Raw genomic sequence first — 56,995 nt, forward strand, 5'->3', positions numbered from 1 at the left:
GCGTGATGCAAAAACCTACGTCGGCATTTTGCGGTGCAGTATACGCGATCTCGCGTATCCGTGCACCGCACAAGTTCAGCAATGCTTGCCTCACCAATAGGCGTACTCGAACCAGTGGGGTTGAAATGTCAGACGAGAAGAAACCGGGCTTGCACTCGCCATTGCGGCGTAAACTGCTGATGGGCATGGCGGCTTTGCCGGCAATGTCGCTGCTTCCGCGCACATCTTTTGCGCAGGCGCCGGCCACCTCGGCCATCAATACCACCGGGCTTGCGGTTACCGATACGGAAGTCACCGTCGGCATTCTGCATTCCGTCACCGGTACGATGGCGATCTCGGAAACCGGCTCGGTTCAGGCTGAAAAGCTCGCCATCGACCAGATCAACGCCATGGGCGGCGTGCTCGGCCGCAAGATCAAGTTCATCCAGGAAGACGGTGCCTCGGACTGGCCGACCTTCGCTGAAAAGGCCAAGAAGCTGCTGGTCAACGACAAGGTCGCCGCCATCATGGGCTGCTGGACCTCGGCCTCCCGCAAGGCGGTGCTGCCGGTCATGGAGCAGTACAATGGCATGCTCTACTACCCGACCTTCTATGAAGGCCTCGAGCAGTCCAAGAATGTCATCTACACCGGTCAGGAAGCCACCCAGCAGATCCTCGCCGGCCTCGACTGGGTCTCCAAGACCAAGAACGGCAAGAGCTTCTATCTGATCGGCTCGGACTATATCTGGCCGCGCACGTCGATGAAGATCGCCCGCAAGCACATCGAGGGCAAGCTCGGCGGCAAGGTGTCGGGCGAAGAATACTTCCCGCTCGGCCACACCCAGTTCAACTCGGTGATCAACAAGATCAAGCTGACCAAGCCGGACGTGATCTATGCGGCAGTTGTCGGCGGCTCCAACGTCGCCTTCTACAAGCAGCTCAAGGCGGCCGGCATCGACCTGTCGAAGCAGACCATGCTGACCATCTCGGTCACCGAGGACGAGATCGACGGCATCGGTGGTGAAAACATCGCGGGCGCCTATGCCTGTATGAAATACTTCCAGTCGCTCGATAATCCGAACAACAAGGAATTCGTCGCCGCCTTCAAGAAGATGTGGGGCGAGAAGACCGTGATCGGCGACGTGACGCAGGCCGCCTATCTCGGCCCGTGGCTCTGGAAAATGACGGTCGAAAAGGCCGGCAGCTTCGATATCGACAAGATCGCACCCGCGTCTGCCGGCATTGAATTCACCAAGGCACCGGAAGGCTACGTCAAGGTCCATCCAAACCACCATTTGTGGTCCAAGGCCCGCGTCGGCCAGGCGCAGCTCGATGGCCAGTTCAAGGTGGTCTACGAGACGCCCGAACTGATCGAGCCGGATCCGTTCCCGAAGGGCTACCAGTAAGCCTTCCTCCTCAAGTGCGGAGCGTGTCTCCGCGCAGCTTCTCCCTGGCGCGGACGACCTATCCGCGCACGACAACCCCGCGTCGCGTCTCATCGCGCGGCGCGGGACCCTTTCCCTGACGGAGGACGGATCGATGTTCGGCGACTATTCGATTGGCGATCTTGGCGCCATCTTCGCAATGCAGGGCTTTGCCGGCCTGATCCTGTTCTCGGTCTATGTGCTGATGGCACTCGGCCTCGCAATCATCTTCGGCCAGATGGGCGTCATCAACATGGCGCATGGCGAATTCATGATCCTCGGCGCCTACGTTACCTGGCTGACCTCGAGCTTCTTCCAGTCGCATCTGCCGTCGCTGTTCTCCGGCTACTTCTTCGTCGCCATGATCCTCGCCTTCATCGCCTCCGGTGCGCTGGGGATGTTGGTCGAATGGGGGCTGATACGGCATCTCTACAAGCGCCCGCTCGATACGCTGCTGGCGACCTGGGGTCTCAGCCTGATCCTGCAGCAGGCCTATCGTTCGGTGTTCGGTGCGCGCGAAGTCGGTGTCGAACTGCCGCAATGGATGATGGGCTCCAAGCAGGTCACCGATACGATCGAAGTGCCGATCAACGGCATCTTCGTGATGGTGTTGACGCTGGGGATCACCATGGTGGTCGCCTACATCATGTACAAGTCGCGTTGGGGTCGTCAGGTTCGCGCCGTGGTGCAGAACCGCGTGATGGCCGGCGCCGTCGGCATCAATACCGAGAAGGTCGACCGCTACACCTTCGGCCTCGGCTGCGGCATCGCGGGGATCGCGGGCTCCGCCTTCACCATGATCGGCTCGACCGGTCCGACCTCCGGCCAGCTCTACATCGTCGACACGTTCCTCGTCGTGGTGTTCGGCGGCGCGGCCAGCCTGTTCGGCACCATCGCCTCGGCCTTCACCATCTCCCAGGCGCAGTCGACCATGGAGTTCTTCATGTCCGGCTCGATGGCCAAAGTGCTGACGTTGCTCACCATCGTCGCGATCCTGATGATCCGGCCACAGGGCCTGTTCGCCCTCAAGGTCCGCAAGTAAGCGCGCAGTACAGACAGAGCAGGGCATACGCATCATGATCAATTCTCGCTTCTTTAACCGCTCGGAGCTGATCGGTTTCCTGTCGCTGCTGCTGCTGCTTGCGGTGATCTTGCCGCTGTTTCTCGATGTGTTTCGTCTCAATCTCGTCGCCAAATATCTGACCTATGCCTTCGTCGCCTTGGGCCTCGTGATGTGCTGGGGTTACGGCGGCATTCTGAGCCTCGGGCAGGGCGTATTCTTCGGCCTCGGCGGCTACTGCATGGCGATGTTCCTGAAGCTGGAAGCCTCCAGCGTCGCCAACACTAAGATCCAGTCGACCCCCGGCATTCCCGATTTCATGGACTGGAACCAGATCACGGCGCTGCCGATGTTCTGGAAGCCGTTTCACTCGCTGACGCTGACCATCATCGCCATCCTCGTGGTGCCCACGCTGCTGGCCTTCATCATCGGTGCCGCGATGTTCAAGCGCCGCGTCGGCGGCGTCTATTTCGCCATTATCACCCAAGCCATTGCGGCGATCGCAACCATCCTGATCATCGGCCAGCAGGGCTATACCGGCGGCATCAACGGCATGACCGATCTGCGGACGCTGAACGGATGGGATATCCGCACCGACCACGCCAAGGTCATTCTCTACTTCTTCGAAGTCTTCGTGCTGTTCGCCTGTATTATCGCCGCACAGTTCGTCCGGCTGACCAAGCTCGGCCGCATCCTAGTGGCGATGCGCGAACAGGAGGACCGCGTCCGCTTCTCCGGTTACAGCGTCGCCAACTTCAAGATATTCGCCTTCTGTGCCGCGGCAATGTTCGCCGCGATCGGTGGCGCCATGTTCACGCTGCAGATCGGCTTCATGTCGCCGTCCTTCGTCGGCATCGTGCCGTCGATCGAAATGGTGATCTACACGGCCGTGGGTGGCCGCATGTCCATCTTCGGCGCGGTCTACGGCACGCTGCTGGTAAACTACGCCAAGACGATGCTGTCGGAATCCTTCCCCGAGCTCTGGCTGTTCGGCCTCGGCGGCTTGTTCATCGCCGTGGTGCTGTTCTTCCCCAATGGCCTGTCCGGCATCTGGCGCGATCACGTGGCGCGCCACATCGATCGCCTGATCGCCATGCGCTCGTCTAAATCCAAGAAGGCTTGGGCCATCAAATCCGCCGCCGACGGCGCGCCGGCCGAGTAAGGGGACATCATGCTCATCGGACATCAGCCCAAAGAGTTTTTGCTCGCGGTCGAAGGGCTCACCGTTTCCTTCGACGGCTTCAAGGCGGTCAACGATCTTTCCTTCTACGTCGAGGAGAACGAGATCCGCGTCATTATCGGCCCCAACGGCGCCGGCAAGACCACCGTCCTCGATCTGATCTGCGGCAAGACCAAAGCCACGTCGGGCTCGGTGCAGTTCCGTGGCACGGAGCTGACCAAGCTGAAGGAAAACCAGATCGTGCAGGCCGGCGTCGGCCGCAAATTCCAGACGCCGTCTGTTTATGACGATCTTACGGTGTTCGAGAATCTCGAGATCTCCTATCCGCGTGGTCGCTCGGTGTTCGGCTCGCTGATGTTCAAGCGGGACGCCGCAGTGCGCGAGCGCGTCGAGGAAGTTGCCGAGATGATCTTCCTCAAGGATCGGCTCAACATGTATGCCGATGTGCTCTCGCACGGCCAGAAGCAGTGGCTCGAGATCGGCATGCTGCTGATCCAGGATCCGGACCTGCTGATGCTCGACGAGCCCGTCGCTGGCATGAGCGTCAGCGAGCGCGTCAAGACGGCGGAGCTGCTGAACACGATCATCAAGAACCGTTCGGTGCTGGTGATCGAGCACGACATGAAATTCGTCGAGGACATCGCCCACAAGGTGACCGTGCTGCATCAGGGACAGATCCTGTCCGAAGGCACCATGGAAAAGGTTCAGAACGATCCCAAGGTCATCGAAGTCTATCTGGGTCATTGAGGAGATCATTATGCTCGCGATCAACGATCTCCACGTCGCTTACGGCCAGAGCGAAGTTCTGCATGGCCTCAACGTCTCGGTGCAGCCGAACGAGATCGTGGCCATCATGGGCCGTAACGGTATGGGCAAAACCACGCTCATGAAGTCGCTGATGGGCATCGTGCCGACCAAGTCGGGCTCGGTGACCATGGAAGGCAAGGAGCTCGGCGCGCTGAAGAGCTATGAGCGTGTCGCGCGCGGCCTCGCTTACGTGCCGCAGGGCCGGATGATCTTCTCCCACATGACGGTGAAGGAGAATATCGAGACCGGCCTTGTCGCCTCCGGCGAGAAGGAAGTGCCTGGCGATCTCTATGAGCTGTTCCCGGTGCTGCTCGAAATGAAAGGCCGCCGCGGCGGCAATCTCTCCGGCGGCCAACAGCAGCAGCTTGCCATTGCGCGTGCGCTCGCCACCAAGCCGAAGGTGCTGCTGCTCGATGAGCCCACCGAAGGCATCCAGCCGTCCATCATCAAGGATATGGCCCGCACGCTGAAGCACATCCGCGACACCAAGGGTCTGTCGATCATCGTCTCCGAACAGGTGCTGAGCTTTGCGCTCGATGTCGCCGACCGCGTGCTGGTGATCGAGAACGGTGAGATCGTTCGCGACGAAGCCCGCGAGGGCATCGATGCCGCGCAGATCGCCAAGTACCTGTCCGTCTAATTCACCACGCGTCCAACCACCAAGACCAGTAACCGAAGGGGAGCATTGAATGCCAGATACACTGATCAAGGTCGACCTTACGCAATCGGCCTACGACAACGACATGATTCACAACCGCTGGCATTCGGACATTCCCATGGTCGCATGGGTCAATCCCGGCGATGATTTCATCGTCGAGACCTATGACTGGACCGGCGGCTTCATCAAGAACAACGACAGCGCCGACGACGTGCGCGATATCGATTTGTCGATTGTGCACTTCCTGTCCGGCCCGATCGGCGTCAAGGGTGCGGAGCCCGGCGACCTGCTCGTGGTCGACCTGCTCGATGTCGGCCCGATGAAGGACTCGCTGTGGGGCTTCAACGGCTTCTTCTCCAAGCAGAATGGCGGCGGTTTCCTGACGGATCATTTCCCGGAAGCGCAGAAGTCGATCTGGGACTTCAAGGGCATGTACACCTCGTCGCGCCATATCCCGGGCGTGAATTTCGCCGGCCTCATCCATCCCGGTCTGATCGGCTGTCTGCCAGATCCGAAACTGCTCGCCACCTGGAACGAGCGCGAGACCGCGCTGATCGCGACGAACCCGACCCGCGTGCCCGGCCTTGCCAATCCGCCGTTCGGCCCGACTGCCCATATGGGTCGGCTGAAGGGTGAGGCGAAGGAGAAGGCTGCGGCCGAAGGCGCACGCACCGTGCCGCCGCGCGAGCATGGCGGCAATTGCGACATCAAGGATCTGTCGCGCGGCTCGAAGGTCTATTTCCCGGTCTATGTCCCTGGCGGCGGTCTCTCCATGGGCGACCTGCACTTCTCGCAGGGCGACGGCGAAATCACCTTCTGCGGCGCCATCGAGATGGCCGGCTGGCTGCACATCAAGGTCGATGTCATCAAGGACGGCGTGTCGAAATACGGTATCAAGAACCCCGTGTTCAAGCCGTCACCGATGACGCCGAACTACAACGACTTCCTGATCTTCGAAGGCATCTCTGTCGATGAGCAGGGCAAGCAGCATTATCTCGACGTGCATATCGCCTATCGTCAGGCCTGTCTGAATGCCATCGAATATCTGAAGAAGTTCGGCTATTCCGGCGCGCAGGCCTATTCGATCCTCGGCACCGCGCCGGTGCAGGGCCACATCTCCGGCGTCGTCGACGTGCCCAATGCCTGCGCTACACTATGGCTGCCGACGCAGATCTTCGACTTCGACATCAATCCGTCGTCGGCGGGCCCGATCAAGCACATCAAGGGCGACATCCAGATGCCGCTCTCGCCGGACAAGTAACGCGGTCAACTCGGCTGCGGGGCTCTAGTCACGACCCCGCAGCACCTTTTTCTTTCGCTAACTCTCCGCCGTCATTGCGAGGAGCGAAGCGACGAAGCAATCCAGTCTTCCCTCGCTTGCGGCTTTCTGGATTGCTTCGCTTCGCTCGCAATGACGGGGAGAGGGCATTGTCTCACAATGGATCATCCCATGCCGGTCTATGAATATCTCTGCGACGATTGCGGTCCCTTCACCGACATGCGGCCGATGGCCGAATGCGATGACCCGCAGGACTGCCCGCATTGCGCGACACAGGCGCCGCGTGTGATCCTGACCGCGCCGGCGTTCTTCTGCATGCCCTCCGACAAGCGCAAGGCCCACGCCACCAACGAGCGCAGCCGCAATGCGCCGAAGACATCGGCGGAGTACAAGGCGTCGCATGGGGCCGGTTGCGGCTGCTGTTCCGGCAAGAAGCCGTCGCGGCTGGTGAAGCAGACCCGCTCGGGCGCCAAGAGCTTCCCGACAGCGCGGCCGTGGATGATCAGCCACTGACTCCTCTGAATTGATGCGCTAAAGTCCACTCCCGTGTGCCTCATTGCCGCGGGAGGCGGAGGCGCACCATGCGACACAATCCATTCGGCCAAACCAAGCGCGACGTCTCAGTCATCGGGCAGGGCACCTGGTATATCGACCACAGTGACCGCGCTGCGGCGGTCAGGGCGCTGCAGGCCGGCCTCGATGCCGGCATGAGCCATATCGACACGGCCGAAATGTATGGTGATGCCGAGCTCGTGATTGCAGAGGCCATCGCTCGCCGTCGCGACGAGGTGTTCCTGGTCTCCAAGGTGCTGCCGAGCAACGCGTCGCGGAAGGGCACTATTGCCGCCTGCGAGCGCTCGCTGAAGCGGCTGGGGACTGATCGGCTCGATTGCTACCTGCTGCACTGGCGCGGTCAGGTTCCGCTCGCCGAGACCGTCGCCGCCTTCGGAGAGTTGAAGGCGGCCGGCAAGATTGCCTCCTGGGGGGTCAGCAATTTCGATGTCGACGATCTCAACGAACTGTCGAAACTCGCAGGCAAGGGCGCCATCGCCTGCAATCAGGTGCTCTATCATTTGCAGGAGCGCGCCATCGAACACCGCGTAATCCCGTGGTGCGAGAGCCATGGCGTCGCTGTCGTGGCCTATTCGCCGTTCGGTCATAATGATTTCCCGTCGACGCGCTCGCCGGGCGGCAAAATCCTGCAGCAGATCGCCGATGCCCATCTGGCCACGCCGCGGCAGGTGGCGCTCGCTTTCCTGATCCGTCAGCCAACGGTCTTCGCAATTCCGAAGGCTTCTTCGGCCGCCCATGCGGCGGACAACGCGGCGGCGAGTGCATTGACGCTCAGCGCGGCCGAACTGGCTGATATTGGAAAGGTATTCCCGCTCGGCCGGGAGCCTTCCAGTCTACCGATGCTGTAGGGATGCGGTAAAATCGATGCTGCGCTGCACGCTGGCCGCTGATGCATCGGCCGGCATAGGCTTTTTTGCCTGCCTGCATATCCGTGTCCTGATATCGGCAGTTGTCCCGGCCTCGTGATCGTCGTTTTGTGAGCCGTATTCGATTCGGCTCGCATGCACCGACGAGCCCGCATATTGGTCCCCGCTCGTGACAAGCCATGTTCCGCCGCCGAAGACTGCTGCCCCTGTATCGGCGCATCGCCATACCGACCGGCCGCTGCGCGGCATTCTGATGATCATTTGTTCGACGGCGTTTCTGGCGTCATCGGACGCGATGGCGAAGTATCTGTCGCGCACGGGCATGCCATCGGTGGAGATCGCCTGGATCCGCTTTCTGGTGTTCGTCGTGATCCTGCTGCCGATCGTACTGGCGCCGGCCTCGGGCAATCCGATGCGCTCGACGCGGCCGCTGCTGCAGGTATTTCGCGGGCTGGGCCTGTTGTGTTCGTCGATCTTCTTCATCATGGCGCTCGGCTATCTGCCGATCGCGGAAGCGACTGCGACTGGCTTCATCTCGCCGCTATTCGTCACCGGGCTATCGGTTCTCTTCCTCGGCGAAAAGGTCGGTCTGCGCCGCTGGACCGCCACCATCGCAGGGCTTCTGGGCGTATTGATCATCGTGCGGCCGGGTACCGCGGCGTTTCAGCCCGGTACGATCTTTCCGATCATTTCGGCGCTGGGCTGGGCGACCGCATTGGTGCTGACGCGCAAAATCAGCGGGGCCGACCGCGCCATCACCACGATGGCGTTCTCGGCGATCACCGGCTTTCTCGTGCTCAGTGTCATCGTGCCGTTCTACTGGATCGTGCCGAGCTGGACGCAGATCGCGCTCGGTGTTGGTATTGGCGTTGCCGCTACTGTCGGCCACTGGATTGTCGTATTGGCCTTCCGCTATGCGGATGCATCGGTACTGGCACCGTTCTCCTATGTGCAGCTGGTGTGGGTGACGCTGATCGGCTTCTTCCTGTTTGGCGAAGTGCCCGATGCTGTCACTTTCGCCGGTGCTGCAATCATCATCGCCAGCGGTGTCTACACCGCACATCGCGAACGCGTGCGCCGCGCGCAGGTCACCGCACCGGCGGAACCTTATCCGAGCGCCTAATGATGAGCTGTTGATAGAGACAGGTCGTCCCCATTGCTCGATTTTCCCCTGAGCCATGGCGCTTGCGGTGGGTACATCCGAATGTGTTGCATATTTTTCCGCAAACATGGACGATGATACCCGGCATATTTCGGGCTTTATCGCGGCTTAAGAATAACAGCTCTTCTGTGCAATTTTTCCGTGAGTTTTAAACATTCCGAACGTTGCACGCGCTATGCTTCGATATCTCGTCATATGTTGGTATCTTTATGCTACGAGTCTGGAATTGCATCGAGTTGCAGCATGACTGGCGGCAGATTCTGCTGGCGGCAGCGGTGTGTTTTCTCTCCAGCCTTGCTGCCGTCAACCTGTTCACGCGCGCCCGCACCGCATTGCCCGATACGCGCCTTGCGTGGTTGATTACCGCAGGCGCGGTCACCGGATTCGGCACATGGGCGACGCATTTCATCGCGATGCTCGCATACACGCCTGGTTTCGAACTCCACTACGACCTCATCATCACCGCCTGTTCGCTCGTCGCCTCTGCAGTGATGACCACGGCCGGCTTCGCCATCGCGCTGTTCAATCGAACCAAACGGAACGCGCTGGCCGGCGGCGCGGTGATCGGCCTCGGCATCGCCTGCATGCACTATATGGGCATGGCGTCGCTGCGCATCCCCGCCATCATCCAGTGGATGCCGGACCTCGTGACGGTGTCGGTCGTCGGCGGCATGGTGATTGCCGCGTTGGCGATCCTCGTTGCCCAGACCGCCGACCGGTCCGGCAAGCTGCTCGTTGCCGCACTGCTTCTGACGCTCGCGATCTGCGTACATCACTTCGTTGCCATGGGCGCGATCGATCTGACCTACAATGCCGCAGCCGCTGAGAACCAAAGTCTGCTGTCGCCGATCGAACTGTCGCTGGCCATTGCGGCCTTTACCGCCGCGGTGGTGATCGCGGGCCTCGTCGTTGCCGTAACAGATCAGCGCACCCGCCGCAGCATGAGCAAGCGCAATCTGCAGCTCGATGCGGCGCTCAACAATATGGAGCAGGGCCTATGCATGTATAGCGCCGATGGCCTGCTCGAATTGTGGAACGAAAGCTACATGCGCATGTACAACATCCCGCCGGCGAACATGCTCGCCGGCGTGACCGAGGATCAGATGCTGGCGATGCGGGCGGCAGCTGGCACGCTGTTCGTCGATATGGATAGTTATGAGATGAAGATGCGGACGGCGCTCGCGGATCGCGTGCCGAGCAGCCAGACCGCCGAGCTGCCGGATGGACGCGCCATCAATGTGCGCTACCGGCCGATGAAGAATGGCGGCTGGGTCGCGACCCACGCCGACATTACCGACCGCAAACTCAGTGAAGCGCGGATCGTGCATCTCGCGCGGCACGATCCGATCACCGATCTGCCCAATCGTGTTGCCTTCAACGAACATCTGGCCCGCGTCTTCAACGAGGCCTCGGCGGGACACGGCTCGTTTGCGATCGCGCGGATCGATATCGACCGCTTCAGAGAGACAAATGATGTATACGGCCAGGCCACCGGAGACGCCGTACTGGCCGAGCTGGCGAAGCGGCTGGCGCAAGCCTGTAAGGGCGCATTTCTGGCACGGCCGAGTGGCGATATCTTCTCGATCGTGTCAAATCTCGGCGCGGATTCGCAAACAGCGGAAGATCTCTGTGCGCGGTTGTCGGGCATTCTCGATAATACGTTTCAGATCGACGGCCAGCACGTCAATGTTCGCTGTAGTATCGGCATCTCCGTCTATCCGCAGGACGGCCAGGATATCGAAGCTCTCATTGCGCATGCGGATCTGGCGCTCGACCGCGCCAAGGCCGAGGAACGCGGCACCATCCGCTTCTTCGAGGCTGCGATGGATCAGCACATCCGCGAGAAGCGACTGCTGCAACGTGATCTCGTGGTGGCGGTCGAGAACAAGCAATTCCAACTCTATTTTCAGCCGCAGGCGACCACCGAGGGCGCTGTCGTCGCCTTCGAGGTTCTGCTGCGCTGGCGGCATCCCGAGCGCGGCATCATCTCGCCGACGGTGTTCATTCCGCTGGCGGAGGAGAGCGGTCTGATAGGCGCGATCGACGAGTGGGTGGTGCGCGAGGCCTGTCGCGAGGCGGCGACCTGGGTCAATCCGCTGTCGATCGCCATCAACCTGTCGCCAGTCAACTTTCAGCGTGGCGATGTGCCCGGGATGCTCGCCGCCGTTCTTGCGGAAACCGGTCTATGCCCGAAGCGTGTCGAGATCGAGATCACCGAAGGCGTGCTGATTGACGATTTTGCTGGTGCCATCGCGATCCTGCACGCCGTCAAGGAACTGGGCGTTCGCGTCGCTATGGATGATTTCGGTACGGGTTATTCGAGCTTGAGCTATTTGCAGGCTTTCCCCTTCGACAAGATCAAGATCGACCAGACCTTCGTGGCCAATCTCGAGGACAATCCGCAGTCCGCGGCTATTGTTCACGCTATCATCGGGCTCGGCCGCTCGTTAAAGCTGCCGGTGATCGCCGAGGGCGTCGAGACCGTCGCCCAAATGTCGTTTCTTGCCGCCGAGGGCTGTGCGGAGATCCAAGGCTTCCTGATCGGCCGCCCGCAGCCGATTGCGCACTACCAGAGCGTCGTCAGCGCCCCGGGTGGTACCGCCGCCGCTGTGAAGCGAGCCAGCTAGCTCTGGGCCCTCACACCGGCAGTGCGATCGAATACTTCACCTGGCTGAGGGCGAAGCTGGATTCGATCGAGGCGATGCCGTCGAGCCGCGTCAGCTTGTTCTTCAGGAATGCCTCATAGGATGACAGATCCGCCGCGACGACGCGCAAGAGATAGTCGCGGTTGCCGGTCATCAGATAGCATTCCAGCACTTCCTCCCATTTCGAGATCGCTTTCGCGAAACGGTTGAGGTCTTCCTCTTTCTGCCTGACAAGCTTGATGGAGATGAAGACGCTGACTGGCAGCCCGATCGATTTCTGATCGACCAGCGCCATGTAGCGGGTGATGACGCCGCGTTCTTCCAGCAATTTCACCCTGCGATGGCACGGCGAGATCGATAGCCCGACCTTCTCGGCGAGCTCCTGCATGGTGATGCGACTGTCGATCTGCAGTGCGGCGAGTATCTTGCGGTCGATTGCGTCGAGGGCTGACATTGGGAAAATTCCATGAAATCTGAACCAGAACAATTCATTTATCCCAATATGGCCGTGGTTGTCGCGATGAATTGAGAAAATCCCGCAAGGGCGCCTGCTAGAATGGCGACCTCATCACGAACCAGCGCAGCTGGCCGACGCGGGAGCCCACCATGCCGATCGATCATCATCGCCTGCAGACCCTGACCGCCTTGGCGCGCAAGGTGCTCTGGCTCTCGTCATGGACGATCCACAACGCCAATCACATCCGCCCCAATACCGACGGCCTTAAGGTCGGCGGCCATCAAGCCTCGTCGGCGTCGCTGGCGACGATCATGTCGGCGTTGTATTTCGCCGTGCTGAAGCCGGAAGACCGCGTTGCGGTGAAGCCGCATGCGAGTCCGGTGTTCCACGCCATTCAGTATCTGTTCGGCAACCAGACGCGCGAGAAGCTCGAGAACTTTCGCGGCTTCAAGGGCGCGCAGAGTTATCCGTCGCGCACCAAGGACATCGACGATGTCGATTTCTCCACCGGCTCGGTCGGCCTCGGCGTCGCGCAGACGCTGTTCTCGTCGCTGGTGCAGGACTACGTCTCGGCTCACGGCTGGATGAAGGACCGCCGCGAAGGCCGCATGATCGCGCTGGTCGGCGATGCCGAGATGGACGAGGGCAATATCTTCGAAGCCTTGCTTGAAGGCTGGAAGCACGGGCTGCGCAACACCTGGTGGATCGTCGACTACAACCGCCAGAGCCTCGACGCCGTGGTGCGCGAGGGGCTGTGGGAGAAGTTCGAATCCATGTTCCGCAACTTCGGCTGGGATGTGGTGATCGTGAAGTACGGCCGGCTGATGCAGACGGCTTTCGCCGAGCCCGGCGGCGCCGCGCTGAAGACCTGGATCGACAACTGTCCGAACCAGATCTATTCGGCTTTGTGTTTCCAGGGCGGCGCAGCGTTCCGCAAGCGGCTCAACGACGAGATCGGCGATCAGGGGCCGGTGTCGCGCCTGATCGAGGCGCGCAGCGACGAGGAATTGCTGGCACTGATGTCCAATTTGGGCGGCCACGACATGGCCAGCATGGTCGAGGCTTTCGAAGCCATCGACCACGATCGTCCGGTCTGCTTCATCGCTTACACCATCAAGGGCGTCGGCCTGCCGTTCCAGGGCCACAAGGACAACCATGCCGGCCTGATGACGCCGACCCAGATGGAGACCTGGCGTGCGGCGCAGAACATCCGGCCCGGCCATGAATGGGACAAGTATGAAGGCCTGACGCAGGACGTTTCGATGCTCGATGCGTTTCTCAAGGATGTGCCCTTCGTGCAGCAGGGCACGCGGCGCCTGAGCGCTGAGGTGATCGATGTTCCCGCGCATCTCTCGTTCAAGCCATCGCCGGAAATGTCGACGCAGCAGGGTTTCGGCCTCGTGCTGCATGAGCTGGCACGCGGCGATACCGAACTGGCGTCGCGTATCGTCACCGCATCGCCGGATGTCACCGTGTCGACGAACCTCGGAGCATGGGTCAATCGGCGTGGGCTGTTCGCACGCGCCGAGAAGGCCGATCACTTCCGCAGCGAGAAGATCCCCTCCACCTTCAACTGGGATTTTTCGCCGAAGGGCCAGCATCTCGAACTCGGCATCGCCGAGGCGAACCTGTTCATCCTGATGTCGGCCTTGGGCCTGTCGAGCAGCATCAACGGCGTCCGCCTGCTGCCGGTCGCGACGCTGTACGATCCCTTCATCGAGCGTGGTCTCGATCAGCTCAACTATGCCTGCTATCAGGATGCCCGTTTCATGGTGGCGGCGACGCCGTCGGGCATCACGCTTGCGCCGGAAGGCGGTGCTCATCAGTCGATCGCGACGCCGCTGATCGGCATGGCGCAAGACGGGCTCGCATCATTCGAGCCGGCTTTCGTCGATGAGCTCGCCGTCATCATGGGTTGGGGCTTCCGGCACATGCAGCGCGACGCGGGCACTGATGACAGCGGCCAGCGTGCCGGCGGCTCGGTTTATCTGCGGCTCTCCACGCGCACCATCGAGCAGCCGCAGCGTATGATGACGCCGGAGCTGCAGCAGGGCATCACTGATGGCGCCTACTGGCTGCGCAAGCCGGGCGCCAATTGCGATCTGGTGATTGCCTATACCGGCACGCTGGCACCGGAGGCGATCGAGGCAACGGGATTGCTCGGCGACAGCCATCGCGACATCGGCCTGCTGGCGATCACCTCGGCGGATCGTCTCCATGCCGGCTGGACATCGGCGCGAAAGATCCGCCGCGACAGGCGCAACCCGCAGCATCTCAGCCACATCGAGAAGCTCCTGCAGCCGCTGCCGCGCGACTGCGGCATCGTCACCGTGCTCGACGGCCATCCGGCGACTTTGGGCTGGATCGGCAGTGTGTGCGGTCATCGTATGGAAGCGCTGGGCGTCGAACAATTCGGCCAGACCGGCACCATCGGTGATCTCTATCGCCATCACGGCATCGACGCGAATGCGATCGTCGACGCGGCGGAGGAACTCAGCGGCATTCCAGTGCTGCATCGGAAGATGGCGGTGTAGGTCTCTTAACCTCTCCCCGCTTGCGGGGAGAGGTCGCCGCGTCTTCGCGGCGGGTGAGGGGCATGGCACGACGTCGCCATATACTCGCAATTCGCGGATCGGAATCTGTGCGACATGCCCAGGGTGAATTGGAACGGCTATTGTGCCTCGCCCCTCATCCCACCCTTCTCCCCGCGCAGAGCGGGGAGAAGGAGCGCACGGCCGGTGCGTTTCTCAAAACGCCTTGAACGTAATGATCGTATGCGTGTCCTGGATGCCCGGGATGGTCTGAACCTTCTCGTTCACGAAATGGCCGATGTCGGTGGCGTTATCGACGTAAAACTTCACCAGCAGGTCGTAATGCCCAGCGGTGGAATAGATCTCCGAGGCGATTTCGGCTTCGGCCAGTGCGTTGGCGACGGCGTAGGACTGGCCAAGCTTGCACTTGAACTGGACAAAGAAGGGGACCATCGGTTTTCTCCGGAAACGGGCGATTTTAGAGATCATCAAGCCCAAAACAGGGTGCGGCGCAAGCCGCCAGCATGTCGCCGCCTTGCTGGTTCACGACTGGCGGGGTAGGACTGGTATGGCTGCTTATCCCTTGATCTCGTGCGAGTTTTTCCGATGCCCACACCCGTTGCGCTGACCATTGCCGGTTCGGATTCCTCGGGCGGCGCCGGCATCCAGGCCGACCTCAAGACCTTCGCGGCGCTGGGCGTCTATGGCGCGTCGGTGATCGCAGCGCTGACCGCGCAGAACACCAAGGGCGTCACCGGCATCCATCAGGTGCCTGCGGAGTTCGTGAGCGAGCAGATCAATGCCGTGTTCGTCGATCTCGCGGTCGGCGCGGTGAAGATCGGCATGGTCGCGCAGCGCGATGTGATCGAGGCCATCGCCGCGGGCCTTGCGACATGGCAGCCGAAACATGTGGTGCTCGATCCCGTGATGGTGGCGACCTCAGGCGATCGTCTGCTGGCGCCGGAGGCCATCGCCGCGCTGCGCAGTACACTGATCCCGCGGGCGCAGATTATCACGCCGAACCTGCCAGAGGCCGCCGCGCTGCTCGACGAGCCGATGGCAGAGGGCGATGCGGCTATCGAGGCGCAGGGCAAGCGTCTGCTCAAGCTCGGCTGCAAGGCTGTGCTGATCAAGGGCGGCCATGGGACCGGCCCGGAGAGCACCGACTATTTTATCACCGCAGACCGCGCCATCGCATTGCCTGCGCCGCGCGTGGCGACGAAGAACACGCACGGTACAGGCTGCACGCTATCGTCAGCGATCGCCGCAGGGCTTGCCAAAGGCGAGACGCTGGAAGCCGCGGTGCGTTCAGCGAAAGCGTATGTCACAGCGGCGATCGGCGCCGCTGATCGGTTTACGGTCGGGCACGGCCACGGCCCGGTGCACCACTTCCACGCATTCTATTAGGCGTATCAAGATCGGCTCAAACCAACCTCGGCGCGCTCCAATCGCCTGAGCATCGGCTCGCGCACGAGCCCGTTGCATCTCATGGCCTATGACGAAGGAATGTCGTGTGCCGCTTACGAGCCGTCGCGGCAGACGCTCACCATGTAGATTGTGAGCTCATTCGTGCCGATGAGGCTGTAGGGATCCCCGACCCCCTGTTCGCGGAGCCATTTCATCTGAAGGTCATAGGCCTGGCGTTCGTGGGCTGCCACACACGGAGCTTCGACGTTGTTGGCCCGTTGCACGTGATGCACGAGCTCGTGCAGCAGCGCGCTCTTCTGCCGCAAATTGACCGGTTGCCATTCGTGGGGAAGGTAGATCGCGCCTTGTTCGCGGCTGTAGAGGGCTTGAAATTCGAGCCCGCTATTTTCCGGCGCACCACTTAGCACAGCCATTTCTGCTGACGTCGCGAAATGGATTGGCGGGTGAGCCGGAGGGGCGAAGCCGGTTTGGGCAATGATCCATGCGATATAGGTGGCGATCAGAGCGTTCACGTAGTGACCTCATGCGGATATGGCCTGCGGGGAATTGGACGCTTCAGTTGCGTAATCGTGGCGAGGATCAGAAAAGGCCCGAGCTCAAATCCAGGCCGTAAGTGAGCGAGAGTACGAACACCAGAATTCCGGCTCCGCAGAAAAACAGAAAATGCTTGAGCACATCGGCTCCGGTGATCGAACGAAGAGCGCGGGACATCGCGCTCGCGATTGCAGCCATGTCAGCCTCACGATTGTTGCCTCTTCGCCAGCCGCAGTCAGTCGCCCCAGGCCGCTATATTCACGGGGCGACTGTGCTCGGGCGCCGCCCGTGCCAGCAGGACGCCACCAATCACGTGCACAATGCCGAAGCCGATAAGGATCAGGATGATCAGGTGCGTCTCGCTCAGTCGCCTCACGTTTCTTTTCCTTTCACTGTTCTGTATTTGACGAGCACGCATTTTCGCGTCTGGTGATGGAATGGGCTTGCCAGGATTGGTTTCGACGCGGTCGGAGATGAGATGCTGGTAGCGATGAATGACGTTGATTGCCTGTCCGCGACGTGATTCATGAAGTGCGCTGACGATCATCGAAGCCCCCATAGGTGCTAGAGACGGCGCCGGAAAGTCGGTCTTCATCGCTCTTTTCCTGATACTTCACGGGATGATGCAGGTGAGCTTGCTGACCGCTCGGCCCGCCTGACACCCCTGAAATTTGCATTGAAACTTCGCTGTGCTTGCTAGCATTGGCAGCGATGCTACCGCGGCGTTGGCTTTGTTCGCCTACGGTAGCGGCAAGCTCGACATGTGGTATGTGACGAAATCATCGGAAGCGAGGTCAGGCTGATCGGCTTGGGGCCTTTGGCTCGTTGCAGCCAAAGCAATCAACAAAATCGAGCCATAGAACGCGATCACTCCAGTTCTCCATCTCGCGACGACTCGTCGTTCGTCTTCGGTTGAGAGAAAGGCATACGATCGCGCTCGTAGTTGCGCGGTATTGGTCAATGCGACCTCCTGCTTGATGGCTACTTCGAAATCGAACTGAGATCAGTCGCCTCCGAAAAGGAGGGGTGAGACGGGAGGCGTGGTGTGCGAGGCCGCCCTGGCTTTCGGAGCGGCCAGGGAAGTCAGCGCCACATCAACTCCGGCGAGGACTGCAATGATGTGGCGCGTGCGCATGACGGGTTCCGGGTGAAGTTGCTCTGCGCCGAATGCCATTCGCATCTCGTCGCATTTTGACTTGAACCCGCCGCCGTCTCACCGGCGTTAGTCAGCCGTCATCGCTGCGTTAATACTGCTCGCAAAGTTGCCAATCTGAGTTAAATGTATATTCAGAGGACGCATTTGTTCAAAACTTGGAAGTAGCCGACGGTGTGCCCAAAATTTAATCTTTCGCTTTTGGGACGCGTCGTGCTCACCGGGCCGAACGGCGTGGTCGGCTTGCCAAACAAGAAGCTCTCGGGATTGCTTGCTTATCTGGCTTGCATGGCACCGGAGCCTCAGCCGCGCGAAAAACTGTCGACCCTGTTCTGGGGGTCTTATTTCGACGCGCAAGCAAGGCAGAACCTCCGTCAGTCACTGTTTAAGCTACGTCAAATTCTGGGTCGCGATGCTCTCAAGAGCGATGGCGAGTTCGTATCGCTGAATACGACGGTGATCCTGTGCGATATCAGCCGGTTCGAGGCCCTGGTGCGGGAGGGCGGCCGTGATGCGCTGGGTGAGGCAGCGGATCTCTATCGAGGGCGCTTCGTCGATGACATCGGAGTTACCGAAGAAGGCTGGAGCGATTGGCTGGCTGGCGAACGCCAGCGATTTCAGGAGCTGGCTCTGACTGCGATGGTCGGGCTCGGCGAAAAAGAACTGGTCGCCGGTCGCGCTGATCACGCATTGAAGGCCGGGCACCGTGCCAGCGCACTGAACAACATGCGTGAGGATGCGCACCGGCTGATCATGCAGGCTCTGTCTGCAACCGGGCGTAAAGCTGAAGCGCTCAAATACTATCAAGAGGTCGTTGGGCTTCTGAAGCGAGAGCTCAACACAGAGCCGGACGAGGCAACCAGAGCGCTCGTTGCTGAGTTACGCAGAGCCCAGACACTGATCGAATCGGCGGCTGTCGGCGAGATCGAGATATCGACTCCACTTGCGCCTGCTCTGATGATGGTCGCGGATCAACCATCCATCGTGGTTCTGCCGTTTCGGAACATGAGCGACGAGCCGGAGCAGGAATACTTCGCTGATGGCGTCACCGAGGACATCATCACCGCTTTGTCGCGCTTTCGCGAATTCGTGGTCATTGCACGCGGATCGAGCTTCGCCTTCAAGGATAGAAGGCTGACCAGCCGGCAAATCGCGCAACAACTCGGTGTTCAATACGTCCTGAGCGGCAATATCCGCAAAGCGGGCAACCGCATTCGTGTATCGGCCGAACTGACCCATGCCCGCGATGAGGTTCAGGTCTGGTCTGATCGCTACGATCGCGCCATCGTCGATGTTTTCGATCTGCAGGATGACATCAGCGCGAGCGTCGCAGCAGTGATTGATCCGGCCGTGCGGAGCGCCGAGGTCGAGCGCGCAAGGCGCAAGCCGCTCTCAGATCTTTCGGCTTACGACATCTACCTGCGAGCGCTTCCCCATCTATGGAACGGAACCCGTGACGGGATCACGAGGGCGATCGTATTGTTGCGACAGTCTCTCAACCGCGATCAGCTGCGCCCAGCCACGCTGGCGTCCCTTGCTTGGGCACTTGTCATGGCGTCGCCTCTGGGGGCCGCAGCGTTGCCGGAAACGTTGGTCGAAGCCCTCGTCTTGGCGCGCCGCGCCGTCGAGCAAGATGGCGCAGATGCTTTCGCCCATGCGGTCTATGGCTTCACATTGTTTGGTCCGGTCGGCAACAACGATCAGGGGCGCATCCACTGCAAGGAAGCTGTGCGCCTCAATCCAAGCTCCGCCTTCGCCTGGGGCATTCTTGGAATGATCGACAGCATGGGGGGCGACTATGAGCATGCTGTCACATGCCTTCACCGGTCGATCGCCCTCAGCCCCTACGACAATATGCTCCATTTTTGGATGACGGGCCTGGCTGCATCATGCTTTGCGCTCGGACGCCCTGAGGATGGTGTCTTGTGGGCGCGCAACTCGATCCAGCAAAATCCGGCCAACGGTACGGGCCATCGCATGCTGGTAGCCAATCTTGTAGCCGCCAGGCGATTGGAAGAGGCCCGCGACGTGACGCGTCAGCGCGATGCCGTGCAAAAGACAACTATAACAGAGCTTCGTGCCATGCGCTTTTTCAAGCAGGACGACGATCTTGAACGTTACTTATCGGCTCAGCGCGAAGCCGGCGTTACGGCTTGAACTTCACGCGCCGACTGCAGATATCAACGTCCGGACGGTCATGAAGATCAGGATGAGCGAGCCCACAGTCCAAAAGGTCGCGCGTACCTCATGAATCTGTCCGGTGAGATAGGCGATGAAGTGAAGCAGACGTGAGGCGACGTAACCGTATAGCAGCCATTGGGCGAGCAGCAGGGACGGTTGCGTGAGAATGTAGAGCAAACCCGCGACCAGGAAGTAGGGCAGGCTCTCGAGGTCGTTCATTTGGATCCGGCGAATCCGCTCGACGCGCTCGTTGGGCAAGAGTTGCGCCGGGTCGGGCGCGGGGTTCATCGGCGTCTTCTTGATATCCTCGGGTGAACGGTAGCCGCCTTTGACGTCGACCATACGGACTACAGTCAGCCACGACATCGCCACAGCCTTGAGGATCGTCAGGCTCGCAGCAATGACGTAGGTAGCGAATAGCGGATCGTTCAGAGTGAGTTTGTCCAATGTGCCGTCCCCCATAGGCCATAGATCGTATCTATGGCCCAGCGCGTTTCCCAGCGAAATACAATGTCTGTGTCTGTTTACGCGGGATTTGGCCCCCCGTACGAGTGCTGATCGGGGGCTGTCGCCTCTTGGTCATCAGTTTTGCGGGAGGAGACGGCTGAAGGAAGGTAGTTTGAGGCAAAGCTTGACGATGAGAGGGAGCGCGAGGACAGGGATGACGCACGCAGCGACATAACCCTCCGCGAGAGATGGCAGACCAAAGCTGGCCGCTGCCCACACGAGAGTGACATTACGGTTTCCGCTCACGAGGCCTATCGTTCCAGCGGTCTGTAACCCCATTCTCGCGAATGTCAAAGTTGCGAGCACGCACAGTCCAAAGTTGGAGACGACCGCCGCGGCGAGCATGACATCGAAACGTAGCGGATTGCTGATCCAGTGGGTCCGTATGCCCTGTGAGGTTGCCAGTCCGACGATGATGAGTCCGATAACGGCGACCCCGGTGGCAGCGTGTTGGTCGGGCAGAACGGGCATCAGATTCCGGCGAAACCGTATTGCCAGAAAGGCAACCAAGCCTGCAGCGCCGATGATGCTGAACAATCGGATAGCCAGCGCGCCCATGTCGAATTCAATTCCAAGTCCGAGCACTGTGGCAAAACACGGAATTGAAATCGGCGTGAGGAGGGTGAGTGCGATGGATACGAGTAAAGCGAGACGTGTTCGCAGACCAAGCATCCCAGCGATCGCGGCCGCGCTTCCGACCGGCGGCGCCAGGAGCGAAAGCAGAACACCGGCCCGCAGCGCAGGATCAAGCGGAAGGAAGGACAGTAGAACCGCAGCGGCCAGCGGAAGCGCCAGGCCAACCCAGGCAACCACCAGGGCCATCAGGGGCAGACGAATCCTGGCTTCGGATGGCGCGAGACCGGCTGTGAGAAACGAGCCTAGTGTCAGGAGAAATGCTGAGAACGGCAAAAGATCGTAGCCGAAATGGGCGAGAGGTTGGATCAACAGCCCTGCAAAAAGCGAGATCACCAAAAGCGCCGGCCCTTGTCCGCCGAGTGCGGATAATAGCTTGCCAACAATCTGCACGCGCGCCCCTTGCCTCGTTTACGTATTTGCCCTGGGGGGCCTCTCAAGTGCTCCGCGGAATGCGAAGCAATCGCGATCGCAATCATTGGAATTGCAGCGGTCTGAAATCGGTAACTATCTGGCAAAAACTCTTGCGACCCGAACGTGCGGCGGCAGGACTCGCGTGACACCCGTTGAAGCCTGTCGACGTCGTCGCCGGCGTTAGTTGGGCGCTACAGAAGCGTTGTTGAAAGATGGGCGCAGTATGAGCGTTACATCGTCCGATCAACCGTTGTTGGAAAAGACGAATGTTATGCTCTTGGTCGAGCGCAGTTCCGCCGCAGCAATCGGATTATGATTTTGGACTAGCGGCGCTTCAGTAGCCAGGGCTCCCAGAAAAACCGTGACGCTTCGGCATGCGCTTCGTACAGGCCGATGCCGATATCGTGGAGAAAATCGGGCCTGTCTCTGATGTCCGCGCGCAACTCTGCCCTGAAGCGGGCTCGCTGCCGCCACGTGGCAGGCAGGCTCAAGATCGCACCGACACGCAGATGATCGTCGCCTGATACAAACTGGGCGTAGGCGCGCATGGTGGTGCTCCGATTCTTGCGACCGGATATCCCGGCACATTGCTGCGTGACAAGCATTGAAGCCTGTCGACGTCATCGCCGACGTCAGTCGGGCGTCAGAGCAGCGTTATTTTCGCTTAAGGCGTCGCGAAAAGGCCGCCAGGCGTGTCGAACCCGTTCAGGAAGGGCTTCGTCTTGCACATTCTGCGCGTCAGCACTGGATTCGCGATCCAGGCGCTCTAGCGGCTCTGTGGGTACATATCAGTTACGGTAGTCCCTTTGGCGGCTCCCTGGCGTATCCAGCGGCACTTCTCCTGCGACGCTCTGTCGTCGATCTGTCATCCCGGCTTGATATCAGCCGAACGGCAAATGGGTTGTCCGATTCTTTCGGACACGCTGGGCGGAACCTTCGATGACGACGCTGGATCTCGAAAAGTCCATTGTTGAAACGGCCTATGCACGCTGGGCTCCGATCTATGATGCGGTGTGCGGTCCCGTGATGCTGAAGGGGCGCCGTGCGGCTGCGGAAGCAGCGCGCGCTGTGGGCGGCAAGGTGCTTGAAGTCGGCGTCGGCACCGGCCTGTCATTCGATGACTATGATGCGACAACCGAGATCACCGGTATCGATCTCAGCGCGCCCATGCTCGCCAAGGCGCGCGCCAAGATGGCAACCGGCCGCTATCCATGGGTCAAGGACATCAGGGAGATGGACGCCCATGCCATGACATTTTCTGACGCGACCTTCGACTGTGTTGTGGCGCAGTTCGTTATTACTCTGGTCGAGAATCCCGAGCAGGTGCTGTCGGAATGCCACCGAGTGGTGAAGCCGGGCGGCCGCATCATTCTCGTCAATCATCTGTATTCGGAGACTGGTCTGGCAGCTGCCGTCGAGCGCTGGGCCGCCGTGAAGACCCGTTCCCTCGGTCTGCGCCCGGAATTCCCGTTCGCGCGGCTGCAGGCGTGGTCGCAGGCGAACGCTGAATCGATCCTCGTCGAACGCCGCAAGGTGGCGCCGTTCGGCATCTACACATTGGTTACTTTTGAGCGAACCGCGGCGGCGCTGGCGGCGTAAATCGTCATCGCCGTGTCATGCAAATCAGTTAGCTGCTCGACATGGAAAGAGACGTGATGAGTGAAGGCAACGAAAAGCGCTTTCGCACCTTGTTTATCTCCGACGTCCACCTTGGCGCCCGCGGATCGCAGGCTGACCGGCTGCTGGACTTCCTCCGTACCCATGATGCCGATACCATCTATCTCGTTGGCGACATCGTCGATGGCTGGGCGCTGAAATCCGGCTGGCACTGGCCGCAGTCCCATAACGACTTCGTCCAGAAGATGCTGCGCAAGGTGCGCAAGGGCGCCAAGGTCGTTTACATTCCCGGCAATCACGACGAATTCCTGCGCAGCTATTACGGTACGCATTTCGGCGGTATCGAGGTCGTCGAGACTGCGACGCATGAAGGCGCGGACGGCAAGAAATATCTCGTCATCCATGGCGACATTTTCGACCTCGTGGTGCAGAACGCGCGCTGGCTCGCCCATCTCGGCGACAAGGCCTATGACTTCGCGATCCAGATGAATCGTCTGGTCAATGCGCTGCGTAAATTGTTCGGCTTCCCTTACTGGTCGCTGTCGAAATGGGCCAAGATGAAGGTGAAGAACGCCGTCAACTATATCGGCGCGTTCGAAGAGACGCTGGCCGGCGAGGCACGGCGTCATGGCGCTGATGGCGTGATCTGCGGCCACATCCACTACGCGACGATCCGCGACGAACACGGCATCCGTTACATGAATTGCGGCGACTGGGTCGAAAGCTGCACCGCGCTGGTCGAACACGAGGATGGCCGCTTCGAGATCATTACCTGGACCGATCCGGTCCGCCGCGGCATGCCGGTGCAGGCGCTTGCACCGGCCAAGGCGGCGTGAAGGATGGCGGCCTGATGCGCATTCTCGTCGCTACCGACGCCTGGCATCCCCAAGTCAACGGTGTCGTACGCACGCTGACAATGATGGCGGAGGCGGCGAAGGGCTTTGGCGTCGATGTGAGTTTTCTCACGCCGGAATCGTTTCGCACGGTCGGGCTGCCGAGCTACGCTGATTTGCGCGTTGCGATCCCGAGCCGCCGCAAGATTGCACAACTGATCGACGAGGCGAAGCCCGACAATATCCATATCGCCACCGAAGGCCCGATCGGATTTTCGGTGCGTGCCTATTGCCGCCGCCGGAGCATTCCCTTCACCACCAGTTTCCACACGCGCTTTCCCGAATATATCTCGGCGCGTTTTCCGATACCGGAATCCTGGGTCTGGGCCGGCCTGCGCCGCTTCCATGGCGCCAGCTCTGCCGTGATGGCGGCTACGCCAGCGCTCGCGACCGAGCTACGTGACCGCGGCTTCCGCAATGTCGTGCTGTGGCCGCGCGGCGTCGACGCCAATCTGTTTCATCCGCGGCAGGTCGATCTCGGCAAGCCGAAACCGATTTTCCTCTCGGTTGGCCGCGTCGCCGTCGAGAAGAACCTCGAAGCCTTCCTCGATCTCGACCTGCCGGGTACGAAGGTCGTGGTTGGCGACGGCCCGGCACGTGCCGCGCTCGAAGCGAAATATCCCGAGGCGGTGTTCACGGGCGCGTTGCAGGGAGAAGCTCTGGCCGTTGCCTACGCCTCAGCCGATGTCTTCGTGTTTCCGAGCAAGACCGACACCTATGGTCTCGTCCTGCTCGAGGCGTTGGCGAGCGGCGTGCCGGTGGCAGCCTTCCCGGTGACGGGTCCGAAGGACGTGATCGGCGGGTCGCCGGTCGGTGTGTTGTCGGATGACTTGCGGCAGGCCTGTCTCAAGGCGCTCGAAATCTCGCCGCAAGATTGTCTCAAGTTTGCTGCCGGTCACACCTGGGAAGCGTCGGCACGCGCTTTCGTCAACAATATCAGCCATGTGCGGGCCGAAATCGCCGCCCGTGCACCGTCCGCAGCGAAGCATCCGCGTTTCGCTGCCTGACATGCTCTTTGTATAGCTTGCCCGCCGGTTGTGCCGCGCGATAAAATGCGCGCATGACAAACACCCCATTGCCGATTACGTCCGCCGATATCGATGCTGCCGCGCGCGTCATCGCCCCTTATGCAGCGCGTACGCCGTTGCTCCGGTCGCCTGCGCTCGATGCGCTGACCGGCGCGAAAGTGTTCCTGAAGCCGGAAGTGCTGCAGCGGACCGGCTCGTTCAAGTTTCGCGGCGCCTTCAACAAGATTTCCTCGATCCCCGAGGGGGAGCGCGGCAGGGGCGTCGTCGCATTCTCGTCCGGCAATCATGCGCAGGGCGTAGCCGCTGCAGCGCAGATCCTCGGCATGAAGGCGACCATCGTGATGCCGTCCGATGCGCCGGTGTCGAAAGTCGAGCGCACCAGGGGTTATGGCGCCGAAGTCGTGCTCTATGATCGCGACAAGGAAGACCGCGAAGCCATCGCCCGCGACATCGCCGGCAAGAGCGGCGCCACGGTCGTGCCGCCCTATGACGATCCGTTCGTGATGGCCGGGCAGGGCACTGTCGGCCGCGAGATCGCCGAAGACATGGCCGCCTTGGGCATCGTGCCGGACATCGTGTCTGCGCAGGCGTCCGGTGGCGGCCTGATCGGCGGCATCGCGACCGCCGTGAAGGCGCGATTCCCCGAGACCTCGATCATCGTCGCAGAGCCCGCGGGCTTTGACGATCACGGCCTCTCATTGCGCGCCGGCAAGCGCGTCGCCCACAGCAATGCGGGGCGAACGATCTGCGACGCTCTGATGGCCCTGACGCCCGGCGAAATCACCTTCGCCGTCAATCAGCATCTGCTGTCGGGGGGCGTCACGGCCACCGACGACGAAGTCCGCAAGGCAATGGCCTTTGCGTTCCGCGACTTGAAGCTGGTGGTCGAGCCCGGTGGCGCCGTGGCGCTGGCTGCGCTGATGCACGGGCGTTTCGACGCGCGCGGCAAGACGGTGGTGATCGTTTTGTCCGGCGGCAATGTCGATGCGGATCTCTACGCCAGGATCATCAACGCCTGAGCTGAAGCGCTTACGAGAAGAACGCGATCTTCTCGGCCTGCGTCATCTTGCGGATCGGCGCCAGCGGGTCCGACGCCGGCGCGTTCGGATCCGCGATCACGCCGCCAGCAATCAGCGCTGCGCCAAGGGACGGCGCGGCGGCTTCCACCGAAGGCACCAGATCCGGCTGCGGCGGCTCGGGTGCCAGTGCAACCTCGGCGATCTGCGCTAGCGTCATCAGATCGGGATTGAGGGCTTCGGGCTCGGCTGGCTGAACAGCGACAGCTTCAACCTGCATCACCTCAGGCTCAAGGTATTGAGGCTCGGCAGGCTGAGGCTCAATAACGTCGGGCTCGCTCAGATCGAGCGCGCCCATCTCTGCGGCGACCATATCGAGGACGGCGAGGTCATGTTCGTCCTCAGCAATCCCTGCCGTTTCAGGCGCCTCCGGGACATCGTCCGCAGCGATAGCCGCGGAGACCTCGGCCATCGTGGCGGCAAGCTCCGCGGTGGCTTCTGCGACAGGCGCGGCCGTTTCAGCGACGGTCTCTACGACCACCGTCTCTGCAACGGGCGGCTGTACGGAGGCGCGCGGCGGTTCGACGCTTGAGATCGTGACCGTCTCAGCCAGCACTTCGCTCGCCTGCGACTTGAACAACGGCGTCACGGATGCTTCGCGCGCTTCGGCGACAACGGGCTCGACCTTTTCGGCAGCCGGAGTCGGTTCGGCCTGCGCAACCGTCGCCGCGCTGCCATCGACCATCTGCTCGACCCGCTGCATCAGCAGATCGTAGCTCGCCAGCACATCCTCACGGCCATTGCCATTGAGAGCCTGCTGGCCGGCCTCGATAGCCTTGACCTGCGTGTCGAGCAGATCGCAGATCCGGGTGTCGGCGCCGCATTCACGCAGCGTCCAGGCGATCTCGCGGATGATGCGGGTGCCGTTACGGGCGCCGGTCAAAACCTCGTCGGCGTCGACGCGCGGCATCGCCTCTATGGCGCTGGCCTTGGCCTGACGGACGGCAGAACGGATCGCGCCGAGCGCGGCGATCAGGCTCAGCGCCGGCGCCTGCTTCTGGGCGGCGAGATTGGCTTCAAGGCGCGTGACGGCTTCGAGAACCAGGCTGGTATCGGCGGTGCGGTTGCGCTTGGCATATTCGGCAAGAAACCAGCGGCCGCGCGCGGTCTCCATGAAGGCTTCGCGGATCGCGTCATAGTCTGCCTCGCCCGGCAGGGTGGGCCGGGCGGAGATCGGCGACAGGGCAAATGCTTCTTCGGCCATCATGATAACTCGTGGCGCGCACAGGGATGCGCGGTATGTAACCATCTCCACGATCCCGTGGCGAATCGCAGTTCACCTCATGATAGCCGAATCTGCCACCCATAGCGCCCCGCAAATCCGCCGCAAATTCGCGCAGCGGCTGGCGATGTTCTACGGCACGGTGTTCGGCTCCAGCGGCTTCTATCTGCCGTTCTTCCCGGTCTGGCTGAAGGCGATCGGCATCGACCCGACCTGGATCGGTGCCATCCTGGCGGTGCCGTCGATGACGCGCTTCACCACGCTGCCTTTCATCACTGCTTTTGCGGAGCGCCGTCATGCCCTGCGCCAGACGATGATTGTCTGTGCCTTTCTCACCATGATCGGCTTTGCGACAGTAGGCACGCTACGCGAACCGCTCGCCGTGCTCCTGGTGTTCGCGCTGACGGCAGTGGTCTGGACGCCGCTCACGGCGCTGACCGATGGCTATGCGCTAAAAGGTGTGGTGCGCTTCGGCTTCAGTTACGGTCCGCTACGGCTGTGGGGCTCGGCCGCCTTCGTGGTTGGTGCGCTTGCCTGCGGTCTGGTGGTCAACTGGCTCGACGGTGAGCATCTGATCTGGGTGATTGTTGCAGCGATGGTGCTGTCGGCTGTCGTCAGCCTTGGTCTGCAGCCATTGGGCGCGCCGACAGGCGACGGCACGGTGCTCTCGAAGGCAAGCGCATTGCTGCGCGATCCCGGCTTCCTCGCGATCGCGATCTCCGCAGCACTGATCCAGGGCAGCCATGCCGGCTACTACACCTTTGCGTCGATCACCTGGCAGGCGGCTGGGCTCGACGGCCTCACCATCGCTGGTCTATGGACGCTCGGCGTGCTCGCCGAAATCATCCTGTTCGCGGTGTCGCCGCGCCTGACATTGGCACCTGCGACCATGGTCATCCTCGGTGGCCTCGGCGCATTGTTGCGCTGGACGCTGACCGCGCAAACGCTTCCGCTCCCGATTCTCGTGGTTGTGCAATTGCTGCACGGCGCGACCTACGGTCTGACGCAACTCGGCACAATGGGCCTGTTGCTGCATCACGTGCCGCCGCACGTCATGGCGCGGGCACAGGGTTATGTCACCGCCTGCACAGGCCTTGTGATGAGCAGCATGGCGGTTCTGTCAGGCGCGATCTATGCACGTTACGGCGAGGGCGTTTACTACGTGATGGCCGTGCTTGGCCTTGCCGGCGCGACCGTCATATGGTTCGGCCGGCATCGCGCCGGGCAGCCGCCGGACGTTGCGGGCGATCAGCCCCAGAGCGCCGCGTCGGGCGGATAGACCGTGCTTTCGTCATAGCGCAGACCGCCGTCGCGATCTCCGGCGAGCAATAGCGGGCCATCAAGATCGACGAAGCGTGCATATTGCGCAATCAGCATCGCGGGCGCCATCGCGAGCGACGTCGCCACCATGCAGCCGACCATGATGTCGAGATTCATGGCGCGCGCGGCATCGGCCATCGCCAGCGCTTCGGTCAGGCCACCGGCCTTGTCGAGCTTAATATTGATCGCATCATAGCGCCCGCGCAGCGCCTCGAGCGAAGCGAGGCCATGCACGCTCTCGTCGGCGCAGACCATGATCGGCCGATGCACATGCATCAGCGCATCATCCTTGCCTGCCGGCAGCGGCTGCTCAATTAGCGTGACGCCGGCGTTATGGCAGGCATCGAGATTGGCTTTCAGGTTGTCCGGCGTCCACGCCTCATTGGCATCGACGATCAACTCGGATTCCGGTGCGGCCTGGCGCACGGCCTTGATGCGGCTGATGTCGTCGTCACTGCCGAGCTTGATCTTCAGCAGCGGCCGGTAGGCGGCCTTTGCGGTGGCGGAGGCCATCGCCTCGGGTGTACCAAGCGAGATCGTATAGGCGGTGGTGCAGGCGCGCGGTGCCGGCCGCTGCAGCATGTCCCAGACGCGCTGGCCCTGGCTCTTGGCTTCGAGGTCTAGCAGAGCGCAATCCACCGCGTTGCGGGCGGCACCGGCGGGCATGGCCGATTGCAAGGCGTTTCGGTCGAGGCCCGCGGCAAATCGGTCCTGCATCGCCAGGATGGCGGCCAGCGTGGCCTCCGGGGTCTCGCCATAGCGCGCATAGGGGACGCACTCGCCACGGCCGGTCAAACCGCCGCGGTGGATTTCGGCTACCACGACGACGGCCTCGGTCTTGGCGCCGCGGCTGATGGTGAAGGCGCCAGCGATCGGCCATTGCTCGATCCGGGCGGTCATTAGGGCGGGGGCAGCGTCGGATGCGGACAATGCGGCGTCTTTCGGGCTGTGCCGGCAACGGCGGGTAATGACGTGTCTATAAGTTTACGTGATCGCCGTGAACTTGTTTGCGACGCAATGCCGGTGTCTGACAGGGCGGATTAAGGCTATATTAACCATAGCAACGTGTTGGCTTCACTTGGCTTCTCAGAAACGTATTTGGGCGTGTTAATACTTTGTTCATGCACAGACTGAACGCCCGCGGGAGCCTGTTTTGAGCGGCCCGACCTTGGAACAGATCGCGAAAGGCGACGGCTTGGCGCTGTGCGCGGCTGGGTCGTGGACGGCGCGTTTTGCCCCCGCGCTCGAAAAACTTGTCGGTGAGGCCGAGAAGCTGACCGGTAGCCGCCCCAACATCTTCATCGACGTGTCGCAGGTCTCCAAGCTGGATACATTCGGCGCCTGGCTGATCGAGCGGTTGCGTCGGGCGCTGACCAATGGCGGCCACGAGGCGCAGATCGCGGGCCTGTCGGCGAATTACGCGACCCTGGTCGACGAGGTCCGCCGCGTGAAGCCTGCGGTCCCGTTACCGGCAAGCGGTAGCGCTCTGACTGCCGTGCTCGATGGCATCGGCCGCAATATCTATGGCATCGGGGAAACCCTCGTCGCGCTGGTCGATATGATTGGTGCCGTGATCGCGGCCTGGTTCCGCGTCTGGCGGCATCCGTCGAAATTCCGGCTCACCTCGGTGGTGCATCACCTGGAGCAGGTGTGCTGGAACGCAGTACCGATCGTGGTCCTGATTACCTTCCTGATCGGCTGTATCGTTGCCCAGCAGGGTCTGTTCCATTTTCGCCGCTTCGGTGCCGACGTCTTCGTGGTCGACATGCTCGGCGTGCTGGTGCTGCGCGAGCTTGGCGTGCTGCTGGTGGCGATCATGGTCGCCGGTCGTTCTGGCAGCGCCTATACCGCCGAGCTTGGTTCCATGAAGATGCGCGAGGAGATCGATGCGCTTCGCACCATGGGCTTCGATGCCATCGAAGTTCTGATCTTGCCACGCATGGTGGCGCTGGTACTGGCGCTGCCTATTCTCGCATTTCTCGGCGCTATGGCTGCGCTCTATGGCGGCGGTCTGGTCGCCTGGCTCTATGGGGGCGTCGATCCATCGTCATTCCTGTCGCGGCTGCGCGAGGCGATTTCGATCAACCACTTCATCGTCGGCATGGTGAAAGCGCCTGTGATGGCCATGGTGATCGGCATCGTGGCCTGCGTCGAAGGCCTTGCCGTGCAGGGCAGCGCGGAGTCGCTGGGGCAGCACACCACCTCGTCAGTGGTGAAGGGGATCTTCTTTGTGATCGTGATGGATGGCGTATTCGCGATCTTCTTCGCAACGATCGGGATCTGACGGCCATGACCTCGACGACTGCGATGCCCATTACTGAGACGCCGACGGCTGCCGCCTCCACCTCTGCCGATGCGATCATCAGCGTGCGCGATCTTACCGTGGCATTCGGCAGCCGTCGGGTGCTCGACGGCCTCAACCTGAACGTGGCGCGCGGCGAAATCCTCGGTTTCGTCGGCGCGTCCGGCGCCGGCAAGTCCGTGCTGATGCGCACGATCATTGGCCTCGTCCCAAAGGTCTCCGGCACGATCGAAGTGTTCGGCACCGATCTCGACAGCGGCGACAAGGAACGCCGCGAAGTCGAGCGGCGTTGGGGTATCCTGTTTCAACACGGGGCGCTGTTCTCGTCGCTCAACGTGCGACAGAACATCCAGTTTCCGGTGCGCGAATATCTCAAGGTCTCGGAACGTCTGCTCGACGAGATCACCATGGCCAAGCTTACCATGGTTGGTCTCAAGCCGGAGGTCGCCGATCGCTATCCGTCGGAACTCTCGGGCGGCATGATCAAGCGCGTGGCGCTGGCGCGGGCGCTCGCGCTCGATCCGGAGATCGTGTTCCTGGACGAGCCAACATCGGGTCTCGATCCGATCGGCGCTGGCGATTTCGACGAATTGGTGCGCACGCTGCAGCGAACTTTGGGGCTGACCGTTTTCATGGTAACTCATGATCTCGACAGCCTGCATACAGCCTGCGACCGGATCGCCGTTCTCGGTAATGGCAAGATCATCGCGCAGGGAACGATGGCCGACATGCTGGCCTCGCAGCATCCCTGGCTTCGGGAATATTTCCACGGCAAGCGCGCACGCGCTGTTATCGGCTAGTTGTACTGGAGTTGGTTTGATGGAAACGCGGGCGAACTTCGTCCTGATCGGAATTTTCACGCTGGCGGTGATCGCCGCAGCGTTCGGCTTCGTGTTGTGGTTCCAGAATCTGCATTCGACCACGCAGCGCACGCCGCTGCGCATCATTTTCGAAGGCGCGGCGTCGGGCCTGCGCAACGGCGGCAATGTCAACTTCAATGGTATCAGGGTCGGCGAGGTCGTCTCTGTGAAGCTCGACAATCCCAAGCGCGTCGTTGCGCTGGCGATGGTCGAGAACATCGCGCCCATTCGCAAGGACACGCAGGTCGGTCTGGAATTTCAGGGGCTCACGGGTGTAGCGGCGATCGCGCTGAAGGGCGGCGATGAAGCTGCGCCCGCGGTCCCGCTGGACACCGACGGCGTGCCGGTCCTGACGGCCGATCCGGAGCTGTTGCGGGATATCTCTGAATCGATCCGGGCAACGCTGAACAACGTCAATCGTCTGGTCGCCGACAATCAGGATACTCTCAAGGGCGCCATGAAGAATGTCGAAACCTTCACGGCGACGCTGGCGAAAAATTCGGAAGTAATCGACGGCATCATGCTGAAGATCGACAGCGTGATGGGCAAAGCCGATGGTGTCATGGGCAAGGCCGACAGCGTTGTTGCGCGAACCGACAATATCCTGCTCGGCCTTGATGCGCTCGCGGGGGGCAAGGACGGCGGTGAGCTGACTGCGGCCGTGAAGTCGTTCCATGAGCTGACCGAGAACCTCGACAAGCGTTCCGGCGCATTGATGCTCGATGGCCGCCGTACCCTCGCCGATATCAGCCGTGCGGTGAACAATCTTGACCGCAACCCGACGCGCCTGTTGTTTGGCGCCAGCAGCGGCACACCCGCGGCTGCACCTGCTCCGGCCGCGCCGCCGGCATCTGTCGCTCCGCCGCGTCGTCGTCAGCAGGCTCAATAGACACCAGTCTGAATATACAGGGAGAGCGCTGATGGAGACCCAAGATAGCTTCACCATCAGCAATGGCCGCGTCACGGCGACGATCAAGGCCGCTGGTGCCGAACTCTGCTCATTGAAGGATGCGCATGGGCATGAGGTGCTCTGGCAGGCCGGCGAGGAATGGCCTCGCCACGCGCCGCTGCTGTTTCCGATTGTCGGCAAGCTAAAGGACGATGTGCTGCGCCATCGCGGCCAGGTCTATGCAATGACCCAACACGGTTTTGCGCGCGACCAGCGCTTCAGCTGGACCGGGCAGGGACCTGCATCCTGCGCGCTGTCGCTGATGGACAATGACGCCAGCCGCGCGAAATATCCGTTCGCGTTCCGGCTTGACGTCACCTATGTGATCGAAGGCGATGAACTGGTGATCGGTTATGCCGTGACCAACACTGGCGACGAGATGCTGCCGGCCTCGATCGGTGCGCATCCCGCGTTTCACTGGCCGCTGACGGATGGCGCCGACAAGCGCGCGCATACGATCATCTTCTCGGATGCCGAGCCGGCGCCGATCAGACGGCTCGAGGGTGGACTGTTGCTGAGGGAGCCAGAACCATCGCCGGTGCAGGGCGGCGCACTGGCGCTGTCGGAATCGCTGTTCCTCAAGGATGCGATGATCTTCGATCATCTCGCCAGCAGGTCGCTGAGTTATAGCGCGCCTGGCGGACCGACGATCACCTTCGCCTGGGAAGGCTTTCGCGAACTTGGCATCTGGTCGAAACCATCCGGGGCTGCATTCCTCTGCATCGAGCCGTGGTACGGCTATGCCAGCCCGGTGGATTTTGACGGCGAGTTCGCCGACAAGCCGGGCGTAATGCATATCGCGGTGGGCGAGACGCGCAGCTTCACCCAACGCATAGGGTTCGCATAAGGTAACTGTCGCGGCCCGTGATCCAGCAGACCGCTGCATCGAGGAGGTCCGTCATGTCGAGAACTGCGTCCTGTTCGTGCGGTCAGCTGTCCATCGTGCTCGAAGGCGAGCCGAGGGGCGTCGGTATATGCCACTGTTTCGCCTGCCAGCGCCGGACCGGCAGCGTCTTTGCCGCGCTCGCGGGCTTCGGGCCAAGTTACAATGTGAGCGGCATCGCGACCGAGTATGTCCGCACGGGGGATCAGGGCGCGCGCTTCCGATTCCGGTTCTGTCCCGTCTGTGGCACCAATCTCTTCCACACCGAAGAAGGATATGAAGCGCGTTCCGTAGCTGTGGCGGTCGGCTGCTTTGCTGATCCGGATTTTCCGCCTCCGGAGATCTCCGTCTATCATTGTCGGCGGCATGCCTGGGTGTCCTTGCCGTTCGGCGTCAACATTCACGACAAGGATCCCGCGTGATGACGGCACCGGCCTGGCCCCGCGTCTAGCGCTCCGGCACAACAGCAGGCTCAACAAAAAAGCGGAGGCATCGCTGCCTCCGCTTTTCGCGTTCGTATTTAATCTTGCTTAGCCCAGCCGACCCGCTGCATGCGCGAGCAGGGTGTAGACCAGACCGGTTTCCGAGGTCAGATGGCTGCGCAGCGCTGCCGGGCCGCGTTCATCGCGGGCGACTTCGTCGAGCAGGCGTTCGAACTCGGTGATGTAGCGATCCACCGTACCCTTGAAGTTGCGGTCCGACCGATACTTGCGGGCGACTTCATCGAAAGCCTTCTGGCCGGCGGGCGTATAGAGCCGCTTGCTGAAGGCCTTGCTCTCGCCGCGCTGATAGCGATCCCACATTTCAGCGGCGAGCGTCCGATCCATCAAGCGGCCGATGTCGAGCGACAGCGACTCCAGCGGATTGGCCGAGGCTGCAGGCTGCTGCGGAGCCGGTGCGCGGCGCGGCGGCGTGCGATCTTCCTCGACGTGATCGGCGCGGCCGAGCAGATCCGACAGCCAGCCGTCACGGCCCTGGTCGGAGTTGGCCGGAGCGACCGACGGCGCTTCGGTGCGACGCGGCGCAGGACCACCGATATCGGGCATCGGCAAGTTCGTTGCGCTACGGGCAGGCGGCTCCTCGCGGCGCGGGGCCGGACGCGTAGCCTCGTGGCGCGCTTCACTACGGCTGCTGGCGATCGCCATCGCCGGCTCCTCGTCACGCTGCACGCTGGTGGTGCGGCTGGTCGAGACCACGTCGAGGCCGCGGCCGTGGCGGGCGACGATGCGGTTGAGCTCGGCGAGCGCCTCGATCTGGTCGACGATCACCTTGCGCATCTGCGCAGTGCTCTCGGCGGCTTCCTGCGGCATGTCGAGAACGCCACGGCGCAGTTCGGTGCGGGTGCTCTCGAGCTCGTTGTGCATTTCGGCAGCCATCTGCTTCATGCTGGCGACCATCGACGAGAACTTGTCGGCCGACTGCTTGAACATGGCATCGGCTTCCTGCGTGCCCTGCTGGTAGATTTCGCTCATGGCTTGCGTTGTCGCGCGGCGTTCTTCTTCCGCGGCGGTGCGAACGGCTTCGAACTGCCGGCTGATCGCTGCCGAGCCCTGACCGGCGGTCTCTGCGACGACGCGGGCGATGTCGCGGGCACGCTCTTCAGCGGCTGCCAGCGATTCATCGAGCAGGCCGGTGAAGCGGGTGAGGCGCTGATCGAGATCGGTGGTGCGCAGATCGATGGTGGTGACCAGCGATTCCAGCGCCGCCTTGCGTTCGCCGACCGACGACATCGTGGTGCGGTTGCTCTGTTCGACCAGAGCCGCGGCATCCACGAGGGCATGGCCATGGGTTTCGAACTGGCCCGAGAGTGAGCCGAGATCTTCCAGGGCCTTGGAGGTCTTGGAGGTGAACACGGTGAGCTGTTCTTCCAGCGTCTGGGTAGCCAGGCCGTTGCGCGACGTCACGTCGTTCATGGTGGACACGAAGTCCGCCACGCGGGTGACCAGAGCGCGCTCCAGCGAGTTGAGATTGTCGTGGGCGCCGGTGAGGACTTCCTGCAGCAGGATGTTGCCTTCACGCAGGCGTTCGAACAGCGCGACGGTATCGGTGCGCAGGATCTTGCTGGTTTCCTGCATCTCCGTGACCGCAGTGATCGAGACCTGACGCGACTGCTCGATGGCGGTGCGCGAGCTCTGCTCGAGATCCTTCAGCGACTTGTTGACCGCACCGGTGGCGAGTTCGCCAGCCGTGGTGATGGCGCGAGCCACGTCCGTGCTGTTGGTGACCATGGTCTGCGAGAAGGTCTGGCCGCGGCTCTCGATCGCCTTGAGCGCGTCGGCGGTGACGCGATCGATATCGACCGTGAGCTGATTGGCCTTGGCGCCCAGCGCATCGACCAGCGAACCGCGCTTGGCGTCGACCATCTGCGACAGACGGTCGGTCTGCTGCTGCACATAGGTGACGATTTCGTCGGTCTTGCCGGTCATCGTGGTGCCGAAGCTGCCCGAAGCGGCGAACACCGACCGCTCGATCTCCGACGAGGTGGTCTTGATCTTGGTGGTGATCTCGTTCGAGGCGGCGACCAACGAGTTGTGCGCATTCTGCGCACTGGTCTGGATGTTGTCGGTGGTGTTGGCAGTGACGTTCGAGAGCGAACGCTCGATGTCGGCGGAGATCACCTTGATCTGGTTCGCGGCATCCGCCGAGGAGGTTGCCAGCGAGGTCTGCACTTCTCGGGCACTCGACAGGATCGCAGCCGCCGTATCGGCGCCGACCGCGGTGAGTGTGCGCTGCACGTCGATGGAGAGCGACTTCACATGGCTTGATGCCTCGGAAGACGCTGTGACCAGCGTGCTCTGGGCTTCGCGGGCGCCGGCGACGATCGACTCAGCAGTTGCGGTGCCGGCGGTAGTCAGGCTGCGCTCCATGTCGGCCGCGAGGTTGCGGACATGGTTCGACGCTTCGGTCGAGGCGTCGATCAGCGAGGACTGGACATTGCGCGTGCTGGCCAGGATCGAGTCCGCGCTGGCGGTGCCGGCGGCGATCAGGGTTCGCTCGACATCGGCCGCAAGGGTGCGGACCTGCTGCGAGGCGTCGGTCGATGCGGCGACCAGTGTGCTCTGCGCGGCGCGGGCGCCGGACAGCACCGAGTCGGCCGTCGCCGTGCCGGCGGCAGTGAGCGTGCGTTCGATATCAGCCGAGAGCGACTGGATCTGGCTGGCGACTTCCGAAGAGGTGGCGACCAGGGTCGACTGGGCGTCGCGGGCACCTGAGAGCATCGAGGCCGCCGTGGCGGAGCCGGCCGCGGTGAGGGTGCGTTCGACATCGGCCGACAGTGACTTCACCTGCAGCGAGGCTTCCGAAGACGCATTGACCAGCGTGGCCTGCGCATCGCGGGCGCTGTTGACGATAGCCGTGGCGGCAGTGGTGCCGACGGCGGTCAGCGAGCTCTCGATATCGGACGCCGTCAGCTTCAGCTGCGCGCCGACATCGGTCGAGACCGACACGAGGGATTCCTGCGCGGCGCGGGCGCCAGCCTGAATGGTCTCGCTCGTATTGACCATGAGATGCGTGAGCGAACGCTCGGCGTCCTCGACATTGGTCTTGATGCCGATCGAGAGTTCTTCGGCGCGGGCCATGAGCGAGTCGCTGGCCGTGCGGCCGGAGGTTTCGATGCGGCCGGCAACGGCTTCAATGCGCGAGCCGAGCAGTTCCTCGAACTGTTCGACGCGGGTTTCGATCCCGCCGGCGACGATGCCGATACGACCTTCCATGCCTTCGTGGATCGTCTGGAAGCGCGCAGTGATGGTATCCGCGAACTGCGTGCTGCGGCTGTCGATGGCATCGGTGACGTTGTTGATGCGGCTGTCGATGGCCGTTATCGCCTGCGTCGTGCCTTCGGTGAGCGAGCTCGTAAAGTAGGAAAGGCGGTCGTCGATCGAGTGGATCGCCTGCACGGCGCCTTCCGTGAGCGCGGTGGTCAGGTGGGTCAGGCGGTCGTCGACCGAGCTGACTGCGAGGTTCGCGCCTTCGGTCAGGGCGGTGGTCAGATGCGTCAGGCGCGAATCGACCGACTGGACGGCCTGGTTGGCACCTTCCGAGAGCGTCGATGCGAGGTTTTCAAGACGCGTATCGATGGTCGCGGTGACCGACTGCGCCCGAGCGTCGAACGTTTCTTCAAGGCTCTTGAGACGTCCATCGACGGTCTCGTCGAACGATTTGATCCTGGTGTCGAGCGACGCATCGAGATTGACGACGCGGCCTTCGAATTTGGTCTCGAATTCTGCGAGGCGGGTGTCGAGCGACGACGTGATGCCGCCTACATTGGACGCAACGCGGGTGTCGAAATTATCGACATAGGTCTTCAGCGTTTCCGAGATGTCCTGCGTGCGCTGACCCAGGCGATCGACGACTTCGCCGCCGAAGGTCTTCACGGTGCGGTCGAATTCCGAGATGTGCTTGGTGATCAGTGCGCCCAGCGTGCCGCTGTCGCGCGAGAAGCGCTCGGCCAGCTCGCTGCCCTGTTCCTTCACCAGTTCGTCGAAGGCGTTCATCTGCAAGCTGAGGGTGTCGTGCGCGGTTTCGGTCTGGCTCGCGACCTTGGCGACCAGTGCGTTGACGGTGGCGTCGAGGGACTCGCCCGCCTTGTCACCTGACGTGAGGATCTGGTTGGCCAGGCGGTTGCCGGCATCGTCGATCTTGCTGACGAGGTCGCCGCTACGCAGCTCGAGTTCGAGCAGCAGGCTATCGCTGGAATTCTTCAGCGAGTCGTGGACCTGCTCGGTGCGGTCCGACACGCGATCGACAATCGTGGACGAACGCTGTTCGAACTCGGTGGTGATGCGGTCGATACGCTCGTTGAGCATTTCGTGGACGCGGTCGGCGAGATCGACGAACTCGTCGTGTACGTGGCCGGTCTTGAAGTTGAGGCTGGTGGTCAGACGCTCGCTGGCGTCGAGCACCGCGCGGGTGGTCTCGGCGCTGGCCTCTTCGAGGCGGTCGAGCAGGTCGCCGCCACGCTCGCCGAGCGCGAGGATCATGTTGTCGCCGGCATTGCCGAGGGCGCGGGTAATGTGTTCGCCGCGCTCTTCGAGGGCGCCGGTGATGCTCTTGGCGACTTCGTCGACGCGCGATGCGATGGCGTCCGAAATCAGCGCGATGTCGTGGCGAAGATCGATCTGCACGCCCGAAATGGCGGAGCGAACCTGCTCGGCCTGACCGACCAGGTTGTCGCGCTGATGCGCGATGTCCTGTAGCAGCGCGCGGATACGGACTTCGTTGTCAGAGTAAGCGCGCTCGAGCGCGGAAACTTCGTTGGCGACGAGGGTTTCGAGTTCGCCGGCACGTGCAATCGCGCGCTCGACGCCGTCGCCCATCGCGGCGACTTCGCGGCGGATCGCCTGGCCGACCGTGACCATCGAGTCGCTGGCCGTGCTTTCGGGCTCGGAGAAGCGGATCGCAACCTGTGCCATCGACTGGGCGATCAGGCGCATTTCCTGGCCGCGCCAGGCAAGACTGGCGAGGAAGTAAAACAGCAAAATCGGGGCGAACAGCAGCGCAGCAAGGCCAGCCAGCGCCAGCGTGCCGCCGGAACCCTGACCGATCAGGGCCTGCAGCGACGGCAGGAACGCAACGGTCAACAGGCCTGCGCCGACGATCCACAAGCCGGCGAACAGGGTGGCGAGTGTATAGACGTTGCGAGCGGGGCGGTTCTTCTGCAGCGCCTGCAGGATCTGGCCGATGGTTTCGCGGTCATCGTTCGCGGGACGGCGCGCAAAGCGCTGATCGTCCTGCGGCTCGAAGCTCGGGCGATCATTGGCGATGCGTGCGTCGAAGGCGTTGTCGTCGAGGTCGACGGGGGAAGATGGATTGGTGGGGGCGTTGTCGGCACGGATCGCGGGTTGATCGCGATCGACATGCGCGGGGTCGCTGATATTGAGTGCTTCCTGGATGGCAGAGAGCGCGACTTCGGTCGGATCCTTGGCCTTTTTGGTGTTGTTTGCCATGCTCGTTCCACGCCCCCTGATTACGCAACTGACACAGAAGTCCCCACGATTCGTTCCCGCCTGCAGCATGGCGACTGGCCATGTGCACCCCGCGGGACGAATTTCGGACTGCCGGTCGCTCGGCTTGTCCGCTACTTCCGCAAACATCCTATTGGCTTGGTCGCGCGAATGAAATGGTTCTGGTTAAGACATTCTTAATGATAGTTAACGGCTTCCCCCGGTAACTTCTTGTAGCGCCTCAAATAAACGGAATGGCCCCTCAATCGTGGCGAGTTTGCGTCAAAACTGCGTCAACCCAGCGGATTGTACCTAGAACGTTCCGTTAACCAATTCCGTGTTTGGCTGCAAAAAATCGCAGCCGGATCGTTCGGTTGGCGGGAATTTGGGCCATCATCAATGCCGCTTCACCTCGAACGGGTTCAATGGATGCCGTCACCGCCGCTGGTTCCCGATGACGGACCGATCGATTTCCCCCACCTTCAACGTATGACTATGGGCGATAGCAGCCTGGAACGTGAAGTTCTGGCGATGTTCGCGGCGCAGTCGAGCGAATTGATCGAGAAGATCGTCAAAATGCCGACGGATGCGGCTGAACTCACGCACAAGCTGAAGGGCTCCGCGCAGGCGGTCGGCGCGTTCCGCATCACGGAAGCCGCCGAATGGCTGGAAACTACGCTGCGCGACAGCAGCGATACCGCTGAGGCCCTGATGACGCTCACCGACGCCGTTCTCGAGGCGCGGGCGGAGATCGACGTCCTTCTGAAACGGTCCTGATCCCCAAGGGATCAGCTTTGATCCCAAAGGGATCGTTTTTGATCCCCCAAAGGGGGCATGCTTGGCCCTGCTTTTCTAGATGACGGTTTTGCTGCGGAGCGCTGGCGCGATCCGGATCGACCCGTTATAGGACAGCCGGTATCTTCCTTTCGGCAGCGCGAGCATCATGGCCAAGATAAACTTTGTCGATCACTCCGGTGAGACCCGCAGCATTGACGCCGAGATCGGCTCCACGGTGATGGAGGCGGCCATTCGCAATGCCATCCCGGGTATCGAAGCCGAATGTGGCGGCGCCTGCGCCTGTGCCACCTGCCACGTCTATGTCGACGAAGCCTGGCAGGAACGCGTCGGTGCGCCGACGCCGATGGAAGAGGACATGCTGGACTTCGGTTACGACATCAAGCCGAACTCCCGGCTGTCGTGCCAGATCAAGATCACCGATGCGCTCGATGGGCTTGTCGTGATCACGCCGGAACGCCAGGCCTGAGCTTACCCAGACTTGTTATTTACTGCGCGTTCAAGCCGCGCAGCATCCATGGCTGAAACCGGTCGACGACGTCGGGCGGGATCGGCGTCGGCTGGCGGCTGGTGAGGCCGACCATCACGGTCGTTGCGATCGCCGAGGCCATGCACTTGCCTTCCGAAAACACCACCTGCGAATAGGTCACCGAGGTCCGGCCGATCTTGGTAACACCGAGCCCGAGTTCGATCTTGCCGGGCCAGTGCAATTCGGCGCGAAAGTGAATATCGAGCCGCGCCAGCACCCAGCTTTGCCCCGGCGCGATCAGCCCGCATGCCGGGTCCCGCATCAGCAACACGCGGCTGGTTTCGAAATAGCTCGAATAGACCGCGTTGTTGACGTGGTTGTTCGGATCGAGATCCGCAAAGCGCACATTGTCCGACAGGCGATAGGGATAGTCGTCGAGGATGGGCGCCGGGGCGCGGGCTGGGGCGTTCACGAAATTGATCTCCAGCAATGCTTGGCAGGTTTGCGCCTGTTACAGCGCAGTTGCACAGCCTAGGCAAGGGCGGGACACATGCTGATTTCAGGCCGAGCCGCTGTGGCTTTCCCCGTGTGGCGCCGCTAGGCTGGACGCAATTGCCGGATGGCGCCGGGCTCTGCGATCTCGCAGGGCTGCTTCAACCGAGAAAAAACACTATGGGCGAAACGATCAAGACGGACGTGCTGATCATCGGCGCCGGCCCCTGCGGACTGTTCGCCGTTTTTGAACTTGGTCTGCTCGATATGAAGGTCCACCTCGTCGATATCTTGGACAAGATCGGTGGCCAATGTGCCGAGCTCTATCCAGAAAAACCGATCTACGACATTCCTGCGATTCCGCTGGTCACCGGTCAGGGGCTGACCGAAGCACTGCTGGAGCAGATCAAGCCGTTCCATCCGACCTTTCATCTGAATGAAATGATCGAGACCATCGAGAAGATCGGCGATCCCTTGTTTCGTGTCACGACGGATGCCGGCCAGGTGTTCGAAACCAAGGTGGTGGTGATCTCCGCCGGCGGCGGCTCGTTCCAGCCGAAGCGTCCGCCGGTGCCGGGCATCGAGGCCTATGAAGGCACGTCGGTGTTCTACGCGGTGCGCAAGATGGAGCAATTCCGCGACAAGGATCTGCTGATCGTCGGCGGCGGCGATAGTGCGCTGGACTGGACGCTCAACCTGCATCCGGTCGCGCGGCGCGTCACGCTGTTGCATCGGCGCGATGATTTTCGTGCTGCGCCTCACAGTGTCGAGCAGATGCGCAAGCTCGTGGCAGCCGGTCAGATGGACCTGCAGATCGGTCAGGTCACAGCGCTCGAAGGCGAGGGAGGCCATCTCACTGGGGCTGTTATCAAGGGCAATGACAACGAAAGTGTCCGGATCGACTGCAATACGATCCTGCCGTTCTTCGGCTTGACCATGAAGCTCGCTCCGGTCGCCAATTGGGGCGTCACGCTGGAGAACAACCTGATCCCGGTGGAGACGGCGTCGTTCGAGACCAACGTGCCCGGCATCTTCGCCATCGGAGATATCAATACGTATCCCGGCAAGCTGAAACTCATCCTGTCCGGCTTCCACGAGGGCGCGCTGATGGCACAGAAGGCGTATCACTACGTCTATCCGGACAAGCGACTGGTGTTTCAGTACACGACGTCCTCCTCGAGCCTGCAGAAGAAGCTCGGCGTTAACTAACTTCGGCTAGTTGTTGGAATCATCTTGTATGACGGAGATGCAAAGGCGGTTCGGATCGCCGGTAACCGCGTCGGGTTCGGTGGGGCAGCTTGTGGCAAAGCTGTGGCCGCTGACACAATCGGACATCCGGCGCGCGATCGGCAATCTTGCAAAAGCCATCAACCGCAGTCACTCTCTCGTCGCGGAAGATTGATAGTCTATGCAATCGGATCGAGTGCGGATACTCGGCGGATGCCTGGACGACGAACTGCAGTGGGGAAGGCGATGGCACAACTTCGATTCCGACGTCTGGCGCTCACAGTCGCTTCAGGTCTGGCCGCGTGCGCGATGTTCGCCGGCCCTCTCCACGCAGCTGAGCCGACTGCTGCCGGGCTCTGGCAGAAGGTCGAGAATAACAAGCCTGTCGTCTGGGTTCTGGTGGTTGACCATGGCGGCGGCGTATTCGAAGGCGCGATCGCCAAGACGTTTCCGAGCCCCGATGACAAGCCGGGCGACGACTTCTGCGGCAAGTGCGTCGATGACCGGAAGGGCCAGCCAGTGCTGGGCATCTCATTCATCCGCAACATGCAGCAGCAGGGACTGAAATACGAGAACGGCAACATTCTCGATCCGCGCGACGGCAAGGTCTACAAGGCCAAGATGAGCGTCAGCGCCGATGGTCGGGCGCTCACCGTGCGTGGCTATTGGGGCATTGCGCTGCTCGGCAAGGACGAGACCTGGTACCGTCTGCCCGACACCGAAATGGCCTCGCTCGATCCAACCGTGATCGCGAAATATGTGCCGACCCTCGCGGCAGCAGCCGTGAAGCCGCCAACCGTCGGTAATGCGGCCGCGAAGGCCCCCGTCGCGCCGATGAAGAAGGCCAGCAACGTGACCCCGGGTAGCAACGTCGCGCGCTGATCGCCGCCAACTTGCTTGTGGCTCCCCCACAAGCGAAGACTGTCCAACACCCCACATTCTGGAAGCCGACGCCATGGCGCGTCGGTCATTTCGCTGCCGATTCAATCGTGGCGCGCCAGCTTCCAACGTTGCTAATCGGCTCTCTCCGGACGTCATTCATTTGAATACCGGATCATAGAAATATGATTCCACGTCTGTTCTTCGCGGCCCGTCGATCGATATCGTGCATCGATCCAATGACAATGGCTGCTGAAGGAGCCCATCACGATGATCGTTGCGCATTACGAGCATCGCTTGCCCGCCGACTATGATCTCGGCCTGATCCGCTCACGCGCACAGGAGCGTGGGCCGCTCTGGCATGCAAAGCCGGAGCTTTATTTCAAGGGATTTCTCTTGCGAGAGAGCGGGCGCTTCGGGGCAACGACGTCTAGCTATTCCTCGCTTTATCTGTGGCAGCACGACGAGGCGTTTCGCGATTTTCTCGTGAACGGCGGTTACAAGATCGTCGTCGATATGTTCGGTCGGGCGCGGATCGAAACACGCGTTGCCCTCGATGCCCGCAAGGGGCGTAGCCTGAAAGCTCGCTTCGCCTATCGGCAAGATATCGCCATACCGCCCGACGCCGATCTTGAAACAACGATAAGAGGGGAGATCGAGCGCAACGCGGATCTCTCGGCGCGCGCCGGAATCGTTGCGGCCGTCATCGGATTGGATGCCGAGAAGTGGGTCTTCACCCGCGTTCTGCTGTCAGAAAATGAACAGACCGATGCTGGCGCTTGCTACCAGATCCTGCATCTGGCGCAGCCGCTGCTGGATCGCCTTCCATACGCTACCTAGCTCGTATGCGCGCGGTGTTCGCGGAACGCAGCCGCGAGGGTTCGCAGCGCTTGGCGAGACTGCATATCCGACAGTGTCGAGAGAAGTACGATTTCCGACGACGCCAGCGGTGGCAGGCCAAACTTCTGGCTGACTTCGATGGTGCCGGCCGGTGCAAGCCGGCAGGAGAAGACCGCGGTGGCAAGACCCGCCGAGACAGCGTCCGATACGACTGAAGAGCCGCCACCGAGAAACACCTCCGTCCATGCGATGCCAGCCGCGTCCAGCGCATGAATGGCAACGTCGTGCACGCCACATACTGGCGTTAGCGCCGCCAGTCGCAATGCCTCGCCCGGCCGGTGCACAAAGCCTGGTGCTGCGAACCAGCCGAAATGCTCGGGCGCAAGCACTTCGCCGTCGCGTCGGTCATCCTCACGCCGGACGATGGCCGCATCGATTTCGCCGCGGTCGAATGCGTCCAGCAAATTGCGTGAATTATCGAGGCGAACCTCGATCGTGAGCGTGGGGTCATGGGCATTCAGGCGAGCCAGCAGCGTCGGAACCTCCGGCCCGGCCACATGGGCCGCAATGCCGAGTGCGAAACGGCGACGGGTCGCAGACAAAGCTGCGACAGCGCGATCATGCGCGGCCAGGAAGTCGCGGGCTGAATCGACGAATAGCGCGCCTTGCGCCGAGAGGCGCACCATTCGCGGGGTTCGTTCGATCAATTTATGGCCGAGGCGGTCTTCCAGCCGCTTCAGCTTCACGCTGATCGCGCCCTGGGTCGTGCCAAGCGCTTCCGCCGCGCGGGTGAAGCTCTGAAGATTGGCGATGGTCACGAATGCCTGCACGGCATCCACGTCCAGGGCACTCATTTGAATTATCCATATTTGTTGTCTCTGAAATATTTAATCATCCAATTCTGAAATGATCAACCTCTGCCTATGTTGCGTTCATCGCAACGCAGACCGGGTGGACCTCGTCCTCCGTCGTCGGGCTTCACTGTGGCTCGTTATTATCCCGAAAGGCTCTCATGCTCTCCGAATCGACACGACAAAGCACATTGGCTTTGGCGGCTGCCTGTCTCACCTCCCTGATGTTCGGTCTGGAGATTTCCAGCATTCCCGCGGTCCTGCCGACACTGGAGCGGGTGCTTCATGCCGATTTCAAACAGCTCCAATGGGTCATGAATGCGTATACGATCGCGGTGACGACGGTGCTGATGGCAACCGGCACGCTCGCGGATCGCTATGGGCGCAAGCGCGTCTATCTGATTTCGATCGTCGCGTTCGCCGCTGCATCGCTGCTTTGCGGCCTGACCGAAAATATACTGGTGCTGATCGTTGCCAGATTTCTCCAGGGCATGAGCGGCGGGGCGATGCTGATCTGCCAGGTCGCGGTGCTATCCCATCAATTTCCGGAAGGGCGGCAACGCGCCGTGGCCTTCGGCTGGTGGGGGATCATCTTTGGCATCGGTCTGGGCTTCGGCCCGATCATCGGTGGTGCGATCGTGGCCTTGTCGAGCTGGGAATGGGCCTTCCTCATCCATGTCCCGCTTGCCGTGATTGCCCTGATCCTCGCCGCGAGCGGAGTTCGCGAGTCGCGCGATCCGGAGGCCAGCAGCCTCGATCTTGCAGGGATCATCACGCTCTCGCTCGCGGTCTTTTGCCTCGCATTCTTCATTACACAAGGGCCGGATATCGGCTTCGACAGCTGGACGGTGTTTGCGGTCGTCGGCGTGTTCGTTGCAAGCCTGATCGGCTTTGTCTTCGCCGAGCGTCTCAGCCCGAGGCCGATGTTCGACTTCACCGTCTTCCGGATCCGTAATTTTTCCGGCGCGCTGATCGGCTCGATGGCCATGAACTTCAGCTTCTGGCCGTTCATGATCTATCTGCCGATCTATTTCCAGGCAGGGTTAGGTTATAGCAGCGTCGGCGCCGGACTGTCGCTTCTGGCCTATACGTTGCCGACGCTGGTCGTGCCGCCCGTGGCCGAACGGCTCGTGCTACGTTTCCATCCGGGTCTGGTCATCCCGCTCGGCCTGTTCACGATCGGAGCGGGGTTCTTCGCCATGAAGATCGGCAGCTCGGTCGCGCATGCGAGCTGGCTGACGATGCTGCCGGGATGCGTCCTTGCCGGCATCGGATTGGGGCTGACCAATACGCCCGTGACCAACACGACGACCGGATCAGTGCCGCAGGAACGCGCGGGCATGGCGTCAGGCATCGATATGAGCGCCCGCATGATTGCGCTTGCCATTAATATCGCGCTCATGGGCCTCATTCTCGTCGAGGGAGTTCGTGCGTCTTTGAAGGCCGCGCTACCAAGCAGTACCAGTGTCGAGCTCTTACGCTCGCTGGCAGAAAGCGTCGCCGCCGGCACGGCGCTCGCGTCCGAATACAATCCCGGCGGAGCCGTCATTCAATACGCCCTGACCCAAGGATTCGGCTGGGTCATGCTCTATGGCGGAATGAGCGTGTGGATTCTCGCGGGCATCAGCTTTGTTGTCTTCGGCCATGGACTGCCGAGACGCGCGCCACATGGTCAAAGCTGTGTCGAAGGCGACGGTCGGGCGTAGTCCGGACCGCTTCGCTTCTGCCGGGACCGCGATGGATAGCTGAGCTGATCGTCCTATCGCGCGGCTGGCTGCAGCACCATCGGTGCCAGCGGCTCCTGCGTGACATCAGCTTCCGCGCCCAGCCGCAATACGCTCGCCGCTGCCGGCACGACGGCATCGGCCATTGCTGCATGACCTTCGCCGGTGGGATGGATCGCGCCGCCATAAACGGCCGAGAGAATGCCCCAGGTCGCGTCATGGATGTCGGCCGGCTGGATCGCGGCCGAATAGCCTTGCGGATAGGTCATCGCCGCGAAGTAGCTGTCATTGGCGTCGCGGATCCAGCGGCCACGCGGCAAATAGGGGCGGAATTCGCTGGCGCCGCGACCGCACACCATCGGCTGCGCCGCCGCTTCGACGAGACTGGTCTCGAAGCTGTCGCCCTTGGGCGAGAAGCAGGCGCGATCGAATTCGGGATCGGATGCGGAGCGTGCGCAGAAGCCGTGATTGGCGAAACTCGCCTGATGCTGATCGACGAAGGTCATACGGTCGGCTTCGGGATTGCGGCACAGTACGCCGCCTTGACACAGCGCGATGGACTTCAGTTGCGGCAGGAATTCGGACTCGACGAAATTCGCGACATTGGCCAGCCGCTGCGGATCGGCGCTGAAGGATGGATGCACGTCGAAGCCGGCCGGACCGCCGGGGCAGGGCGCGCCATTGGCGAAAGTCGGGTTGGCGTAAGCGGCAAACACCACGCGCGACATGTCTCCGCCGAGCAGCGGTTTCAGGGCTTCCCGTACCTTGCCGAAGCTGGAGGGCAGTTCGCGTACCAGCGCGCTGCGGGAGTCCTCGACCGAGCCGAGAATGCCGCCGCGCTTGAACAGCGCACGTTCGGTGGCGTTCTCGACGATGACGTCGGCAACGAGCCCGGAGAAGTTGATGTCGTTGGCGCCGATCGACAGCAGCACGAGATCGAGCCGGCGTGCCGGCTGACGGCGCTTGGCGGCAGTGATGGCTTCGCGCAGTTCGGCGATCTGCGCGTTGACGCTGCCCGCACAGGTGCTCGCATTCTTCGTGGTGAGGCACTCACGCGCGCGCTGTCCACCCAGCAATCCGTCGGCGATGGTCGCGCCCGAACAGGCCAGCGGCAGATAGGTGACGGCGATGTGCGGATACTGCACGGCAAGCGCCAGCGCGGCGCGGGTCTGGTAGCTATAGAGCGAACGGTGGCACGCGGCGTTGAACCACTGCGCGCCCGCGCGCTGCCAGGCCTGCAGCGACTCATAGGAGTCGCAGGAACGGCCACCTTTGAAGCCGGCTCGGCTCGGCCGATAGAACTGCCCGCTGGGGCCGCCGAGATAAGAGCGGAAGCAGAAGCCGTCATCGGACAGCGCGACCGGACGATCCGGATTGCCTTCGCCCGACGCAATGGAATCGCCGAGGCCCGCAATCAGGATGTCGCGGACGGCGATGTCGGCGCTGACCCGCACAGGCGCCTCGGCGCCGCTGGTGACCTCCACGGTCGCGACCGTGCGGCGACCATAGATGGCGCGGAAATTGATCGGTTCGGCGCAATCGAGAGTGGATTGACGCGGGCCTTCGCCGTCCTCGAAGGTCCAGGCGCAGATCGCACCGACCGGCACTTCGCCGGTAAGGCGGACGGTGATCGGATGTTCGGTCGGCGTCAGGTAGCTTTCCTTGACGGTGTCACGGGTGCAGGGCTCGCTGACCTTTCCGGCCAGATCGATGCATAGCCGGTTGACGGTGTTGCGCGCCCAGCCGCGGCCGTCGCTCTGCACGCCCAAAGCCTGTTCGGCGGCCAGCACGCTGCGGTTGCGCATGGCGTCGACATGGAGCTGGAAGTCACGTTCTTCGCGGAATAGCCGGAAGCGGTTGCGCACTTCCCAGGAGATCTGGATCGAACTGTTGGCCACGCCTTGGGCCGCCGCATGCCCGACCGGCAGCGCGCCCAGCATGCCGAGCAGCACGGCGAGGTTGATCAATGAACGTCTGAAATAAATGGGGGCCATGGCGGTGTTGAACGTCACGTATGGGGCGGAAGTAAGAAATCGATTGGCCGGACGCGCGATGTGGCGCGCCCGCGACTGATTCACCCCTGTGACTGACGCTTCAATGGCTGCTCATGCACCACGACCGGGGCGGGCTCGGTCTCACGACGTTCATTGCGGTCATCCAGGCGGCGCCTGTGCCATGGCTGGATGACACTGAGCCAGATTTCGCGGCTGCCCATGATGCAGATCGAGATGGCGAACGGGATCATGAAATACAGGATCCGGAACATGACCACGGTGGCGACCAGCTCCTCCTGGCGGAACTGCGGTAGCGCTACCAGCAAAGCGGCGTCGAATACGCCAAGGCTGCCCGGGGCATGGCTGGCGAAGCCCAGCAGGGTGGCGAGGATGAACACCACAGCCAGCGAGACGAAATCGATATAGGGCTGATCGGGCATCAGCAGATACATGGCCAGCGCGCAGAAGCCGAGATCGACAACGCCGATGGCGATCTGCAGCAGCGTCAACTGGGCGGAAGGCAGGACGACCTTCCAGCCGTTCTGACCGAGCTCGCGGCGTTGCTTGCCGACCGACAGCCAGACCAGATAGCCGATGATGCCGGCCAGACAGCCGAACCCGATCAGCCGATTGATGGCATTGGGAAGGAGATCGATGGCCGAGGCGGCCTGCGGATGCCAGACCATACCGATGCCCAGCACGAACAGATTGCCAAGCCAGAAGGTCAGTCCGGAGATGAAGCAGATCTTGGCGACGTCAATGGCATTCAATCCGTAGTCCGAATAGATACGGAAGCGGATGGCGCCGCCAGTGAACACGGTGGCCCCAATATTGTGGCCGATGGTGTAGCTGGTGAAGCCCGACAGCGCCGCGATCCGATACGGCACATGTTTCTTGCCGATCGTTCTGAGCGCGAAGTAATCGTAGAAGGTGAGGGTGCAGAAGGCGCCGATCACGCACAGCGTCGCCATGGCGATTTGCATCGTCGATTTTGCGGCCATCGCCGCCAGGATCTTGGCGGTATCGAGGCCCTTCAGCGTATGCACCAGATGGGAGATGGCGAGGGCGATGACGATCAGGCTTGCGACAACACCCAGCCGTTTCCAGCCGACGTGTTGCTTGAAGCCGCGCCCGAGCGCGGTCAGCAATCGTTGCATTCGTCCTCCCGGCGGAGCGCGAACAGGTGGAAAGCCGATCGGGGTAACAGGCGGCAAGCGGCGACCAATTCACTCATACGCGAAGTTCACTCATCAAGCCCAAACCCTTACGGCAAAAACGTTCCGTTGTGCAGTCCTTGACAGCGCCAGCGTTAATGCCGCGCCGCAAGGTCGCCACATACCCGCGCCGGCTGCAAAGCCCTGACCCTGCACGACAATCACACAGACAATTCCGAGCCATTCGTCCCGCATTTCATATAGGCGGGCAAGTCGAATGTTCCATGCGGCAAATCAAGACGTTCCCGGAACACGTCCCAATATCGATGGTTACCGGCCTATCGCAACCGAGCGGGACAATGCGCCGCAGCGGCCACCCCGTTCCAGAACACCGGGATTGAAACGATGGGACTGTTCGCCAAGGACATCAAGACGATGGATGACCTGTTTGTGCACCAGCTGCAGGACATTTACTACGCGGAGAAGCAGCTTCTGAAGGCGTTGCCGAAGATGGCTGACAAGGCGACCGAACCGCTGTTGAAACAGGGCTTCATGACGCATTTGCAAGAGACCGAAGTGCATGTGCAGCGGCTTGAGCAGGTCTTCGCCATGCACGGCGCCGAGGTAAAGGCGGTTACCTGCCCGGCAATCGACGGTATCATCAAGGAAGCCGACGAGACCGCCGGGGAAGTCGAGGACAAGAAGGTACTCGACGCCGCGCTGATCAATGCGGCTCAGGCCGCCGAGCACTACGAGATCGCGCGTTACGGCAGCCTGATCGCCTGGGCGCGCCAGCTTGGCCGCAATGATTGCGCGGCAGTGCTGCAGAAGACGCTCGACGAGGAAAAGACCACCGACAAGAAGCTGACGTCATTGGCCGAAGGCAAGGTCAATATGCGCGCCGCAAGCTGATCGCGGTACACACGGCATCGAATAATCGCGCGGGCGAAAGCCTGCGCGATTATTTTGGGCTTCGCCTATGCCTTTCGCAGCGCAAAATGGGCACCGCAGAACGCCATGACGCCGCCGAGGCCGAGGGCGGCAAGACTGGCCAGAACACCCGATGCTGTCGGTATTGCGTTGGGCGCCGAGGCCGCCTGACCGGCGCCGGCCAGAAACAGCACGCCAATGGTGATCAGAAACTGCCGCATGCGCTGCGGGATGCGACCGGATGCTGCGCTGTGCAGCAGGTTAGCGGTCACATAGCCGCCGACAAAGGCCATCGCCGCGATCAGCCACCAGGCGAAGGCGGATCCGATCGGCATGAAATTGTCGGGATCGTTGCGCCAGAGGCCACCGAGGTCGAGGCCAAATCGCTGGCCGAGCATGTGTACGGCCAGCGCCAGCAGCAATCCTGAAATCATCGCGCCGGCCAGAATCAGGCGGCGCGGAAAAGTGGTCGTCTCGGCCATGGCAAGCTTGTAAGGGACATGCGGGCGATCGCGCAAGCAAGCGAGATCGAACAGTGCAGGGGACTTCTGTTTGCTCAAGACCCTCTTCAGGCGCAGGGACGCATCGTCTGCCGCAGAAGCGGCAGGGTCGGGGCACACCTATGCTTACAAGGCCTCCCTGATTGGCGCCGCGCATCGTTATGAATTGACCGATGAAGGTTTGTTATGGCGCACAGGTCGTCGCTCTGGTGTCTGGGCCTATGCGGATGTCGCGGCGATCCGGTTGTCCTATCGGCCGATGGGGATGCAGCACCGCCGCTTTCGCGCCGATATCGATCATGCCGACGGTCGTCACATCACGATCTTCTCGACGTCGAAACAAACCGTCGCGCTGATGGAGCCGCAGTCGGGCTACAGCGCGTTTATCCTGGAGCTACATCGACGCCTCGCTGCAGCAGGTAGTCTGGCCAAGCTCAGCTCCGGTCTGCGACCAGGCATTTACATAATGATTGTCGCGGCACTGGCCTTTGTCGGTCTCGCAATGACCGCGCTGCTCCTGCGTGCACTGTTCACCGGCGAGTTTGCCGGCGTGGTCTTCATCATTGGCTTCTCAATATTCTTCGGCTGGCAGATCAGCGGCTTCATCCGCCGCAACAAACCGCGCAACTACACATTCAGCAGTGTACCCGCCGAGCTGTTGCCGTAGTCATGGCCGCACCACCAGCACCGAACATTTCGCATAGCGCACCACATGGCCGGCATTGGAGCCGAGAAAGTAAGTGCGCATCGCCGGGCGGTGCGAGGTCATCACAATGAGATCGGCCTTGATCGCCGAGGCTTCTTCGAGAATCTCGTGATAGATGCCGCCCTGTCGCACCACGCTGGAGACGCGGGTACTGTCGATGCCGCAATCGCGTGCCACCGCCGCAAGAGCGGCCTGCGACGATTCCAGTTGCTGAGTATCGAAATCCGCCGGGACATATTCGGCCAGCATCACCGGCGTCATCGGCATTATGTTGAGCAGCCGGACGGTGGCACCGAAGGTTTGCGACAGCGTCGCGGCCTGGGCAATCGCGGGTTTGGCCACATCGGTTTCGGCCAGATCGATCGGGACCAGAATGGATTTGTACATGCGCACCTCCATCGTCGTCCGGAGAAGGATAGCACAAACCGGTTCCGATGGGCGCGGCTTATTCGCCCGCGGCGCCCTTCAGCAGTTTCGGGCTGACGAATTGCAAGAGTTTTCCATCGCGGAAGGCAACGTCGTTCCAGTCCTCGATGGGAAAGTCGATCACCACGATGCTGCCGGTTGGCAGGTTGTCGGCGACGGCTTTCCTGCCTGCGGCATCGCCGCCGCCAATCAGGCTGAGCGCCATTTCATGCAGGCCGGGATTGTGGCCGACCAGCATCAGCTGCTCTGGATCTTCCACGGCGGCGCCGCGGATCACCCCCAGCAATTCGGAGAGGCCGGCGCCATAGAGTTCATCAAGGCTGGCGACTGTCGGTTTCGCCGCCGGCATCGCCGCGGCCACGAGGCTCCAGGTCTGCTGCGCGCGGACCGCCGTGGAGACGCACACCAGGTCGGGCAGGGGCGGATTTCTGCTGAGCCAGGCGCCCATCAGAGCCGCATCCAGCCGGCCGCGGTCATCCAGCCTGCGATCGAAATCCTTGCCGCTCGGCGCGTCCGTTTCAGTCTTGGCGTGACGCAGCAGCAGTAAACGGCGCATGGCGCGATCTCGATTCGGCAAGAGCAAGAGGTAGTAGCGAGGCAGGCGGCGCGGTCGCGCCAGACGTCAGGTCTGCGGATTAATGGACATGAACCGTGAGGACAAGGTGACAAGCGCCCCACCTGTCCGTAAGAAAACGTCATGACTACCCCTTCCGCAAGCGTGACATTTGGACCTGAGGTCGCCGACGCCGACCGCGCGCGGCTGACCTTCAGCCTCGATGTCGATGTCTGCGTGGTCGGGGCCGGGCTCGCCGGGCTCAGCATTGCGCTGGAAGCGGCGCGTCTGGGTGCGAGCGTCGCGGTGCTCGAAGGGCGCTATGTCGGCTGGAACGCGTCCGGCAACCAGTTGGGAACCGTGATGCCGGGCTTTGGCCTGCCGCTCGCTGATCTGATTGCGCGTGTTGGCCTGGAGGACGCTCGTGAGTTGTGGGCGCTGTCGAAGCAGGGCGCAGAATATGTCCGGACCCAGGCATCAGACGAGCTGATCCCCGGTCTCGGCCTGTCCGAGGGGGCGCTGGAAGTCTCCAATGTCGATGTCGGCGATCGCCTGATCGCCCGCCTGCAGATGCTCGGCGAAGATTTCGATACTGAAGTGGACGGCTGGCAGATCGACCGCGTCCGCGACGTGCTGAAAACCAAACGCTACTTTCACGGCGTGCATTATCCGAAGGCGTTCCAGATCGATGGCCGCAAATATCTGTTGGGTCTCGCAGCGCTGGCGAAACAGGCCGGTGTGCGTATCTTCGAGGACACGCCGGTGGTCAGCATCGATGCCGGCGGCATCCGCAAACGCATCCTGACTCCGTCGGCGCGGATGCGTGCCACACACATCGTGCTGGCCGGCAATATCCATCTCGGTGCGCCCGCCCAAAAGCTGTCGGACACGCTGTTGCCGGTGTGGCGCTATGCCGGCATCACCGAACCGCTCGGTGAACGTCTCGCCGAGGCGGTGACGTTTCAGGGCTCGGTGAGTGATAGCGACGGCGTCGACCATTTCCGTATTGTCGATGGTGATCGGCTGATGTGGTCGAGCCCGGAAACAACCTGGGCCGGGCAGCCGGAGCGCTATGCCGGCGCCATCGCGCGTCGCATCCGCACCGTGTTTCCGGCGCTGGGCAAGGTGGCCATGGCCGAGACCTTCGGCGGCGCGCTCGGCCAGACTGTGCACGGCATGCCGCAGATCGGGCAACTCCGTCAGGGATTGTGGGTCGCCAGCGGCTTCAGCCATCGGGGCCTGAACACGACGGCGATGGCCGGGCAACTGATCGCCCGTGGCATGTATGCCTATGACGATCGCTTCAAGCTGTTCGCGCCGTTCGAACTGGTTTGGGCTGGTGGCACGACCGGGCGGGCCGTCGGCTACGCGGTCGGGCTATGGGAGCGGCAGGGCTCGGCGCTGGCCGGCACGCTGGCGCGGTACCGCGAACGGGCCGGGGCACGGGAGCGAATCCGCGAGGCGCGGCTGGCCGAGGCCAATCTGCGCGCGGGAACGCGGGGCCCGCGGCCGGGCTAGGCCGATCCACCCGGTTTGGGCGTGCAACAAAACGTGAGTAATATTCCGGAACCGGCGTGTAACTTCCGGCTCGTCCGCCCGTATTTCAAGCGAACGAGATGATTGTCTCGATTGTCAGGGAGACCAACCATGATCGACCGCCGCTTTCTTTTGACGACCGCTGCTGGCCTGGGAGGATTGCTGTCGCTGAAATGGCTGACGGCTTCGCCGGCGCGGGCTGCCTCGGACGAGAAGTTCGAGGTCATGAAGACCGATAAGGAATGGCGCAAGCAGCTGACGCCGCAGCAATACGAGATCCTGCGCAAGGAAGGCACCGAGCGGCCGTTTTCGAGCCCGCTGAACAAGGAAAAGCGCAAGGGCACCTTCGCCTGCGCCGGCTGCGACAATCCGCTGTTCTCGTCGGAGACCAAGTTCGAGAGCGGCACCGGCTGGCCGAGTTTCTGGCAGCCGCTGCAGAATGCTGTGGGCGAGCGCAAGGATTCGACGCTCGGCATGGTTCGCACCGAGATCCACTGCCGTCGCTGCGGCGGTCATCTTGGTCACGTTTTCGATGACGGCCCGAAGCCGACCGGCCTGCGCTACTGCATGGACGGCTTCGCGATGATTTTCAAACCGGCCGCGCCGTCGGCGACCTGAGCAACTACGCAGAACCCGGCGAAATCAGGCGCCGATCCGGCAATTATTTCCCTGCTAGGCAATTGTGCCCCGGTCCATGGACCGGGGTTCTTTGTTTAGTGCATTGAATTCGTTGAATTTATCCCCTTGGCACGGGGCTTGCGACATCTCCTCCGACAGCGGCTGTGAATTTGGCACCATCCGGCGGGCCGCCCGGATCGAAGTTGGAGACGATGTAATGGGTATCTTCGGCGCTCTCACCACGTCCGTTGCGGGCCTGCGGGCGAACTCCTATGCGCTGGAAAACATTTCCGGCAACATCGCGAACTCGCAGACCACCGCCTTCAAGCGGATCGATACCAGCTTCCTCGACCTCATTCCTGATGCCGGCACATCCGCACAGGTGGCCGGCAGCGTGACGGCGCAATCGCGCAGCACCAACACCATCGCGGGTTCGGTGCAGTCGTCTTCGGTTGCGACTTACATGGCGATCAACGGCGACGGCTTCTTTGCGGTGCAGAAGCCGGGCAACGTCTCCGACTCCACGCCGATCTTTGACGGCGTCAACAAATACACCCGTCGCGGCGACTTCTCGCTCGACAAGAACGGCTATCTCGTCAACGGCGCAGGCTACTATCTGCAGGGCGTCAAGATCGATCCCTCGACCGGCAACCCGGCCGGCAGTACGCCGGAAGTGCTGCGCTTCCAGAATGACTTCCTGCCGTCGCAGGCCACCACCAAGATCGACTACCGCGCCAACCTCGCCAGCTATCCGCTGACCACCAAGCATCAGACGTCGGTGCCCGGTTCCGAATTGCTGCGATCGGCCGACTTCGTGTCAAACCCGCGCGTGCTGGGCACTGCGGCAACGCCCTTCGGAAATACTGCTGTTCCCGGCAACGCGCGCAACAATTTCGCGACGACACCGGCGCCGATCTCGGCGAATACCAAACTCGCGCCCGTATCCGGCAGCGATACGCTGCCGGTCGGCTTTGCCAACGGCGATACGCTCGTGCTGAAGACGACCAGTGCCGGTGTCACCACGACCAAGACGCTTTCGTTCTACACGGGCGCCGTTGCTCCTGCGGCCGTACCAGGCACGACCTTTATCCCTATCGATACGGCCACTGTCGGCGACGTGCTCACCGCCATCGACACCGCGACCGGCAATGCGTCGCCGCTATCGAGCGTGTCCGCCACCGGCGTGATCACGTTGAACTCCGGTACGGCGAACGACTTTACGCTGGCGGCAGGTTCGACGACCACGGCGGTCGCCGCATTCCAGGCCCTGGGTTTCACCGGCACCGTTACCGGCCTTCGTTCGGGCGGCGGCACGGCGGGTACAGGCATTGTGATCGGCAGTGACGCTCAGACCTTCCTCGATGAATCGATCAGTGGTGGCGCGAAGACGGTCTATGACGGCAACGGTGCACCGGTCAGCCTGCAATTCAGGTGGGCGAAGGTCGAGTCCGCCACGCAAGGCGGAACGGATACCTGGAATCTGTTCTACCAGACCGACCCTGCGGCCACGGGCGCGACCGCTGCCTGGCAGAATGTCGGCACCGACTTCAAGTTCGGGCCGAACGGTCAGATGCAGCCGGTCGTCGGCCAGATCACGCTGACCGGCCTGACCGTGAGCGGCAAGAGCCTTGGCAATGTCACCATGGCGTTCGGCACGGGCGGCCTCACCCAATTCGCCGACACCAACGGCAACGTCCAGGTCAATCAGCTCGAGCAGGACGGCTACGCTGCGGGTCAG

53 protein-coding genes (1 of these 53 running past the window's edge) are annotated in these 56,995 nt (G+C 61.9%); 35 read left to right on the top strand and 18 right to left on the bottom strand.

The genetic code is table 11. The features are described 5' to 3' along the window. Positions 1-125 precede the first annotated feature (125 nt). The 10 genes from urtA (at position 126) to AC1DUY_RS13280 (ending at position 11,615) form a co-directional block, all read left to right on the top strand. Positions 126-1,385 (top strand): urea ABC transporter substrate-binding protein, encoded by a 1,260-nt coding sequence (gene urtA / locus AC1DUY_RS13235; protein ID WP_089265234.1) that lies wholly within the window; start codon positions 126-128, stop codon positions 1,383-1,385. 133 nt (positions 1,386-1,518) lie between these two features. Next, positions 1,519-2,445 carry an urea ABC transporter permease subunit UrtB gene (gene urtB, locus AC1DUY_RS13240; RefSeq protein ID WP_089265233.1) on the top strand — a complete coding sequence of 309 codons (927 nt, stop codon included), beginning with the start codon at positions 1,519-1,521 and terminating at the stop codon, positions 2,443-2,445. Positions 2,446-2,479: 34 nt separating this feature from the next. Then, on the top strand, positions 2,480-3,625 hold the full coding sequence (gene urtC / locus AC1DUY_RS13245; RefSeq protein WP_478114806.1) for an urea ABC transporter permease subunit UrtC: 1,146 nt from the start codon (positions 2,480-2,482) through the stop codon (positions 3,623-3,625). Positions 3,626-3,634: 9 nt separating this feature from the next. Continuing rightward, a complete protein-coding gene (urtD, locus tag AC1DUY_RS13250) occupies positions 3,635-4,390 on the top strand; it encodes an urea ABC transporter ATP-binding protein UrtD (protein WP_068735525.1) in 756 nt (251 codons plus the stop codon). Positions 4,391-4,400: 10 nt separating this feature from the next. After that, positions 4,401-5,090, top strand: coding sequence for an urea ABC transporter ATP-binding subunit UrtE (urtE, locus tag AC1DUY_RS13255; protein ID WP_068735526.1), 690 nt, complete (start codon positions 4,401-4,403; stop codon positions 5,088-5,090). Between the two features lie 49 nt (positions 5,091-5,139). Then, on the top strand, positions 5,140-6,369 hold the full coding sequence (gene fmdA, locus AC1DUY_RS13260; protein WP_093756657.1) for a formamidase: 1,230 nt from the start codon (positions 5,140-5,142) through the stop codon (positions 6,367-6,369). Between the two features lie 189 nt (positions 6,370-6,558). Next, entirely contained in the window at positions 6,559-6,900 is a 342-nt protein-coding gene (locus AC1DUY_RS13265) for an FmdB family zinc ribbon protein (RefSeq protein WP_068735531.1), read from the top strand. A 68-nt stretch (positions 6,901-6,968) separates the two neighbouring features. Then, positions 6,969-7,808 (top strand): aldo/keto reductase, encoded by an 840-nt coding sequence (locus AC1DUY_RS13270; protein WP_184518860.1) that lies wholly within the window; start codon positions 6,969-6,971, stop codon positions 7,806-7,808. A gap of 187 nt (positions 7,809-7,995) precedes the next feature. Then, positions 7,996-8,949, top strand: coding sequence for a DMT family transporter (locus AC1DUY_RS13275; RefSeq protein WP_374725716.1), 954 nt, complete (start codon positions 7,996-7,998; stop codon positions 8,947-8,949). A 248-nt stretch (positions 8,950-9,197) separates the two neighbouring features. Further along, complete coding sequence (locus AC1DUY_RS13280; RefSeq protein WP_478114811.1) at positions 9,198-11,615, top strand: bifunctional diguanylate cyclase/phosphodiesterase; 2,418 nt, start codon at positions 9,198-9,200, stop codon at positions 11,613-11,615. Between the two features lie 10 nt (positions 11,616-11,625). On the opposite strand, the gene AC1DUY_RS13285 is transcribed toward AC1DUY_RS13280, so the two are convergent. Continuing rightward, positions 11,626-12,087, bottom strand: a complete 462-nt coding sequence (locus AC1DUY_RS13285; protein WP_175366591.1) for an Lrp/AsnC family transcriptional regulator — start codon at positions 12,085-12,087, stop codon at positions 11,626-11,628. A 152-nt stretch (positions 12,088-12,239) separates the two neighbouring features. Here AC1DUY_RS13285 and AC1DUY_RS13290 point away from each other — a divergent pair, with 152 nt between their 5' ends. Next, positions 12,240-14,624, top strand: coding sequence for a transketolase (locus AC1DUY_RS13290; protein ID WP_478114813.1), 2,385 nt, complete (start codon positions 12,240-12,242; stop codon positions 14,622-14,624). 213 nt (positions 14,625-14,837) lie between these two features. Here the strand turns inward: AC1DUY_RS13290 and AC1DUY_RS13295 are convergent, their stop codons facing one another. Then, positions 14,838-15,074, bottom strand: a complete 237-nt coding sequence (locus AC1DUY_RS13295; protein WP_068735543.1) for an Lrp/AsnC ligand binding domain-containing protein — start codon at positions 15,072-15,074, stop codon at positions 14,838-14,840. Between the two features lie 153 nt (positions 15,075-15,227). On the opposite strand from AC1DUY_RS13295, the gene thiD reads away from it, so the two are divergent. Then, on the top strand, positions 15,228-16,028 hold the full coding sequence (gene thiD / locus AC1DUY_RS13300) for a bifunctional hydroxymethylpyrimidine kinase/phosphomethylpyrimidine kinase (protein WP_478114816.1): 801 nt from the start codon (positions 15,228-15,230) through the stop codon (positions 16,026-16,028). A 113-nt stretch (positions 16,029-16,141) separates the two neighbouring features. Here thiD and AC1DUY_RS13305 read toward each other — a convergent pair whose 3' ends face one another. From AC1DUY_RS13305 to AC1DUY_RS13315, 3 genes are all read right to left on the bottom strand, one after another. Further along, entirely contained in the window at positions 16,142-16,561 is a 420-nt protein-coding gene (locus AC1DUY_RS13305) for a DUF6647 family protein (protein ID WP_478114818.1), read from the bottom strand. Positions 16,562-16,628: 67 nt separating this feature from the next. Then, on the bottom strand, positions 16,629-16,781 hold the full coding sequence (locus tag AC1DUY_RS13310) for a hypothetical protein (protein ID WP_170849546.1): 153 nt from the start codon (positions 16,779-16,781) through the stop codon (positions 16,629-16,631). 37 nt (positions 16,782-16,818) lie between these two features. After that, positions 16,819-17,178, bottom strand: a complete 360-nt coding sequence (locus tag AC1DUY_RS13315) for a hypothetical protein (protein WP_441230268.1) — start codon at positions 17,176-17,178, stop codon at positions 16,819-16,821. An 846-nt stretch (positions 17,179-18,024) separates the two neighbouring features. Between AC1DUY_RS13315 and AC1DUY_RS13320 the strand changes: the two genes are divergently transcribed. Beyond that, positions 18,025-19,893 (top strand): BTAD domain-containing putative transcriptional regulator, encoded by a 1,869-nt coding sequence (locus AC1DUY_RS13320; protein WP_478115272.1) that lies wholly within the window; start codon positions 18,025-18,027, stop codon positions 19,891-19,893. 3 nt (positions 19,894-19,896) lie between these two features. Here the strand turns inward: AC1DUY_RS13320 and AC1DUY_RS13325 are convergent, their stop codons facing one another. From AC1DUY_RS13325 to AC1DUY_RS13335, 3 genes are all read right to left on the bottom strand, one after another. Next, positions 19,897-20,364, bottom strand: a complete 468-nt coding sequence (locus tag AC1DUY_RS13325; protein ID WP_478114820.1) for an MAPEG family protein — start codon at positions 20,362-20,364, stop codon at positions 19,897-19,899. A gap of 135 nt (positions 20,365-20,499) precedes the next feature. Beyond that, positions 20,500-21,450, bottom strand: a complete 951-nt coding sequence (locus AC1DUY_RS13330; RefSeq protein WP_478114822.1) for a hypothetical protein — start codon at positions 21,448-21,450, stop codon at positions 20,500-20,502. Between the two features lie 344 nt (positions 21,451-21,794). Next, positions 21,795-22,019, bottom strand: coding sequence for a DUF1127 domain-containing protein (locus AC1DUY_RS13335; protein WP_478114824.1), 225 nt, complete (start codon positions 22,017-22,019; stop codon positions 21,795-21,797). Positions 22,020-22,410: 391 nt separating this feature from the next. On the opposite strand from AC1DUY_RS13335, the gene AC1DUY_RS13340 reads away from it, so the two are divergent. Genes AC1DUY_RS13340 through AC1DUY_RS13355 form a run of 4 tightly spaced genes read left to right on the top strand, consistent with a single transcriptional unit; the run spans position 22,411 to position 26,028 of the window. After that, the gene (locus AC1DUY_RS13340) at positions 22,411-23,070 is read left to right on the top strand and encodes a class I SAM-dependent methyltransferase (protein ID WP_093756645.1); all 660 of its coding nucleotides are present in this window, start codon (positions 22,411-22,413) and stop codon (positions 23,068-23,070) included. A 56-nt stretch (positions 23,071-23,126) separates the two neighbouring features. Beyond that, positions 23,127-23,924, top strand: a complete 798-nt coding sequence (locus tag AC1DUY_RS13345) for a UDP-2,3-diacylglucosamine diphosphatase (RefSeq protein WP_374725715.1) — start codon at positions 23,127-23,129, stop codon at positions 23,922-23,924. Between the two features lie 14 nt (positions 23,925-23,938). Continuing rightward, positions 23,939-24,988, top strand: coding sequence for a glycosyltransferase family 4 protein (locus AC1DUY_RS13350; protein ID WP_478114826.1), 1,050 nt, complete (start codon positions 23,939-23,941; stop codon positions 24,986-24,988). Positions 24,989-25,041: 53 nt separating this feature from the next. Continuing rightward, positions 25,042-26,028, top strand: a complete 987-nt coding sequence (locus AC1DUY_RS13355; protein WP_478114828.1) for a threonine ammonia-lyase — start codon at positions 25,042-25,044, stop codon at positions 26,026-26,028. Between the two features lie 10 nt (positions 26,029-26,038). Here the strand turns inward: AC1DUY_RS13355 and AC1DUY_RS13360 are convergent, their stop codons facing one another. After that, a complete protein-coding gene (locus AC1DUY_RS13360) occupies positions 26,039-27,292 on the bottom strand; it encodes a hypothetical protein (protein ID WP_478114830.1) in 1,254 nt (417 codons plus the stop codon). 76 nt (positions 27,293-27,368) lie between these two features. Here AC1DUY_RS13360 and AC1DUY_RS13365 point away from each other — a divergent pair, with 76 nt between their 5' ends. Next, positions 27,369-28,586, top strand: a complete 1,218-nt coding sequence (locus tag AC1DUY_RS13365; protein WP_478114832.1) for an MFS transporter — start codon at positions 27,369-27,371, stop codon at positions 28,584-28,586. On the opposite strand, the gene dgcA is transcribed toward AC1DUY_RS13365, so the two are convergent. Further along, positions 28,556-29,527, bottom strand: a complete 972-nt coding sequence (gene dgcA, locus AC1DUY_RS13370) for an N-acetyl-D-Glu racemase DgcA (RefSeq protein ID WP_478115274.1) — start codon at positions 29,525-29,527, stop codon at positions 28,556-28,558. The genes AC1DUY_RS13365 and dgcA overlap by 31 nt on opposite strands. Before the next feature lie 253 nt (positions 29,528-29,780). Here dgcA and AC1DUY_RS13375 point away from each other — a divergent pair, with 253 nt between their 5' ends. Genes AC1DUY_RS13375 through AC1DUY_RS13395 form a run of 5 tightly spaced genes read left to right on the top strand, consistent with a single transcriptional unit; the run spans position 29,781 to position 34,043 of the window. After that, positions 29,781-30,911: an ABC transporter permease gene (locus tag AC1DUY_RS13375; RefSeq protein WP_089265213.1), complete on the top strand. Its 1,131-nt coding sequence runs from the start codon at positions 29,781-29,783 to the stop codon at positions 30,909-30,911. A 23-nt stretch (positions 30,912-30,934) separates the two neighbouring features. Further along, positions 30,935-31,729: an ABC transporter ATP-binding protein gene (locus AC1DUY_RS13380; RefSeq protein ID WP_175366653.1), complete on the top strand. Its 795-nt coding sequence runs from the start codon at positions 30,935-30,937 to the stop codon at positions 31,727-31,729. Positions 31,730-31,748: 19 nt separating this feature from the next. Beyond that, positions 31,749-32,678, top strand: coding sequence for an MlaD family protein (locus AC1DUY_RS13385; protein WP_120291412.1), 930 nt, complete (start codon positions 31,749-31,751; stop codon positions 32,676-32,678). Between the two features lie 31 nt (positions 32,679-32,709). Further along, on the top strand, positions 32,710-33,585 hold the full coding sequence (locus AC1DUY_RS13390; RefSeq protein WP_478114835.1) for an aldose 1-epimerase family protein: 876 nt from the start codon (positions 32,710-32,712) through the stop codon (positions 33,583-33,585). A 53-nt stretch (positions 33,586-33,638) separates the two neighbouring features. After that, positions 33,639-34,043, top strand: a complete 405-nt coding sequence (locus tag AC1DUY_RS13395) for a GFA family protein (protein ID WP_093756638.1) — start codon at positions 33,639-33,641, stop codon at positions 34,041-34,043. A 108-nt stretch (positions 34,044-34,151) separates the two neighbouring features. Here AC1DUY_RS13395 and AC1DUY_RS13400 read toward each other — a convergent pair whose 3' ends face one another. After that, positions 34,152-39,566, bottom strand: a complete 5,415-nt coding sequence (locus AC1DUY_RS13400) for an apolipoprotein A-IV repeat region-like domain-containing protein (RefSeq protein ID WP_478114837.1) — start codon at positions 39,564-39,566, stop codon at positions 34,152-34,154. A gap of 303 nt (positions 39,567-39,869) precedes the next feature. On the opposite strand from AC1DUY_RS13400, the gene AC1DUY_RS13405 reads away from it, so the two are divergent. After that, a complete protein-coding gene (locus AC1DUY_RS13405; RefSeq protein WP_439059363.1) occupies positions 39,870-40,340 on the top strand; it encodes an Hpt domain-containing protein in 471 nt (156 codons plus the stop codon). Positions 40,341-40,506: 166 nt separating this feature from the next. Continuing rightward, on the top strand, positions 40,507-40,827 hold the full coding sequence (locus AC1DUY_RS13410; RefSeq protein WP_089265206.1) for a 2Fe-2S iron-sulfur cluster-binding protein: 321 nt from the start codon (positions 40,507-40,509) through the stop codon (positions 40,825-40,827). A gap of 19 nt (positions 40,828-40,846) precedes the next feature. Here AC1DUY_RS13410 and AC1DUY_RS13415 read toward each other — a convergent pair whose 3' ends face one another. Beyond that, entirely contained in the window at positions 40,847-41,299 is a 453-nt protein-coding gene (locus tag AC1DUY_RS13415; protein WP_441230256.1) for an acyl-CoA thioesterase, read from the bottom strand. Between the two features lie 200 nt (positions 41,300-41,499). Here AC1DUY_RS13415 and AC1DUY_RS13420 point away from each other — a divergent pair, with 200 nt between their 5' ends. From AC1DUY_RS13420 to AC1DUY_RS13435, 4 genes are all read left to right on the top strand, one after another. Next, positions 41,500-42,528 carry an NAD(P)/FAD-dependent oxidoreductase gene (locus AC1DUY_RS13420; RefSeq protein ID WP_478114840.1) on the top strand — a complete coding sequence of 343 codons (1,029 nt, stop codon included), beginning with the start codon at positions 41,500-41,502 and terminating at the stop codon, positions 42,526-42,528. A 28-nt stretch (positions 42,529-42,556) separates the two neighbouring features. After that, entirely contained in the window at positions 42,557-42,721 is a 165-nt protein-coding gene (locus AC1DUY_RS13425) for a hypothetical protein (RefSeq protein WP_175366574.1), read from the top strand. Between the two features lie 71 nt (positions 42,722-42,792). Then, positions 42,793-43,428: a DUF2147 domain-containing protein gene (locus AC1DUY_RS13430; RefSeq protein ID WP_478114843.1), complete on the top strand. Its 636-nt coding sequence runs from the start codon at positions 42,793-42,795 to the stop codon at positions 43,426-43,428. A gap of 267 nt (positions 43,429-43,695) precedes the next feature. Next, the gene (locus AC1DUY_RS13435) at positions 43,696-44,265 is read left to right on the top strand and encodes a DUF4865 family protein (RefSeq protein WP_439068572.1); all 570 of its coding nucleotides are present in this window, start codon (positions 43,696-43,698) and stop codon (positions 44,263-44,265) included. Here AC1DUY_RS13435 and AC1DUY_RS13440 read toward each other — a convergent pair. Next, complete coding sequence (locus AC1DUY_RS13440; RefSeq protein WP_068735591.1) at positions 44,262-45,119, bottom strand: LysR family transcriptional regulator; 858 nt, start codon at positions 45,117-45,119, stop codon at positions 44,262-44,264. The genes AC1DUY_RS13435 and AC1DUY_RS13440 overlap by 4 nt on opposite strands. Before the next feature lie 158 nt (positions 45,120-45,277). On the opposite strand from AC1DUY_RS13440, the gene AC1DUY_RS13445 reads away from it, so the two are divergent. Next, a complete protein-coding gene (locus AC1DUY_RS13445) occupies positions 45,278-46,822 on the top strand; it encodes an MFS transporter (protein WP_478114845.1) in 1,545 nt (514 codons plus the stop codon). 53 nt (positions 46,823-46,875) lie between these two features. Here the strand turns inward: AC1DUY_RS13445 and AC1DUY_RS13450 are convergent, their stop codons facing one another. Beyond that, a complete protein-coding gene (locus AC1DUY_RS13450) occupies positions 46,876-48,834 on the bottom strand; it encodes an SGNH/GDSL hydrolase family protein (RefSeq protein WP_478114847.1) in 1,959 nt (652 codons plus the stop codon). 80 nt (positions 48,835-48,914) lie between these two features. Then, positions 48,915-49,991, bottom strand: a complete 1,077-nt coding sequence (locus tag AC1DUY_RS13455) for a lysylphosphatidylglycerol synthase transmembrane domain-containing protein (RefSeq protein ID WP_478114849.1) — start codon at positions 49,989-49,991, stop codon at positions 48,915-48,917. A 402-nt stretch (positions 49,992-50,393) separates the two neighbouring features. On the opposite strand from AC1DUY_RS13455, the gene AC1DUY_RS13460 reads away from it, so the two are divergent. Next, positions 50,394-50,900, top strand: coding sequence for a YciE/YciF ferroxidase family protein (locus AC1DUY_RS13460; RefSeq protein WP_478114851.1), 507 nt, complete (start codon positions 50,394-50,396; stop codon positions 50,898-50,900). A 65-nt stretch (positions 50,901-50,965) separates the two neighbouring features. On the opposite strand, the gene AC1DUY_RS13465 is transcribed toward AC1DUY_RS13460, so the two are convergent. Further along, positions 50,966-51,400 carry a hypothetical protein gene (locus AC1DUY_RS13465; protein WP_089265199.1) on the bottom strand — a complete coding sequence of 145 codons (435 nt, stop codon included), beginning with the start codon at positions 51,398-51,400 and terminating at the stop codon, positions 50,966-50,968. A 70-nt stretch (positions 51,401-51,470) separates the two neighbouring features. Between AC1DUY_RS13465 and AC1DUY_RS13470 the strand changes: the two genes are divergently transcribed. After that, on the top strand, positions 51,471-52,085 hold the full coding sequence (locus tag AC1DUY_RS13470) for a hypothetical protein (RefSeq protein WP_478114853.1): 615 nt from the start codon (positions 51,471-51,473) through the stop codon (positions 52,083-52,085). Here AC1DUY_RS13470 and AC1DUY_RS13475 read toward each other — a convergent pair whose 3' ends face one another. Together AC1DUY_RS13475 and AC1DUY_RS13480 are read right to left on the bottom strand one after the other, a co-directional pair. Further along, positions 52,086-52,511, bottom strand: a complete 426-nt coding sequence (locus AC1DUY_RS13475) for a universal stress protein (protein ID WP_089265696.1) — start codon at positions 52,509-52,511, stop codon at positions 52,086-52,088. A 58-nt stretch (positions 52,512-52,569) separates the two neighbouring features. Continuing rightward, complete coding sequence (locus AC1DUY_RS13480) at positions 52,570-53,106, bottom strand: SixA phosphatase family protein (RefSeq protein WP_175366568.1); 537 nt, start codon at positions 53,104-53,106, stop codon at positions 52,570-52,572. 141 nt (positions 53,107-53,247) lie between these two features. Between AC1DUY_RS13480 and AC1DUY_RS13485 the strand changes: the two genes are divergently transcribed. The 3 genes from AC1DUY_RS13485 to AC1DUY_RS13495 form a co-directional block, all read left to right on the top strand. Then, positions 53,248-54,621, top strand: coding sequence for an NAD(P)/FAD-dependent oxidoreductase (locus AC1DUY_RS13485; protein WP_478114856.1), 1,374 nt, complete (start codon positions 53,248-53,250; stop codon positions 54,619-54,621). A gap of 129 nt (positions 54,622-54,750) precedes the next feature. Then, a complete protein-coding gene (gene msrB, locus AC1DUY_RS13490) occupies positions 54,751-55,257 on the top strand; it encodes a peptide-methionine (R)-S-oxide reductase MsrB (RefSeq protein ID WP_478114858.1) in 507 nt (168 codons plus the stop codon). A 217-nt stretch (positions 55,258-55,474) separates the two neighbouring features. Beyond that, positions 55,475-56,995: the 5' portion of a flagellar hook-basal body complex protein gene (locus AC1DUY_RS13495; RefSeq protein WP_478114860.1), read on the top strand. The gene runs 336 nt beyond the window's last position; only the first 1,521 of its 1,857 coding nucleotides appear in the window; it begins with the start codon at positions 55,475-55,477; its stop codon lies beyond the right edge, outside the window.

The organism is Tardiphaga sp. P4_G1 (assembly GCF_056401215.1).

Bases quoted from the DNA above. Each gene is read 5' to 3' on its own strand.
- urtA (WP_089265234.1), top strand. From the start codon at position 126: ATGTCAGACGAGAAGAAACCGGGCTTGCACTCGCCATTGCGGCGTAAA.
- urtB (WP_089265233.1), top strand. From the start codon at position 1,519: ATGTTCGGCGACTATTCGATTGGCGATCTTGGCGCCATCTTCGCAATG.
- urtC (WP_478114806.1), top strand. From the start codon at position 2,480: ATGATCAATTCTCGCTTCTTTAACCGCTCGGAGCTGATCGGTTTCCTG.
- urtD (WP_068735525.1), top strand. From the start codon at position 3,635: ATGCTCATCGGACATCAGCCCAAAGAGTTTTTGCTCGCGGTCGAAGGG.
- urtE (WP_068735526.1), top strand. From the start codon at position 4,401: ATGCTCGCGATCAACGATCTCCACGTCGCTTACGGCCAGAGCGAAGTT.
- fmdA (WP_093756657.1), top strand. From the start codon at position 5,140: ATGCCAGATACACTGATCAAGGTCGACCTTACGCAATCGGCCTACGAC.
- AC1DUY_RS13265 (WP_068735531.1), top strand. From the start codon at position 6,559: ATGCCGGTCTATGAATATCTCTGCGACGATTGCGGTCCCTTCACCGAC.
- AC1DUY_RS13270 (WP_184518860.1), top strand. From the start codon at position 6,969: ATGCGACACAATCCATTCGGCCAAACCAAGCGCGACGTCTCAGTCATC.
- AC1DUY_RS13280 (WP_478114811.1), top strand. From the start codon at position 9,198: ATGCTACGAGTCTGGAATTGCATCGAGTTGCAGCATGACTGGCGGCAG.
- AC1DUY_RS13285 (WP_175366591.1), bottom strand. From the start codon at position 12,087: ATGTCAGCCCTCGACGCAATCGACCGCAAGATACTCGCCGCACTGCAG.
- AC1DUY_RS13290 (WP_478114813.1), top strand. From the start codon at position 12,240: ATGCCGATCGATCATCATCGCCTGCAGACCCTGACCGCCTTGGCGCGC.
- AC1DUY_RS13295 (WP_068735543.1), bottom strand. From the start codon at position 15,074: ATGGTCCCCTTCTTTGTCCAGTTCAAGTGCAAGCTTGGCCAGTCCTAC.
- thiD (WP_478114816.1), top strand. From the start codon at position 15,228: ATGCCCACACCCGTTGCGCTGACCATTGCCGGTTCGGATTCCTCGGGC.
- AC1DUY_RS13310 (WP_170849546.1), bottom strand. From the start codon at position 16,781: ATGGCTGCAATCGCGAGCGCGATGTCCCGCGCTCTTCGTTCGATCACC.
- AC1DUY_RS13315 (WP_441230268.1), bottom strand. From the start codon at position 17,178: ATGAAGACCGACTTTCCGGCGCCGTCTCTAGCACCTATGGGGGCTTCG.
- AC1DUY_RS13320 (WP_478115272.1), top strand. From the start codon at position 18,025: ATGGCACCGGAGCCTCAGCCGCGCGAAAAACTGTCGACCCTGTTCTGG.
- AC1DUY_RS13335 (WP_478114824.1), bottom strand. From the start codon at position 22,019: ATGCGCGCCTACGCCCAGTTTGTATCAGGCGACGATCATCTGCGTGTC.
- AC1DUY_RS13340 (WP_093756645.1), top strand. From the start codon at position 22,411: ATGACGACGCTGGATCTCGAAAAGTCCATTGTTGAAACGGCCTATGCA.
- AC1DUY_RS13345 (WP_374725715.1), top strand. From the start codon at position 23,127: ATGAGTGAAGGCAACGAAAAGCGCTTTCGCACCTTGTTTATCTCCGAC.
- AC1DUY_RS13350 (WP_478114826.1), top strand. From the start codon at position 23,939: ATGCGCATTCTCGTCGCTACCGACGCCTGGCATCCCCAAGTCAACGGT.
- AC1DUY_RS13355 (WP_478114828.1), top strand. From the start codon at position 25,042: ATGACAAACACCCCATTGCCGATTACGTCCGCCGATATCGATGCTGCC.
- AC1DUY_RS13360 (WP_478114830.1), bottom strand. From the start codon at position 27,292: ATGATGGCCGAAGAAGCATTTGCCCTGTCGCCGATCTCCGCCCGGCCC.
- AC1DUY_RS13365 (WP_478114832.1), top strand. From the start codon at position 27,369: ATGATAGCCGAATCTGCCACCCATAGCGCCCCGCAAATCCGCCGCAAA.
- dgcA (WP_478115274.1), bottom strand. From the start codon at position 29,527: ATGACCGCCCGGATCGAGCAATGGCCGATCGCTGGCGCCTTCACCATC.
- AC1DUY_RS13380 (WP_175366653.1), top strand. From the start codon at position 30,935: ATGCCCATTACTGAGACGCCGACGGCTGCCGCCTCCACCTCTGCCGAT.
- AC1DUY_RS13385 (WP_120291412.1), top strand. From the start codon at position 31,749: ATGGAAACGCGGGCGAACTTCGTCCTGATCGGAATTTTCACGCTGGCG.
- AC1DUY_RS13390 (WP_478114835.1), top strand. From the start codon at position 32,710: ATGGAGACCCAAGATAGCTTCACCATCAGCAATGGCCGCGTCACGGCG.
- AC1DUY_RS13395 (WP_093756638.1), top strand. From the start codon at position 33,639: ATGTCGAGAACTGCGTCCTGTTCGTGCGGTCAGCTGTCCATCGTGCTC.
- AC1DUY_RS13400 (WP_478114837.1), bottom strand. From the start codon at position 39,566: ATGGCAAACAACACCAAAAAGGCCAAGGATCCGACCGAAGTCGCGCTC.
- AC1DUY_RS13410 (WP_089265206.1), top strand. From the start codon at position 40,507: ATGGCCAAGATAAACTTTGTCGATCACTCCGGTGAGACCCGCAGCATT.
- AC1DUY_RS13420 (WP_478114840.1), top strand. From the start codon at position 41,500: ATGGGCGAAACGATCAAGACGGACGTGCTGATCATCGGCGCCGGCCCC.
- AC1DUY_RS13425 (WP_175366574.1), top strand. From the start codon at position 42,557: ATGACGGAGATGCAAAGGCGGTTCGGATCGCCGGTAACCGCGTCGGGT.
- AC1DUY_RS13430 (WP_478114843.1), top strand. From the start codon at position 42,793: ATGGCACAACTTCGATTCCGACGTCTGGCGCTCACAGTCGCTTCAGGT.
- AC1DUY_RS13435 (WP_439068572.1), top strand. From the start codon at position 43,696: ATGATCGTTGCGCATTACGAGCATCGCTTGCCCGCCGACTATGATCTC.
- AC1DUY_RS13440 (WP_068735591.1), bottom strand. From the start codon at position 45,119: ATGAGTGCCCTGGACGTGGATGCCGTGCAGGCATTCGTGACCATCGCC.
- AC1DUY_RS13445 (WP_478114845.1), top strand. From the start codon at position 45,278: ATGCTCTCCGAATCGACACGACAAAGCACATTGGCTTTGGCGGCTGCC.
- AC1DUY_RS13450 (WP_478114847.1), bottom strand. From the start codon at position 48,834: ATGGCCCCCATTTATTTCAGACGTTCATTGATCAACCTCGCCGTGCTG.
- AC1DUY_RS13455 (WP_478114849.1), bottom strand. From the start codon at position 49,991: ATGCAACGATTGCTGACCGCGCTCGGGCGCGGCTTCAAGCAACACGTC.
- AC1DUY_RS13460 (WP_478114851.1), top strand. From the start codon at position 50,394: ATGGGACTGTTCGCCAAGGACATCAAGACGATGGATGACCTGTTTGTG.
- AC1DUY_RS13465 (WP_089265199.1), bottom strand. From the start codon at position 51,400: ATGGCCGAGACGACCACTTTTCCGCGCCGCCTGATTCTGGCCGGCGCG.
- AC1DUY_RS13475 (WP_089265696.1), bottom strand. From the start codon at position 52,511: ATGTACAAATCCATTCTGGTCCCGATCGATCTGGCCGAAACCGATGTG.
- AC1DUY_RS13480 (WP_175366568.1), bottom strand. From the start codon at position 53,106: ATGCGCCGTTTACTGCTGCTGCGTCACGCCAAGACTGAAACGGACGCG.
- AC1DUY_RS13485 (WP_478114856.1), top strand. From the start codon at position 53,248: ATGACTACCCCTTCCGCAAGCGTGACATTTGGACCTGAGGTCGCCGAC.
- msrB (WP_478114858.1), top strand. From the start codon at position 54,751: ATGATCGACCGCCGCTTTCTTTTGACGACCGCTGCTGGCCTGGGAGGA.